This window comes from Sphingomonas sp. AC411 (genome assembly GCF_979253035.1).
In genome coordinates this window covers 54,373-110,403 of the sequence record NZ_CEEDAQ010000002.1, presented here as the reverse complement: position 1 = coordinate 110,403, position 56,031 = coordinate 54,373, and the positions used below count along the sequence as shown (strand labels likewise).

At 63.0% G+C, this 56,031-nt stretch carries 55 protein-coding genes and 9 pseudogenes (2 of these 64 cut by a window edge); 33 read left to right on the top strand and 31 right to left on the bottom strand.

Annotated features, from left to right (window positions below):
• The 5 genes from AC0IX7_RS21030 to AC0IX7_RS21010 all read left to right on the top strand — a co-directional run.
• Positions 1–607: the 3' portion of an acyl-CoA desaturase gene (locus tag AC0IX7_RS21030; RefSeq protein ID WP_471814198.1), read on the top strand. 227 nt of this gene lie to the left of the window's left edge; only the last 607 of its 834 coding nucleotides appear in the window; its start codon lies beyond the left edge, outside the window; the stop codon is at positions 605–607.
• A 262-nt stretch (positions 608–869) separates the two neighbouring features.
• Positions 870–1,157, top strand: coding sequence for a BrnT family toxin (locus tag AC0IX7_RS21025; RefSeq protein WP_471814196.1), 288 nt, complete (start codon positions 870–872; stop codon positions 1,155–1,157).
• Positions 1,138–1,422 (top strand): BrnA antitoxin family protein, encoded by a 285-nt coding sequence (locus AC0IX7_RS21020; RefSeq protein WP_471814194.1) that lies wholly within the window; start codon positions 1,138–1,140, stop codon positions 1,420–1,422. Before AC0IX7_RS21025 ends, AC0IX7_RS21020 begins: the two co-directional genes overlap by 20 nt.
• 328 nt (positions 1,423–1,750) lie before the next feature.
• Positions 1,751–2,005, top strand: a complete 255-nt coding sequence (locus tag AC0IX7_RS21015; protein WP_471814248.1) for a cyclic nucleotide-binding domain-containing protein — start codon at positions 1,751–1,753, stop codon at positions 2,003–2,005.
• A gap of 152 nt (positions 2,006–2,157) precedes the next feature.
• Complete coding sequence (locus AC0IX7_RS21010) at positions 2,158–2,490, top strand: Crp/Fnr family transcriptional regulator (protein ID WP_471814193.1); 333 nt, start codon at positions 2,158–2,160, stop codon at positions 2,488–2,490.
• A gap of 1,989 nt (positions 2,491–4,479) precedes the next feature.
• Here AC0IX7_RS21010 and AC0IX7_RS21005 read toward each other — a convergent pair.
• From AC0IX7_RS21005 to AC0IX7_RS20975, 7 genes are all read right to left on the bottom strand, one after another.
• Positions 4,480–6,513: an autotransporter outer membrane beta-barrel domain-containing protein gene (locus AC0IX7_RS21005; RefSeq protein ID WP_471814191.1), complete on the bottom strand. Its 2,034-nt coding sequence runs from the start codon at positions 6,511–6,513 to the stop codon at positions 4,480–4,482.
• A gap of 26 nt (positions 6,514–6,539) precedes the next feature.
• A complete protein-coding gene (locus tag AC0IX7_RS21000; protein ID WP_471814189.1) occupies positions 6,540–7,865 on the bottom strand; it encodes a hypothetical protein in 1,326 nt (441 codons plus the stop codon).
• Positions 7,866–7,933: 68 nt separating this feature from the next.
• Positions 7,934–9,055 carry a hypothetical protein gene (locus AC0IX7_RS20995; RefSeq protein ID WP_471814187.1) on the bottom strand — a complete coding sequence of 374 codons (1,122 nt, stop codon included), beginning with the start codon at positions 9,053–9,055 and terminating at the stop codon, positions 7,934–7,936.
• A gap of 515 nt (positions 9,056–9,570) precedes the next feature.
• Positions 9,571–9,699: a hypothetical protein gene (locus tag AC0IX7_RS20990; protein ID WP_471814185.1), complete on the bottom strand. Its 129-nt coding sequence runs from the start codon at positions 9,697–9,699 to the stop codon at positions 9,571–9,573.
• 22 nt (positions 9,700–9,721) lie between these two features.
• Complete coding sequence (locus AC0IX7_RS20985; RefSeq protein ID WP_471814183.1) at positions 9,722–10,951, bottom strand: calcium-binding protein; 1,230 nt, start codon at positions 10,949–10,951, stop codon at positions 9,722–9,724.
• Complete coding sequence (locus AC0IX7_RS20980; RefSeq protein WP_471814181.1) at positions 10,945–13,188, bottom strand: beta strand repeat-containing protein; 2,244 nt, start codon at positions 13,186–13,188, stop codon at positions 10,945–10,947. Before AC0IX7_RS20980 ends, AC0IX7_RS20985 begins: the two co-directional genes overlap by 7 nt.
• Positions 13,185–16,493, bottom strand: a complete 3,309-nt coding sequence (locus AC0IX7_RS20975; RefSeq protein WP_471814179.1) for a M10 family metallopeptidase C-terminal domain-containing protein — start codon at positions 16,491–16,493, stop codon at positions 13,185–13,187. Before AC0IX7_RS20975 ends, AC0IX7_RS20980 begins: the two co-directional genes overlap by 4 nt.
• A gap of 698 nt (positions 16,494–17,191) precedes the next feature.
• Between AC0IX7_RS20975 and AC0IX7_RS20970 the strand changes: the two genes are divergently transcribed.
• Positions 17,192–17,395 carry a hypothetical protein gene (locus AC0IX7_RS20970; protein ID WP_471814177.1) on the top strand — a complete coding sequence of 68 codons (204 nt, stop codon included), beginning with the start codon at positions 17,192–17,194 and terminating at the stop codon, positions 17,393–17,395.
• Here AC0IX7_RS20970 and AC0IX7_RS20965 read toward each other — a convergent pair.
• The 4 genes and pseudogenes from AC0IX7_RS20965 to AC0IX7_RS20950 form a co-directional block, all read right to left on the bottom strand.
• Positions 17,382–17,621 carry a lasso peptide biosynthesis protein gene (locus AC0IX7_RS20965; RefSeq protein WP_471814176.1) on the bottom strand — a complete coding sequence of 80 codons (240 nt, stop codon included), beginning with the start codon at positions 17,619–17,621 and terminating at the stop codon, positions 17,382–17,384. The genes AC0IX7_RS20970 and AC0IX7_RS20965 overlap by 14 nt on opposite strands.
• A gap of 228 nt (positions 17,622–17,849) precedes the next feature.
• Positions 17,850–18,308 (bottom strand): asparagine synthase-related protein, encoded by a 459-nt coding sequence (locus tag AC0IX7_RS20960; protein WP_471814247.1) that lies wholly within the window; start codon positions 18,306–18,308, stop codon positions 17,850–17,852.
• A gap of 349 nt (positions 18,309–18,657) precedes the next feature.
• A pseudogene (locus AC0IX7_RS20955) lies at positions 18,658–19,704 on the bottom strand (asparagine synthase-related protein); the annotation flags it as partial.
• Between the two features lie 59 nt (positions 19,705–19,763).
• Positions 19,764–20,033, bottom strand: a complete 270-nt coding sequence (locus AC0IX7_RS20950) for a PqqD family protein (RefSeq protein WP_471814246.1) — start codon at positions 20,031–20,033, stop codon at positions 19,764–19,766.
• 198 nt (positions 20,034–20,231) lie between these two features.
• On the opposite strand from AC0IX7_RS20950, the gene AC0IX7_RS20945 reads away from it, so the two are divergent.
• Together AC0IX7_RS20945 and AC0IX7_RS20940 are read left to right on the top strand one after the other, a co-directional pair.
• Positions 20,232–20,858 (top strand): hypothetical protein, encoded by a 627-nt coding sequence (locus tag AC0IX7_RS20945; RefSeq protein WP_471814174.1) that lies wholly within the window; start codon positions 20,232–20,234, stop codon positions 20,856–20,858.
• Positions 20,846–21,064, top strand: a complete 219-nt coding sequence (locus AC0IX7_RS20940; RefSeq protein ID WP_471814172.1) for a hypothetical protein — start codon at positions 20,846–20,848, stop codon at positions 21,062–21,064. Before AC0IX7_RS20945 ends, AC0IX7_RS20940 begins: the two co-directional genes overlap by 13 nt.
• Positions 21,065–21,113: 49 nt before the next feature.
• Here the strand turns inward: AC0IX7_RS20940 and AC0IX7_RS20935 are convergent, their stop codons facing one another.
• Positions 21,114–21,626 (bottom strand): hypothetical protein, encoded by a 513-nt coding sequence (locus AC0IX7_RS20935; RefSeq protein WP_471814170.1) that lies wholly within the window; start codon positions 21,624–21,626, stop codon positions 21,114–21,116.
• Between the two features lie 495 nt (positions 21,627–22,121).
• Here AC0IX7_RS20935 and AC0IX7_RS20930 point away from each other — a divergent pair, with 495 nt between their 5' ends.
• From AC0IX7_RS20930 to AC0IX7_RS20895, 8 genes and pseudogenes are all read left to right on the top strand, one after another.
• Positions 22,122–23,195: a replication initiator protein A gene (locus tag AC0IX7_RS20930; RefSeq protein WP_471814168.1), complete on the top strand. Its 1,074-nt coding sequence runs from the start codon at positions 22,122–22,124 to the stop codon at positions 23,193–23,195.
• A gap of 515 nt (positions 23,196–23,710) precedes the next feature.
• Entirely contained in the window at positions 23,711–24,409 is a 699-nt protein-coding gene (locus AC0IX7_RS20925) for a helix-turn-helix domain-containing protein (RefSeq protein WP_471814166.1), read from the top strand.
• Between the two features lie 283 nt (positions 24,410–24,692).
• Positions 24,693–25,360, top strand: a pseudogene (parA, locus tag AC0IX7_RS20920) (ParA family partition ATPase).
• A 165-nt stretch (positions 25,361–25,525) separates the two neighbouring features.
• Positions 25,526–25,693 (top strand): annotated as a pseudogene (locus tag AC0IX7_RS20915) (ribbon-helix-helix domain-containing protein); the annotation flags it as partial.
• Between the two features lie 1,407 nt (positions 25,694–27,100).
• Positions 27,101–28,299, top strand: a pseudogene (locus tag AC0IX7_RS20910) (AAA family ATPase).
• Between the two features lie 65 nt (positions 28,300–28,364).
• The gene (locus tag AC0IX7_RS20905) at positions 28,365–28,973 is read left to right on the top strand and encodes a ParB/RepB/Spo0J family partition protein (protein ID WP_471814164.1); all 609 of its coding nucleotides are present in this window, start codon (positions 28,365–28,367) and stop codon (positions 28,971–28,973) included.
• A complete protein-coding gene (locus AC0IX7_RS20900; RefSeq protein ID WP_471814162.1) occupies positions 28,933–29,406 on the top strand; it encodes a hypothetical protein in 474 nt (157 codons plus the stop codon). The genes AC0IX7_RS20905 and AC0IX7_RS20900 overlap by 41 nt, the downstream gene beginning before the upstream one ends.
• Before the next feature lie 105 nt (positions 29,407–29,511).
• Positions 29,512–30,715: pseudogene (locus AC0IX7_RS20895) on the top strand (replication initiator protein A).
• 587 nt (positions 30,716–31,302) lie between these two features.
• On the opposite strand, the pseudogene AC0IX7_RS20890 reads toward AC0IX7_RS20895, so the two are convergent.
• The 9 genes and pseudogenes from AC0IX7_RS20890 to traD all read right to left on the bottom strand — a co-directional run bounded on the left by AC0IX7_RS20890 (position 31,303) and on the right by traD (position 35,683).
• Positions 31,303–31,941: pseudogene (locus AC0IX7_RS20890) on the bottom strand (type IV secretory system conjugative DNA transfer family protein).
• 161 nt (positions 31,942–32,102) lie between these two features.
• Positions 32,103–32,462: a type IV secretory system conjugative DNA transfer family protein gene (locus tag AC0IX7_RS20885; RefSeq protein ID WP_471814244.1), complete on the bottom strand. Its 360-nt coding sequence runs from the start codon at positions 32,460–32,462 to the stop codon at positions 32,103–32,105.
• Between the two features lie 121 nt (positions 32,463–32,583).
• The gene (locus AC0IX7_RS20880) at positions 32,584–32,832 is read right to left on the bottom strand and encodes a hypothetical protein (RefSeq protein ID WP_471814160.1); all 249 of its coding nucleotides are present in this window, start codon (positions 32,830–32,832) and stop codon (positions 32,584–32,586) included.
• Positions 32,833–32,959: 127 nt separating this feature from the next.
• Positions 32,960–33,259 carry a hypothetical protein gene (locus AC0IX7_RS20875; protein WP_471814242.1) on the bottom strand — a complete coding sequence of 100 codons (300 nt, stop codon included), beginning with the start codon at positions 33,257–33,259 and terminating at the stop codon, positions 32,960–32,962.
• Entirely contained in the window at positions 33,256–33,567 is a 312-nt protein-coding gene (locus tag AC0IX7_RS20870) for a hypothetical protein (protein WP_471814158.1), read from the bottom strand. The genes AC0IX7_RS20875 and AC0IX7_RS20870 overlap by 4 nt, the downstream gene beginning before the upstream one ends.
• A 384-nt stretch (positions 33,568–33,951) precedes the next feature.
• Positions 33,952–34,335, bottom strand: a complete 384-nt coding sequence (locus AC0IX7_RS20865; RefSeq protein WP_471814157.1) for a hypothetical protein — start codon at positions 34,333–34,335, stop codon at positions 33,952–33,954.
• Between the two features lie 363 nt (positions 34,336–34,698).
• Entirely contained in the window at positions 34,699–35,052 is a 354-nt protein-coding gene (locus AC0IX7_RS20860; RefSeq protein ID WP_471814155.1) for a hypothetical protein, read from the bottom strand.
• Positions 35,039–35,315, bottom strand: a pseudogene (locus AC0IX7_RS20855) (conjugal transfer protein TraD). The gene AC0IX7_RS20860 and the pseudogene AC0IX7_RS20855 overlap by 14 nt, the downstream one beginning before the upstream one ends.
• Before the next feature lie 107 nt (positions 35,316–35,422).
• Positions 35,423–35,683 carry a conjugal transfer protein TraD gene (gene traD, locus AC0IX7_RS20850; RefSeq protein WP_471814241.1) on the bottom strand — a complete coding sequence of 87 codons (261 nt, stop codon included), beginning with the start codon at positions 35,681–35,683 and terminating at the stop codon, positions 35,423–35,425.
• Positions 35,684–35,833: 150 nt separating this feature from the next.
• On the opposite strand from traD, the gene AC0IX7_RS20845 reads away from it, so the two are divergent.
• The 12 genes from AC0IX7_RS20845 to AC0IX7_RS20790 all read left to right on the top strand — a co-directional run bounded on the left by AC0IX7_RS20845 (position 35,834) and on the right by AC0IX7_RS20790 (position 43,477).
• A complete protein-coding gene (locus AC0IX7_RS20845; protein ID WP_471814154.1) occupies positions 35,834–37,165 on the top strand; it encodes a MobA/MobL family protein in 1,332 nt (443 codons plus the stop codon).
• Positions 37,048–37,503 carry an AAA family ATPase gene (locus AC0IX7_RS20840; protein ID WP_471814152.1) on the top strand — a complete coding sequence of 152 codons (456 nt, stop codon included), beginning with the start codon at positions 37,048–37,050 and terminating at the stop codon, positions 37,501–37,503. The genes AC0IX7_RS20845 and AC0IX7_RS20840 overlap by 118 nt, the downstream gene beginning before the upstream one ends.
• 5 nt (positions 37,504–37,508) lie before the next feature.
• Positions 37,509–38,093, top strand: coding sequence for a hypothetical protein (locus AC0IX7_RS20835; protein WP_471814150.1), 585 nt, complete (start codon positions 37,509–37,511; stop codon positions 38,091–38,093).
• Positions 38,000–38,716, top strand: coding sequence for a hypothetical protein (locus tag AC0IX7_RS20830; RefSeq protein ID WP_471814148.1), 717 nt, complete (start codon positions 38,000–38,002; stop codon positions 38,714–38,716). Before AC0IX7_RS20835 ends, AC0IX7_RS20830 begins: the two co-directional genes overlap by 94 nt.
• 10 nt (positions 38,717–38,726) lie before the next feature.
• Complete coding sequence (locus AC0IX7_RS20825; protein ID WP_471814146.1) at positions 38,727–39,029, top strand: hypothetical protein; 303 nt, start codon at positions 38,727–38,729, stop codon at positions 39,027–39,029.
• 44 nt (positions 39,030–39,073) lie between these two features.
• A complete protein-coding gene (locus tag AC0IX7_RS20820) occupies positions 39,074–39,262 on the top strand; it encodes a hypothetical protein (RefSeq protein WP_471814144.1) in 189 nt (62 codons plus the stop codon).
• Positions 39,262–39,414 carry a hypothetical protein gene (locus AC0IX7_RS20815; RefSeq protein WP_471814142.1) on the top strand — a complete coding sequence of 51 codons (153 nt, stop codon included), beginning with the start codon at positions 39,262–39,264 and terminating at the stop codon, positions 39,412–39,414. Before AC0IX7_RS20820 ends, AC0IX7_RS20815 begins: the two co-directional genes overlap by 1 nt.
• 210 nt (positions 39,415–39,624) lie before the next feature.
• Positions 39,625–39,924, top strand: a complete 300-nt coding sequence (locus AC0IX7_RS20810) for a hypothetical protein (protein WP_471814140.1) — start codon at positions 39,625–39,627, stop codon at positions 39,922–39,924.
• Positions 39,925–40,833: 909 nt separating this feature from the next.
• On the top strand, positions 40,834–42,111 hold the full coding sequence (locus tag AC0IX7_RS20805) for a sugar transferase (RefSeq protein ID WP_471814138.1): 1,278 nt from the start codon (positions 40,834–40,836) through the stop codon (positions 42,109–42,111).
• 70 nt (positions 42,112–42,181) lie between these two features.
• The gene (locus AC0IX7_RS20800; RefSeq protein ID WP_471814137.1) at positions 42,182–42,748 is read left to right on the top strand and encodes a glycosyltransferase family 2 protein; all 567 of its coding nucleotides are present in this window, start codon (positions 42,182–42,184) and stop codon (positions 42,746–42,748) included.
• Positions 42,742–43,134 carry a hypothetical protein gene (locus AC0IX7_RS20795; protein WP_471814135.1) on the top strand — a complete coding sequence of 131 codons (393 nt, stop codon included), beginning with the start codon at positions 42,742–42,744 and terminating at the stop codon, positions 43,132–43,134. Before AC0IX7_RS20800 ends, AC0IX7_RS20795 begins: the two co-directional genes overlap by 7 nt.
• 199 nt (positions 43,135–43,333) lie before the next feature.
• The gene (locus AC0IX7_RS20790) at positions 43,334–43,477 is read left to right on the top strand and encodes a hypothetical protein (protein ID WP_471814133.1); all 144 of its coding nucleotides are present in this window, start codon (positions 43,334–43,336) and stop codon (positions 43,475–43,477) included.
• Positions 43,478–43,615: 138 nt separating this feature from the next.
• On the opposite strand, the gene AC0IX7_RS20785 is transcribed toward AC0IX7_RS20790, so the two are convergent.
• A complete protein-coding gene (locus AC0IX7_RS20785; RefSeq protein WP_471814131.1) occupies positions 43,616–44,059 on the bottom strand; it encodes a hypothetical protein in 444 nt (147 codons plus the stop codon).
• A 331-nt stretch (positions 44,060–44,390) separates the two neighbouring features.
• On the opposite strand from AC0IX7_RS20785, the pseudogene AC0IX7_RS20780 reads away from it, so the two are divergent.
• Positions 44,391–45,487: pseudogene (locus AC0IX7_RS20780) on the top strand (acyltransferase family protein).
• Between the two features lie 119 nt (positions 45,488–45,606).
• Here the strand turns inward: AC0IX7_RS20780 and AC0IX7_RS20775 are convergent.
• On the bottom strand, positions 45,607–45,843 hold the full coding sequence (locus AC0IX7_RS20775) for a hypothetical protein (protein ID WP_471814130.1): 237 nt from the start codon (positions 45,841–45,843) through the stop codon (positions 45,607–45,609).
• Positions 45,840–46,196: a hypothetical protein gene (locus tag AC0IX7_RS20770; RefSeq protein WP_471814128.1), complete on the bottom strand. Its 357-nt coding sequence runs from the start codon at positions 46,194–46,196 to the stop codon at positions 45,840–45,842. The genes AC0IX7_RS20775 and AC0IX7_RS20770 overlap by 4 nt, the downstream gene beginning before the upstream one ends.
• Before the next feature lie 10 nt (positions 46,197–46,206).
• On the opposite strand from AC0IX7_RS20770, the gene AC0IX7_RS20765 reads away from it, so the two are divergent.
• Complete coding sequence (locus AC0IX7_RS20765; protein ID WP_471814127.1) at positions 46,207–46,767, top strand: hypothetical protein; 561 nt, start codon at positions 46,207–46,209, stop codon at positions 46,765–46,767.
• A 61-nt stretch (positions 46,768–46,828) separates the two neighbouring features.
• Here AC0IX7_RS20765 and AC0IX7_RS20760 read toward each other — a convergent pair whose 3' ends face one another.
• The 4 genes and pseudogenes from AC0IX7_RS20760 to AC0IX7_RS20745 form a co-directional block, all read right to left on the bottom strand.
• The gene (locus tag AC0IX7_RS20760; RefSeq protein WP_471814126.1) at positions 46,829–48,307 is read right to left on the bottom strand and encodes a polysaccharide biosynthesis tyrosine autokinase; all 1,479 of its coding nucleotides are present in this window, start codon (positions 48,305–48,307) and stop codon (positions 46,829–46,831) included.
• Between the two features lie 108 nt (positions 48,308–48,415).
• Positions 48,416–48,808: pseudogene (locus AC0IX7_RS20755) on the bottom strand (Wzz/FepE/Etk N-terminal domain-containing protein); the annotation flags it as partial.
• A 174-nt stretch (positions 48,809–48,982) separates the two neighbouring features.
• Positions 48,983–49,678, bottom strand: a complete 696-nt coding sequence (locus AC0IX7_RS20750; protein WP_332756443.1) for a polysaccharide biosynthesis/export family protein — start codon at positions 49,676–49,678, stop codon at positions 48,983–48,985.
• 59 nt (positions 49,679–49,737) lie between these two features.
• Positions 49,738–51,234, bottom strand: coding sequence for an O-antigen ligase family protein (locus AC0IX7_RS20745; protein ID WP_471814125.1), 1,497 nt, complete (start codon positions 51,232–51,234; stop codon positions 49,738–49,740).
• Between the two features lie 815 nt (positions 51,235–52,049).
• On the opposite strand from AC0IX7_RS20745, the gene AC0IX7_RS20740 reads away from it, so the two are divergent.
• The 3 genes from AC0IX7_RS20740 to AC0IX7_RS20730 are packed head-to-tail and all read left to right on the top strand — an operon-like array spanning position 52,050 to position 53,906.
• On the top strand, positions 52,050–52,304 hold the full coding sequence (locus tag AC0IX7_RS20740; RefSeq protein ID WP_471814123.1) for a glycosyltransferase: 255 nt from the start codon (positions 52,050–52,052) through the stop codon (positions 52,302–52,304).
• The gene (locus tag AC0IX7_RS20735) at positions 52,301–52,504 is read left to right on the top strand and encodes a hypothetical protein (RefSeq protein WP_471814121.1); all 204 of its coding nucleotides are present in this window, start codon (positions 52,301–52,303) and stop codon (positions 52,502–52,504) included. The genes AC0IX7_RS20740 and AC0IX7_RS20735 overlap by 4 nt, the downstream gene beginning before the upstream one ends.
• A gap of 52 nt (positions 52,505–52,556) precedes the next feature.
• Positions 52,557–53,906, top strand: a complete 1,350-nt coding sequence (locus AC0IX7_RS20730) for a hypothetical protein (protein ID WP_471814119.1) — start codon at positions 52,557–52,559, stop codon at positions 53,904–53,906.
• Here AC0IX7_RS20730 and AC0IX7_RS20725 read toward each other — a convergent pair.
• The 3 genes from AC0IX7_RS20725 to AC0IX7_RS20715 all read right to left on the bottom strand — a co-directional run.
• Positions 53,866–54,558, bottom strand: a complete 693-nt coding sequence (locus AC0IX7_RS20725) for an acyltransferase (protein ID WP_471814117.1) — start codon at positions 54,556–54,558, stop codon at positions 53,866–53,868. The genes AC0IX7_RS20730 and AC0IX7_RS20725 overlap by 41 nt on opposite strands.
• Positions 54,555–55,712, bottom strand: a complete 1,158-nt coding sequence (locus tag AC0IX7_RS20720) for a glycosyltransferase (RefSeq protein ID WP_471814115.1) — start codon at positions 55,710–55,712, stop codon at positions 54,555–54,557. The genes AC0IX7_RS20725 and AC0IX7_RS20720 overlap by 4 nt, the downstream gene beginning before the upstream one ends.
• A 115-nt stretch (positions 55,713–55,827) precedes the next feature.
• On the bottom strand, positions 55,828–56,031 hold the 3' portion of the coding sequence (locus AC0IX7_RS20715) for a glycosyltransferase family 2 protein (RefSeq protein ID WP_471814114.1). 759 nt of this gene lie beyond the right edge of the window; 204 of the gene's 963 nt are visible here — the last part of the coding sequence; its start codon lies beyond the right edge, outside the window — the gene reads right to left on this strand; it ends in the stop codon at positions 55,828–55,830.

Below are 56,031 nucleotides of genomic sequence, written 5' to 3'. Positions count from 1 at the left end.
GCTCGGCATGGTGCGGTTGCACGACACGCGGGATTGGGCGCAACGGCAGGCGGAATGCCACGATCTACATGCCCATCGAGCATCGTTGCTGCGCGACGCTTGGTGGCAAATGCACTGTCGTCTCGACCTCACGCATCCGCCTCATTTCGAACTCGAGCCGCGCCTGCGTGACGATAGTGTGCTGCGATTCCTCGAACGCACCTGGATGGCGCAACAGCTGCCATGGGCACTGCTGTTTCTTTGGGCGGGCGGGCTACCGTGGCTGATCTGGGGCGTGCCGGTGCGTATCGCGGTTGGCGTGACGGGACATTGGCTGGTTGGCCACATCACGCATCGTGAGGGACCTCAGGGATGGAGTATCGAAGGTGCTGCCGTTCAAGGGCATGATCTGCCCGCTGCGGCACTCATCACATTTGGCGAAGCCTGGCATGGAAATCACCATGCTTGGCCCAGATCTGCACGACTTGGCCTTGAGCCAGGACAACATGATCCGGGTTGGTGGATGCTGCTGGCCCTGCGGCGGGCGGGATTGGTATCCGGGTTAAAAGAACCTCGGATGCTAGTGCCAAGGGAAGGATTGCGCCGAGTTATTGCCAATTATCGATAGCCCGTGGGGCATCTATAGCCGATACAAAACTTTTGAGTTTTGCATTGGACCGGCATTCTCGGAATCGAAGAGCGGGCGAGACAGCAGGGCCGGATGAATGGTCCCGTCTCCTCTAACGAGGGCGTTTTTCGGAATCTGTTCCCAATTCGATTTTCTCCGAAATGTCGTGATGCAGACGGGAAAATGGGAAAGGCCTTTGGCATCTCACTTGCCGTAAGCCGCCTCATAGTGTACATACGCTTATGTAAATACAGGAGCGGTCGTGGTTTTCGACTGGGACGATGGGAAAGCTGCATCAGATCTCGCCAAACACGGGGTCTCTTTCGAGCTGGCGCGCGAGGTTTGGAACGATCCGCTTTACCTGGTCCTGCCCGATCGCGTGGAGGGTGGTGAGCAGCGCTGGCACGCCATCGGCATGATCGGTGCCGTCGTCGTCCTGGTGGTCGTTCACAGCCATCCCCAACCGGACGACGAAGACCGGGTCCGGATCATCAGCGCCCGAAAGGCAACGGCACACGAAAGGAGACGCTATGAGCAAGAAAGCGCTTAGCCCCGAGTTGCAGGATCAGCTCGATCGGCTCGCAGCTCTGCCAGACGATCAGATTAACACCACGGATATCCCCGAAGCATCGGCCGAGGCGTGGCAGCATGCCCGCCGGCCAGGTCTGTATCGCCCTATCAAGAAGCCCGTCACGCTCCGGCTTGATGCCGATATCGTAAGCTGGTTCAAGGAACACGCCCACGATCGCGGCTACCAGACCGAAATCAATCGCGTGCTGCGCCGCTACGTTGCCGAAAGCGAAGCACGGGCCTGACGTTATCGCCCATAGACGGACGCTCAGACATAAAATCTATGCCGCCGATGGCAGCCGTTCGTTCAGCCTGCCATGTCTGCAAATTCATTCCAACGACCATGCGGGTGGTCGTCGATGGGTGAAGATAGGGGAATGCGTTTTCAGCCTTGATCGCGGGACACCGGCGAACAAGGCGGTTCAGGATACGCAATGCAATGTCGAAGTGCGTCCAGAGAAGCCAACCCTCTATGAAGACAATCTAATTAGATGTTGCCAGAGCCGCTAGCGTGGTGGACATACTTTACGATATGGCTTCGCCCCATTTAAAGCACTCGGTGTCGGACACTCTATCGGTCATGGTCGACCGCCTTACCCATCATGGCCGGCTTACTCCGGAGGATCAAAGAAGCATCCTTTCGCTGCCTGTTACGACGCGGCAGGTTCCCCCAAAAGTACCGTTGTTCGGCAAGGTGACGCTGGTGATCGCCTTTCAATCTTGCTGGACGGCTATGTCGTGCGCCAGAAAGAGGTCGAGGATGGGGAGCGTCAAATCATCTCGCTCGAACTTCCAGGCGATATTTTGAACCTCCCAAGCGTATTTTAGGCCGCGCGGATCACGACGTCTATTCGCTAACACCGGCAAAGGTCGCAGAGATTCCTGCTGCGGTATTTCTGAAGTTGGTAAATATTCGTCCTGCGATTACACGGGCTGTTCTCAAAGCCGCTTTAGTAGAAGGGGTCGTTTATAGAGAGGCAATGGTTAGCCTCGGCCGTCGAGACGCCAAACAAAAGTTGGCGCATTTTCTATGTGAACATATAACCCGAATGAGTGTTCGAGGTCTTGGACGAGACGGAAGTTTTGACCTTCCCATGACGCAGCAGCAAATAGCGGATGCTATAGGCCTGACTGCAGTTCACCTTAATAGAACGTTAGCCTTGCTAAAAAAGCAAGGTCTGATATCTCACAGCGGCGCGGTTTTGAAGGTCGTCAATCTGGAAGGGCTTAAAGCTATCGCGAGGTTTTCAGGCGAATACCTTAGCGCCAGAGTCGAAGCAGAGATCCTCGAACCGGTTATCCGTTCAAGATGACGCGCGACCGAACACGTCAGAAGCAATTACTAGACTGTCTTGCACATAAAGACGCGTAAACCGTATTCGCTCTGTTCCGCATCATATATGTGGAAAGGCAGTAACGGGCTGGGGAGGCCTTTGGGCCTCCCCCTAGCTTATCACCAGATATTCTAAGGACCCAATTCCCACGCTGTCAGCAATAGCCGAACGACAAATTTAGCGTGTCGACGGCGCAGAGCGGACCTTCCGCTTTCCTTTCCAACCGCCATTCCCATAACGCGACATCCGGTCCGGCCTACCGCATGATCGGACAGATCAAGAGACGCTGGGGTAAGCATGGGAAAATGAAGGAGGGGATGGCGGAAATCTTGATCCAGTATAGGTTATGGCCATGCCACGAGTCGCCCTCTCGCCCGTTCAGTGCCTGAGTGAAGACTTAGAGGATGCCTTGGCGCAGGCAGATGCCTTGGACCTATCACTGGTAGCTATCCATATCGCGGAGGCGCTCGAGAAGCTCGGGCCGCGTGAGGACGGCAAAGCCCGGCAGCTCGGTTAGCACGAACGAACGTAGGGCGAAGGTCCAACAGTGAATGGCTTGGTCTTAAACGAACGGCTCTCTGACTGACTGGTGCTCGAAAGCGGACGGTCCGCAATCCTTCCCGCTCCGGACGTTCGCTGACTGCTGATGAGTCCTCCGCCGAAATTTTTGAGCGTGGACCGTCGGAACCATTAATTTGCGTCTTATTATTTTTACTATTACGACGCCCTGCCGTGAAACGTGATTTATCGATGAATTAGTGCGCGTGATTTTCACGAGATATTGTAGGAATGTAAATCAACTAAAGCGTGTGGTTATTATTCGCCGTAATTATTTATCTCGCGATTGCCTATGCCTAGATCCTCAATCTTTGCCATGTTGAAGTCTTGCTGGATCTTAGCACGCCACCGTTTCCAGTTTTCTTCCTGACGCCGCCTTCGCCTGACCGTGAAAAAACGATACGAAGCGCCGAAAACTGCCAGCGCGCCTACCATCACGGTAGTAAACGTAACTGACATAAAAAATGAATTCCCCCTGTATATACGGCTTAAGCTGTCGCGTACGTCTCTTACAATTTACTCGGCTATCTAACTGGATTCTGTACCCGAATCCTATCCGGGTTTTATCCGGATGCTAGAGCTAAAGAAAAAACCATAAGGAAGATACTGACCGCGGCGACGATGGCGTTCGAAAGCGCTGAATAGCGCTGGCTACGTCCACTGAGGCGGTTAAGCAGATTGAGAACGAAAAAGCCTTCGCATGGCTCAATGCAACGTAAATGCGGTCTTGCGGGATCGGGTATATGATGGACACCTGTTTAGGTGTTCTACCTACCTCGCACAAAAAATCCCTGTGTTGCGAAGTGCGTTTCAGACCGGTGCTGCCTGTAGCATAACCTATGGAAATTCTTGCGCATTTGTTTCGGCGAGAGTCGTTCCGAATGGACAGAGCGACATAACGGTTTATCGGGCTTGGTGTTGCACTCATCACTAACGGTAACGAACATCGTGAAAGAAGAACGTATTCGATTGGGCAAACGGGCCGCCGATCTGCGTGCGGCGGGTCTCACATTACGTCAGATATCGGCGCGTATGGGCCGGAGCGAGGGCGAGATCTCAAAGCTTGTACGTGTCGGCAGGGCTGCCGTCTTGACGAGCGGACAGCTCGAAGGCTCCGACGTTGGCGAAACCGCCAGCAATGCTGCCCTTGCTTGATGATGTTCAGGTGGCTCGGGACGAACGTTTTTTAATTGTGATGCCTGACTGCGGCCCAAGTCCATCAATTGCCGGAACAAATAAGCTGATTCAAAAATCCCATCAAAAACCGGAGCCAAGCCTAGGCGAAGCCTCGGCTTTACCGGGACGGCGCTCCTCGCCGTCCACGATCTGTCCCGCCCCCGGCGCTCGACTCGCAGCGGAGGGCATGGCTGGTCCTTCTCGCTATCCGTGGTGCTATGGGCGCCGAGCCCCTTACAGTCCCAGCGACACCATGACGCGCAATCGGTTGTCTTCGCTGGCACCGCCGATGCTGCCCGAATAGCCGGATGTGATCGTCAGCCGCTCGACCGGCTGCCAGGCTAGATCGAGCGATACGAGCGCCGCGTCGCGCGACAGCGGTGCACCCGAGACTTGGAAAGTCTGGCTGTTCCCTGCAAATCGCACCAGCGAGCTAGGCGTGATACCGCCCAGCGCATGCTGCCAGCCAAGCCGCGAGCGTGCACTAAGTCCCTCGGCGATCGGCGTCTGTCCGCGCATGCCGAGCGTGGTCAGCGTGAAGACCTCCTTGGCGTCCTGGCCGGTCAGTGCCACCGCGCTGCTCGTCTCGGCGAAGCCATCGGTGTGGACCCGGTAGAGTTCGATCCCGGCAAAGGGTTCGACAGTACCGCCGAACAACGGTGTGGGCAGCCCCGCTTCAACGAACCCGTGCAAGACGTTGCCGTCATAGTTTGACCGCGCGACTGCCGCGAAGCCTGGGAAAGCAATGCCACGCGTGACATCGGCACTCGTCCAGGCGTAGCCGGCAGCGGTGCGCAGCGTGACCGGACCAAGCGTGCCGCCCGCATAGCCAAGGACCTGCTTGGTTTCGACTTCCGCATCACTGCCGCGCGTGGCGATCGACAGGTCAGTCCGGCTGTAACCACCGGCAACGCCAAGCCGGGCGCCGTCGAGCGCCAAGTCGACGCCACCAAACGCACCCCAGCCCGAGCGGGTGGCGCGGGCGGCGTTGCGATCACCGTCGTCGGAGCCGCGCTGACCGACCATCTGTCCCCAGATCCCGCTGGCGTCGCCGGGCTCGAGCAGGCGGGTACGCGTTGCGTCCTCGCCGGTCTGAGCGCCGCGCAGCATCGTGGTGCGGACGGTCGCGTGGACTTCGCCCGCCAGGTCGTCGAACGCATCGCGCACCACCGCGTCGTCGGACGCCAGCGTGAGCGCAGCATAGGCGGTGTTACCGACACCAAGCGCGGCAAAGGCGGGCGCGACCGCAGCCTGGTTGCGGGTCGTCGCCAGCCCCGAGAGCGACGTGGCCGTGCGGGCGACGGCAACCGCGATCGCAGTGTTGCTCTGGACCAGACGGAATTCGGTGTTGCCCGTCGGGGTCTGGACCAAGGTATAGCCACCGGTGATGCCGCCATTCGCGGTCAGCAATGTGTAGCGGCTGCCGATCGCATAAGCGCCGCTGTCGCGCGTGACGTTCAGGATCGCACCGTTGGCGAGCGTCGCAGCGCCTCCGACGACGATCCGGTCAGACAGCCCGGCTGCGGTCGTTTCCGCGAGATAGGTCGAACCACTCGCTTGGGCGAAAGTGCCGGTTACCGCGAGCGTGCCGGGGCTGTTGCCCGGTGCGACCGTTCCGCCTGTCGCGACGGCAAGGCGAGCGACCGTGCCGACACCGCCGAGTGTCGCGCCATTGCCGACCGTGACGGCCGAGGGAGCGAGCCGGCAAGGATAAGGCGTCCTGCGTTGAGCACGGTAGCACCGGTGAAACCGGGCTGACTGCCGAGCGTAAGCCGCGGCGCTGCCGATCTTGATGAGCTGGCCCGTACCGGTCAGCGCGAGTGCGGCGGTGCCGTCGATGCGCTGGTCGAACACCAGCGTGCCCGCATTGGCGATACCGCCGGTCAACGTGGTTGCGGTGCCGATCAAGCTCGCGGCGCTCGCGATGGTGGTGCCGTTCGCATAGGTCGAAGGTGCGGTGAGCGTCCAGGCGCCAGTGTTGACCGCCAGCGTCTCGAAGCCCGTCGTCGCACCGAAGTTGCCGCCTGTGCCGCCCAGATGGACACGGTCGATCCCCGCGCCGCCATCGACCGTGCCCGTGATGACCGACCCGGTCAGGATGTTGAGCGTGTCGTTGCCGTCACCCATGTCGATCGCACCCGCGGTGCCACCGGTGATCGTCCCCGAATTGGTGATCGTATCGGCAAACGCACCGACGAGCGTGATCGCACGACCTGCGCCGCCACGGATCGTGCCGGCGTTGCTGATGGTCGTCCTGCCGTCGGCCACACCGCCCAAATTGGTGTCGTGATTGATCAGGATGCCGGTGCCTGCACCGAAGATCGTAGCGCCCGACGTGTTGACGATCGTGCCACCCCCATCGCGATGCCCTCAGCGCTGTTCGCGCGACCGCCGGAATCGACGCCGTTCGCGCTGAGGCCCTGGATCGTGCCGCTGTTGGTCACCGAACCGATGAAGTCGATATCGACGCCGTCGCCATCGCCATTGACCGCGACGCCGTCCCACCGGCCGGAAATCGTGCCGAAGTTCACAACCGTACCCATACCGTCGGATCCGACGCCCGATCCGTTGCGCCCGAGGATCGTACCCGCATTGTTGACCGTCACCGCGATATCGCTGGTGATGCCGTGGCGCAGGCCGGAAATCGTGCCGGTCGCCTGGTTGTTGACGATCCCTGAGCGCGCCTGCCAGTCGATGCCGTCATAGCTGTTATTGGCAGGGCCGTCAGAGAAGAGCAGCCCGGCATTGGTTACGACCGCGCCTTGGCCAGGGCGGATCGCGTCCTGGCCGAACGACTGGATGATCCCGGTGCTGGTGTTGATGATCTCGATCGACGAACCGCCGGCGACCGCGTCGAAATCGATCGCCTGGCCGCCATTGGTCGAACGGATCGTCCCCGAGTTGCGGATCGACACGTTTGCGCCACGTGGATTGCCGGCGATGCGGATCGCGTCGTTCGCGCTTTCAATAAGCGCGCCGGCCTCGTTGCTGATGTTCAGATTGAGCGAGCCGTTCGTCGACAGGTCGATCGCGCGACCATTCGCGGTGCGATTGCTCAGCGTGCCGAAGTTGGTGACGCTGTTGCCGATGAAGCCAGAGCCTGCTGCGCCCGCCACCGTAGCGGCGAGGGTGCTCGTCAGCGTTGCGCCGGTGCCGACATAATAGCCGAACGCCGCCTGCTGGCCGGTCAACGTCAGTGTGCCTCCGGTGACGTTCAGTCCGCCGGTAAACGCCTGTGCACCGATCAACAGATTGCCCGCGCCGGTCTTCGACACAGCACCGTTGCCGGTGATCGCGCCGGTATAGGTCGTATTGGTCGCCTCGTTGATCGTCAGGAGGCCCCGGGTAGTGATGCTGCTCTGAGAGAGCGTCGCGGCGTTGCCGAATAGCGTCGTTCCGCTACCGACCTCGATGCCGTTGGCATAGGCTTGCGGACCCGTCAGCGTCCAATTGCCGGTCACCGTCTGCAGCGCTTCGAAATTGATCGAGCCGGCGAAGCTGCCGCCTACGTTGAGACCGGGAAAGCCGAGGCGGATGGTATCGGTGCCGGTGCCGCCATCGACGGTACCGGTGATGACCGAGCCGCTCTGGATATTCAGGATATCGTTGCCGTCACCCATGTCGATCGCGCCCGCGGCACCGCCGATGATCGTGCCCGAATTGGTGATGGTGTCGGAGAAACCGCCGATCAGTGTGATTGCGCGGCCCGTGCCCCCTGGATCGTCCCGGCGTTGGTGAGCGTCGTCGCACTGACCGCGCTGCGACCCGCATTGGTGTCGTTGCTGGCCAGGATACCGGCGCCTGCACCGAAGATCGTCGCGCCGGCGTTGTTGAGGATTGTGCCACCGCCGATCGCGACGCCCTCGGCGCTATTGGCGCGACCGCCGGAATCGACGCCGTTCGCGCTGAGCCCCTGGATCGTACCGTTGTTGATCACCGAAGCGAGCAGGTCGATATCGACGCCGTCGCCATCGCCGTTGATCGAGACGCCGTCCCACCGGCCGGTGATCGTCCCGACGTTCACGACGGTGCCCATGCCATCGGAGCCGACCCCCGAGCCGTTGCGGCCGAGGATCGTACCGGCGTTGTTGACCGTCACCGCATTGTCCGCGGTGACGCCGTGGCGCAAGCCCGAGATCGTGCCGCCCGCCTGGTTGTTGACGATGCCCGACCCCGCCTGAAAGTCGATGCCGTCATAGCTGTTGTTGGCGACACCGTCGGACAAGATCAGTCCGGCATTGGTCACGACCGCGCGGTCGCCGGGGCGGACTGCGTCCTGGCCGAACGACCGGAGTTCGGCGCCGGCATAGTTGTTGATGATGACGGTCGGGCCGAACGTAACCGCATCGAAATCGAGCGCCTGGCCGCCATTGGTGCTGCGGATGATGCCATAATTGTCGACGCGGATCGTGCCCGATGTCGGTGCGACGTTGATCCGGAAAGCGTCGTCCTGCGATTCGATCAGGCCACCCACGGCATTGATTAGCGTAACCGTGCGGGGGTTGCTCGCGCCCGAAGCGTTGATCGCGCGACCGCCCGCGGCCGTCGTACGGATCGTTCCTGCATTGGTGATCCGCAGGCCGGTCGAACTCGTCGTCCAACTGATCGCGGGGGTCGCGCCGGGTGCCAGCGTTCCGCCGGCCTCGACCGTCAGCGTATCCGTCCCGCCGACGGTCTTTGCGGTGGTGTCGGTGGTGCCCTGGCGGACGACGATCGCCTGCTGAGCAAGCGACGCAGTGGGCACGAGGCCTGCGACGAGCGTGGCGTAAGCGAGTACGTTCAGGCTCGCGCCAGTCGATTTCGTAAGCATGTCTCTATTCCCCCGGTCGGCCTTGCTGGGCCGAACCCGGTGCTAGGCGAGGCATATGACGGATATATTACAGTCTGTAATATTTTGATATCGACGCCATGAGTACGACTGATGAACCACGCTCGAACGCTAAGGCCTCAGGAGTTCGCGCCCGTTCTCTTCAGCCGAAGCCAGTGAGGCAGATAATAATTCAGTAGGCCAATCTGGTTGTTTGCTCCGTGTATGTTGGAGCCGTGGTGGTTGGCACAGTGTCCGGTCCGTTCGACGACAGCGCAGTCTCTGGTCGAGAATAAAGCGCTTTAGCAGTACGGGGGCGGCAGCAAATGAATGGCTGCCCGCAACTAATAAGTAAATGCAGTTCCCAGTGGCGAGGCGTGGGCCACGCTTTGTTGAAAGCATTGGTTCTGAGCACCCGTGCAACTGCGTCAGACGACCAAACGGAAACACATGTTTCGACATAATAATGGCCGACGCGACGGATGTCGGGCCGGCCATTATTGTAACTGTAGAACTTATCAGGACGTGGTGAACGTACCGTCACCGGCGGTACGGGTACCAACCTCGGCTTGGCCAGCCGCGATCTTCTGGACCGCGGGGCGTACCCAGGGCTTGCGAGCGATGGCAGTCTTGGTGGTCTTGGTCATGGTTGATCTCCCTTGGTGATGCTTACAGGATGACGGAAGGCGGTGTCAGGTCGCCTACGGGGGCAAGATGCAGAACGAGGTCGCTGCCGGCCTGATAGCCGGCGACGCCATCGGTGTTGACGACCATAAAGGTCTCGCCTGCATGATTACCCGACGTTGCGGTGAACGTCACGGCCGCATTACCGCCGATATTACCGAAAGCCGCGGCAAGATCGTCGTTGAAGGTGGCATCGTCCAGCCGGCCGTTCTGGCCCGCCGTGGCAGTGCCGTAGGACTGGCCGTTGACCTGGATCACGTCGGTGCCCTGCGTGAAGCCGAACAGCGTATCGTAGTTCAGGATCGCGGCCCCGCCATTGCCGACAGTCACGTTCGATTCCGCTGCAGAATTGAACACGAAGGTGTCCGTACCTGCTCCGCCCGAAATCTTGTCGCGACCCAGACCGCCGAACAGCGTGTCGTCACCGGCACCACCGAAGATCGTGTCGTTGCCCGACCCTGCGAGAATGCGCAGATTACCGTTCGTCTCCTGGCTGCCATCGATGACGAGATCGGCCATGACCGAACCCGCCTGCCCCTGGAAGTTGGTCACCGCGGTGATCGTCTTGGTCGCACCGGCTGCTACCCAGCTGTCCTCGACAAACAGCGTCCCATAGGTGTTCGTGCCGTTCGGCCCGCGCAGCAGGGCCACCACTTCGACATCGGCATTGTCGGCACGCAGCGACAGGTTGCCGGCAAAGCCGTCAAGCCCGAGCTGGTCGACCCCGGTGCCACCCACGACCACGTCGTTCGAACCGAACCCGCCCGGTCCGAAGAAGAACGCGTCGTTGCCCGCACCGCCCGTTAGCGTGTCGGTGCCGAGGCCTCCGAACATCAGGAACGAGCCGTCCGTCTCTGCCGAACCGTTGAAGGTCAGGCTGTCGCCACTGCCCAGATTGCCACCGAACACGGTGAACACCTGGCCAGCCGCCACTGTCGCATCGGCGCTGGTGATGTCGTAGCGGCCATCCGCCAGCACTGCCAGAACCTCGACATTGCTGAGCGTGCCCGCGTCCAGCACCAGCCGGTTCGCGCCGGTATAATCGCCCTTGAGACCGATCTGGTCGGTACCGGCCCCGCCGTCGATCCGGTCTGCAGCGATCAGTGCGCCACCTGCCAGGATCGCGTCGTTCCCCGCCCCCGTTGCCAGCGCCACCGCGCCCGTCTTCTGCGACAGGTCGAACAGGTCGTTGCCACCCCCGCCGAGTGTCAGCACCACGCCGTCGACAAAGCGGAAGCGCTCGACATTGGTGAAGGTGTTGCTTTCGATCGCGCCGTTATGGACGATGGTTGCCGATCCTGCGCCTGTCTGGGTGACGGTGTAATCGGCGTATTTTCCAGCAACATGCCCGTGTCGATGCCGTCGCCGCCATCGATCGTGTTGGCGCCCAGATTGCCGATGAGCATGTCGTCGCCGGCACCACCGGAGATCGTGTCGTTGCCGGCACCGCCGTCGACTGCGTCGTTGCTGGCACCTGCGTCGATGACGTTGGCCCCTGCATCACCGGTGATGACGTCGCTGAACGCCGACCCGGTGACGTTCTCGATGCCGACGAGCGTGTCGGTGCCTTCGCCCGTGCCCTGCGCGCCGCTGACAGTAAGGTTTACGCGTACCCCGGAAGTCGCTTCGCTGTAGCTGGCCGTATCGATCCCGGCACCACCGATCAGGGTGTCGTTGCCCGCACCGCCGCGCAGGATATCGTTGCCGTTGCCACCATCGAGCGTGTCGTTCCCGGCCAGGCCGATCAGGGTGTCGTTCCCGTCACCGCCGTTGAGGACGTCGTTGCCGGTCGCGCCGGTGATGGTTTCATCGGCGGAGAAGCCCGAAAGGGTCAGGTCCCCGATAAAACCATCGAAGTTGAAGGCAGAGAACCCGCCCGTATAGCCATTGCCGATCGCGAAGATGGTCACGAAGCCGTTGACGGTGCCCGACGCCCCGTCGCGATCCACCTGCAGAAGCAGGTCCCCGCCGAGCTGAACAAGTCGCAGATGGCCGCTGGCGAAGGCATTGCTGTTGGCCGTGTAGTTGGTCAGCCCGCGGTTGAGGAAATCCGTCATCTCGAACTTATCGCCAGCGCTGCCGCCCTGGAAATCGGCTACGCGGTTGGTCCGCGCCGTGGTTGCCACGTCCGCCGATGCTCCTGCCGTGGCGCCGACGCCGAACTGGATGATATCAGCGCCGGCCCCCAACGTAAGCTGGTAGTTGTTGACGCTGGATGCCCCGCGCATGCTGATGCTGACGATGTCGGCACCGGCACCGGCGTTGACCGTGGCGCTGGCAACGCCGGTCAGGACGATGCGGTCGTTGCCCGCACCGCCATCGACGGTCACGACATCGACGTTCCGATCGTTCGAGGTCGCGCCCAGCGCGAGATAGGTCGTGCCCGAAAGGCCTGCCGTGTTCGTCGCCAGCGCGGTCGATAGCGTACCGCCGCGCAGTTCGATGAAGTCGTCACCGTCACCACCGTCCATGTTGATGTTGGTCGCGGCGGTCGCGGTGACGGCGGTGGTCGTGTTTGCACGCGTCACCAGGATGCTGTCGTTGCCGCCATAGCCGAACAGCGAGTCCGTCTGGCTGAGCGCCGCCGTGGTGGTGGCGACCGCATTGTCGGTGATCAGGTTGAAGTCGTCATTGCCGCGCAACGTATCGCCGAAGCCCGAGCCGGTCAGATATTCGATGCCGTTCAGCGTGTCGATGCCCTCGCCGCCGGTGTCCTGCGCCACGCCCTGGATCCGCAGGTCGACGTTCACGGCCGCCGTCGCGTTCACGTAGGTCGCGGTATCCAGCCCTTCGCCGCCGATCAGCGTATCGTTGCCGAGACCGCCCGACAGCGTGTCGTTGCCGTACCAGCCGTCGAGCACGTCGTCGCCGGCATTGCCCACCAGCGTGTCGAGCGTACCGCCGCCCCGCACGACGTCGTTGCCGAGACCGCCGCGGAAGACGACGCGTTCGACGCTTGTGAAGGAGCCTGCAGCGACTCCGTCGATCGTGATCGCGCTATCGCCCGCGAGGTTGCCGAGGTCGAAGCTGACCCCGCCTGCGCGATCCGTGTAATAGGCGTAGGCCAGATCGGTGCCGTCGCCGCCGTCGAACGTGTCGTTCCCACCGTCGTTGGTGTAAACTGCGGTCAGCCCGGCCGCGGTCCCGTTGGCGATGCCGCCCACCATGACGTCGTCGCCGTCGCCCCCGCGCAGGATGTCGTTACCCATGCCGCCGACGAGGGTGTCGTTGCCGGCACCACCTTCGAGGACGTCGTCGCCGTCTGCGGTCGTTGCGCTTGTGTTGAACGTGTTGACGTAGTCGCCGAACATGACGTCGTTGCCGGTACCACCGATCAGCGTGTCGGCGAGACCGCCGCCGATGACGAAGTCGGCAAGCGTGCCGCCGACCAACCGGTTTGCCGTGGTATTGCCGCCGACAAGGGTGTTGGCGAAGTTCGTCGCACCGATCACGTTCTCGACATTGGTGATCGTGTCGCTGCCCCGGATACGCCGACCGTCTGGGCGGTGGTCGTGTTGAGGTTGACGGTAACCGACGAGGTGGAACCGGAATAGTCGACCGTGTCCGCCCCTGCCGCACCGTCGTAAATGTCGTTGCCGCCGCCGTCGAACAGGATGTTGTTGCCGGCATCGCCGGTAACGCTGTCGGCACCCGAACCAGTCCGGACATTCTCGAAGCCGAGAACGGTGTCGTTGCCCAGGCCCTGCGCCGTCAGGGCAGTGAGGTTGACGGTGACCCCGGTCGTGTCCGTGAAGAGCAGCGTGTCGACACCTGCGCCACCGTCAAGGACGTCGTCACCAAGGCCGCCTTCGAGGACGTTGGCATTGTCGTCACCGATCAGGATGTCGTTGCCGGCCCCGCCCGTCAGGTTCTCGATGCCGCGCAACGTGGCGATCGCCGCACCGGCGATATTGGCGGTCCCGTCGTTCGCACCGTTCAGTCGTGCCGTGATGCCAGCGGTATAGCCTGCGAACGAGGCCGTATCCGACCCGGTGCCGCCATCCAGCAGGTCCACGGTGCCGCCCGCGTTTCCGCCCGTAGCGAGCGTGTCGTCGCCTGCGCCACCCGAAACGGTGTTTGCCGTGGCGTCGCCACTCAGGGTGTCGTTGAAGGCAGAGCCCAGCAGGTTCTCGAACCCGGTGAGCGTGTCTGTGCCCGCGGTAGCCGTGTTCTGCGCGGCACCCTGTAGAGCAAGACTTACCGTCACGCCGGCTGCGGAACCGGCATAAGACGCGGTGTCATCGCCCGCGCCCGCACTCAGCGTGTCGTTGCCCAAGCCGCCTTCAATAACGTTAGCGTTCGCGTCGCCGGTCAGGGTGTCGTTATACTGCGAACCGATCAGATTCTCGATGCCGGTCAGGGTATCGGTGCCCGCCGCGACCGTATTCTGCGCGGTGCCCTGGATGGTCAGGTCGATTGTCACGCCCGTCGTGGAGCCACCGCTGAACGCAGTCGCAAACGACGCGGTGTCGTTGCCGGTGCCACCGTTCAGGATGTCGTTGCCGATCGTTCCCTGCAGGAAGTCATTGCCCTCACCACCGTCCATCACAACGCTGCTGGTGTTGGTGGCGGTAACTGTGCTGGTTACGACGGCCGCGTTCTGGAGCGACACGTTCAGCTGATAGCTCTGCCCGGCCACCAATGGCTGTGCCACGCTTCCGGTCGCACCCGTGTAGCGGCCGACGCGGATGTAATAGGTGCCCGCGGTGGCGAAGGTATAGGTGATGTAGGCATCGTCGTTGATCGTCGTGCCGACGTCGCCCGGGCCGGTGTCGTTGCTGCTCAGCACGGTGCCAGCGCTGTTAACCAGCTCGAGGATGCTGTCGTCGAGCGTACCGGTCCCGTCGATGTCGAAGATCGCCTGCGACCCCGCGACCGTCACGTCGATCCGGTAATATTCCAGCGCGCCGCCGGCCGCCACGGCGTTAATCGTCGCATGCGGGATACTGGTCGCGCTCGTGATATTCGCAGCGGCGTCGACGTCATAGGCGCCGGCAATGCTCACCGCCGTCGCGATGCTGCCGTTGTTGGTCGTCTGCGGCTTGGCGATATCCGGCTGTGAGGGGGCCGAGACAGTCGTGATGGTGGTGAAGCCGCCGCCGATCAGGCGATCGTCGCCCGCGCCGCCCGACAGGGTGTCGGCACCGCCGGCACCGCCGCTCAGCGTATTGTTCTGGCTGTTGCCGACCAGGACGTCGTTGGCGATGGTGCCCTGGATGTTCTCGATGCTGCGCAGCGTGTCGGTCTCGCCGTCGTGGCTAACGATCACGTCCGCGCCGGTGTCGTTCAGCGTGACGTTCACGCCCGTGACGCCGGTGAAGATCACCGTGTCGCTGCCGGCACCGCCGTCGAGCACGTTGTTGGCGACGTTGCCGACGAAGATGTCGTTCCCTGCGCCACCCGTGGCGTTCTCGATCAGCGACCGCGTGTCGTTGTTGTAGAGAAGCGACATGGCGATGTTGCCTGGCGCCAGCGACGTCAGGCCCTGATAGGCCAGGTTGTTCGCAAGCTGCGACTGGTCGAACGTCGAGAACTCGCCCGGCCGCAGGTCGATCGTGATGCCGTTGGAATAGTTGCTGGCGTCGATCGTGTCGTTGCCGCCGCCATCCCAGACGGTGAGGAAGATCTTGTTGCCCGACGGTGCGCCCTGGCCGACGCCGTTGATGAACATCTCGCCGGTCGTCTGGCTGAAGGTGTAGACGCTATCGCCGGCATTGGTGGTGTAGTTGGCGCCGTACATGTACTGAAGCGCGGCCAGATCATACTGCATGTAGGTCTGCGGCTGGTTGATCTTCTCGCCGGCGAAGTTGCTGTTGGTGAACGGCGCCGGCGTATAGGTCATCAGCGACCAGGCTTGGCCGTCGCGATCCGGGGTCAGCGACTGGGTACCATAGCGCGGTGCATCGCCGAAGTAGAAGGACAGGTCGCTGTTGGTGTAATCCTGATGCCCGTGCTTCAGCCCCATGGTGTGGCCGATCTCGTGCATCATGGTGGCGTAGCCCCAGGTGCCCTTGAAGGCGAGATCGTAATAGGGCTGGCTGGTACGGCCGAACCAGATGTCGCCCGAGAGTCCGCGGGTGTCGGACGGGAAGTTGCCATAGGCGGACCCCACGTCCTGATCGCCGCTCTGCGAGATGCGGATGTTGGCGTGGACGGTGTCGGTGTCGGTGATTTCGGTGAATGTCAGGCCGGTTGCGGCCGAGAGCTGGGCGAAGGACGCGCGCGCCGCTGCCTGCTGCTGCGTGCCTAGGTCTACGTGGTAGAGGCTGACGCCGTTGGTGTCGTAGCCGCTGCCGTTATAGTTCGAGCCGGACGTCGGGAAACTGTAGGTGAGGTTCAGCGTGCCCCATTTGGCGCCGATCAGGGTCGCGTCGATGTTGCGGTTGCCGGTGAACGAGCGGCTTCCGTCCGGATTGGTGACCAGCGGCAGCAGCTCGCCGATGTTGTTGCCTTCGGGGTTGGCGTCGATCGGGTTGACGCCCTTGACGCCCCCATCCGCCTCGCGAAAACCTTGGCACGCGGCGCAACCGCAGCCTGCGACGACCGTCATATGATCGATTTCCGCGAGCGGATCCCAGGAGCCCGGCCCCATGTCGCCCGGTGCACGATCGATGCCCGCCACGCCCGTTGGGGAGCCAGCCAGGAAATTCTCGGCCGGTACGGAGTCGATCTCTGCCAGCGGTTCCCGAATGCCGATTACCACGTCGTTAACCACGCCATCGGTGGGTGCAATACCGCTCAGGTTGGAAATGTTCATCGAGACTCCCCTTTTGTGACACGATCGCATCGTTCATGCTGTGCAATGCGCACTTAGGCAGGCAGATTCGTTCGTAATCAGCTCTAATTATTTCAATCCTGTCATTGTATGTTCATGTTGGTCAAGCGCAAGATCGTCGAGTTCGTACGAAAGGCGCAGAAAGTTTTTTGATAGCGCTGCGGCAGGAGGCAAGTTGAGGAACCCGTTGCAGATAAAGGCTAAATCGCTGTTGAATTTTGGCCACCCTCGCCCTCTTGGAGCGTGCACGGCGTCCCCTTTTCTCGCTCCGAACAGCCGTGACTCGAGGTCGCGGTTCGCGTATCGAAAGCCCCTCCGGCCGATAGGAAAACGCGATGCTCCGCATGTTGCTACCTCTCTGCGCGGCACTCGCCACCTGCACGCCTTCACCTCAGGATGCCGCCATGCGCAGTCCCAGTCCGGTCCCCGGAACCACCGCCCAAGGTTCAAGCGAGGCTTCGAGTAAGGTCTTGAGTAAGGCAGGGCCCGACAGCCGTGACGTGGCCGCCTCGAACGCGGTCGGCCAGGCCGCGGGTCATGGCGGACACGCCGCCCAGGGACCGATCCCGGATCGGTGTCCGCGGGGAGAACCCTGCCCCTGCCCCCGGTCCCGCCGCTCCCCCGCCCCTTCCCCGACCCTGCCGGTGGACTCGCCCATCGAGGCGCTGGGACGCCGCATCTTGTCCACGGCATTCGTCAGGGTGGGGCCCGACGGGCATCTGACGGTGGAGCTCCGCAGCGGACGCGTGCTGGTTCTTCACGACGTTGTCATGCGCGCCCGGAAATATTGCGGCGTGCAAGTGATCGACGGCCTGCCCGGTGCGCAATATTGCGGAGGATACGCGGATGTCGCGGTAGCCCGGCCCGGCGTCACGCCCGCGTAAAAGACACCGTAGACGGCGACCTCAACATCGCGGTTTCAACTATGGCGACGTCGGAGGCGACGTCAGGTGGGGGGAACACCGCCAAGAGGCCGTAGCGTTCCGTCTCCTCGCAACCGATCACGTCGACGTCGCCCGAGCGGACCCAGACATGCGCGATCAATAGCCCCTTCTCGTCACGGGCGGCGCCGTGATGCAGCGCTGCGGTCAATCCGCGCCGTCGCAACATCAGCTGAGCAGCCAGACCCTGCTGGAAGCACTACAGCCCGCCACGGCACGCGACGCCCCCAACCGGCAACCGCCCGGGCGATCGCGCGTGCCTGGGTCTGCGTGGCTGGGGGGCCCGACGTCCGACCCGCGGCCAGCGCGGCCACGCGCCGAAACGACAGGACCGCGATCAGGAGCGATGCGAGCCCCAGCATGGCCAAGGCCTCGGTTAACAGGAGCAGACGGCGGATCAATTGCTGCGCGCCGCCCGGCGCAGGAAATGCCCGGCCGCGGTTCCGCGCAGCAGCATTGACCGATAACGATCGGTGATCGCCAGCTGGTTCCAGCGCGGGTCGTCCGCTGGAAAGTCCGGCCAGTCGCGGATCAGCGTGCGCAACCGCTCTACGTCGAGCACCGCCCCCGCCGGCCGGCAGCGCTCTATGCCGTCCAACTCCGCGGCAAGCTCGCCGAGCGCGGCGGTTGCGCCGATGTGCCAATCCGCCGCCTGATAGCCGCGCCGCTGCTCGCCGATGAGTTCGGGCGGCAGCCGGTCCGCAAAGGCACGCCGCGCCAGCGACCGGGGCTTTCCCTCCAGAATATATTGCTCGTCCGGCACGCTCAGCGCCCATTCGATCAGCCGCCGGTCTGCGGTGGGATCGCGCAGGTCGATGCCCCACCCCGCAAGCGTGCCCTTGTTGTAGGATCCCATGTCCAACACGATCGAGGCCCCATAGCCGCATCGCGCGACCGTCGCGCCAGGGGCGGTAGGACAGGTCGGTGCCGCTCGCTGCGGCGCGCCTGTCCAGGTCGGCGATCGCGCCCTGGCGCAGCGCGCTATAACCATCGAGCGCCAGCGAGTGGCCGAAGCGATCGACCAGCCAGGTCCAGACGGCAGGCGGCACGAACGGCCCTAGCGTCGCCGCGCCGATCCGTCTCCGCCGCCAGCCTTGCGCGCGCAGTTGGCGCGCCAGCGTGGCCAGCGCGCCAAGCTGTCCGGTGCCGAATAGCTGGGCCAGATGCGGGACGCCGTCGTGGCTCAGCGTAAAATTGCCAAGCTGCCCGGTGAGTAGGACGCTCACGCCGCGCGCCCGCGCGGCGTCGTTAATCGCCTCGCCCCACACCGCATTCCACGGGTTCATGACCGGTCGCTGGTAAAGATCGAAATGCCGGTCCAGCAGCGGCAGCGGCGAGCGCCCGTCACCCTGAACGGGGACATGCGTGATGTTGGCGTGAAGTGCCGCGACACGTGCCGCGATCGGCCCCTCGTCGCCGATCGTTCCGCGGAGCACGGGCGCGCTGGCGCCCGGTACCGCGGTAAACGCGTGGAGAGGCTCGGGCGTCAGCAACCGCGCTGCCGTGGTGGCAACGCTGGCGCTGTCCAGGCCGGCGGACAAATGCGACCCCACCGCCCCCTGTATCCGGCGCAGCCTGACGGCGACGGCACGATCCAGTTCGGCGCGTAACCCTTCCGCATAGTCATCGGGCTTGAGGCGCAGGATCGTGCGCGTCGGGGTCCACAGCCGGGTTTCGACAAAGCCATCCGCATCGATCGCGACCGCGTGACCGGGGCGTACCCGCGCGATGCCGGCAAAGAAGCTTTCCTCGCCTTCGGGCAGTATCGCCAAGAAGTCGGCCGTGGCGGTTTCGCTCGGCGCATAGGGGATGTCGGGGTGAGCGTGCAGGCCGCGCGGCATCGAGGACGCGGCGACGAAGCCGTCGCCGCGGTGGTAGAAGAGCGGTCGTTCGCCCATCGGATCCCGCGCCAGGGTCAGCACGGACCGGCGCGCATCCCACAGCATGACGGCAAAGGCCCCGACGACGCGGGCAAGGCCTGCAATGCCCCATTGCTCGATAACCGCCATCAACAGCTGCGGCTCGGCCGTGCGGGCGAGATCGACGGACAGGCCGAGCGCGCTCGCGATTTCGTCGCGGTTGTCGATCCGCGCATCCGCGACGAGCAGCAGCGTGCCGTCGCCGCCCAAGATCGGTCCCCGGTCGAAGTCGTCTTCGGGCACGAGAGGGTAGAGCCGTCGCCCGAGCGTCGCGGCGTCCAGCGTACGGCGGATCGCCGGCTCCGGCCCGAACGCTGCCTGGGCGTCGAGCATTCGCCCGACCGCCGTTTCCGTCGCCTCGCCACGCCGGCTCCACAGGCCGGCGAGCGCCGTCATGCGGGCGTCAAGCTGACAAGCTGCTCGGCCTCTAACGATCGAAGCAGGTCCTGGAGGTCGACGCGACACTCCGCCTCGTCGACTGCGTGCTCTGCGAGAAGGTCGGCGACCAGTCCGTCGACCGTGCGAGGCTGTTCCAGCAGCTGCCATATGCGCGTCGCGGTCGCGTTGAAGCCGTAGCAGGTCCCCCGTTCGACATGCAGGCCGACCAGTTCGCCGGCCGCATCGGCCTCGATCATCCCGGGTTGCCGGGATACCAGCGTCATTCCGTCCACCTGTCTCTCCGTTTGCGCGTTCTCGCCCTTGGCGGGGCATGGAGCGGGCGATAAGCCGGGCGCATGTCACCCCGTTCTTCGCCACCCTCTTCGTCGTGTTATCGGGCGTTCGGCCTCCGGTTGCAATCTGCGCTACCGCTTCCTGAACTTCACCCGGACGATGTCGCGTGCGGGGCCGTAGACGGATCCTTGGACGTCGATGTCAGGCTGGCCCCCGCCTCGCCTCCCGACGCCCCCGAAATCCTGCCTGCCGTCCGCGTCGACGCCAATCACTTCTGGATGGACGTTCCCCGCGTCGGTCGCTTCCTGGTCCGCAACGGGCGCGAGATGATCGTAGAGCCGTGTCCAGGTGCACCGGACGGCGACGTGCGCGCCTATCTGCTCGGGTCGGCAATGGGCGCACTTCTCCAGCAGCGCGGGCTGCTACCGCTTCATGCGTCGGCGGTGGCAGTGGACGGGCGTGCCGTCGCCTTCATCGCACCGGCAGGCAGCGGCAAGTCGACGATCGCGATGCACCTCCAGCATCGCGGGCACCGCGTGATTTGTGACGACATCTGCGCGGTGGAGGTCGCCGACGGGGTCGCGCGGCTGAGGCCTGGCCTGCGCAATCTCAAGCTGTGGCGCGCGTCGCTCGGCGCGATCGCGCGAACCCCGACGGGTTGGAACCGGTCCTCGCCGACATGGACAAGTACCGTGTTCCCGTCGATGCGCCCGCCGAGGATCGTGTCTTCGATCTCGCTGCGGTGGTGTTGCTCGGCTGGGGCGAGGAACCGGCGATCGCGCCCTTGCCTGGTGCTGAAGCGGTGGGCGCACTGATCGCCAATACCTTCCGTGGGCAGTTCGTGACACCGATGGGGCGTCAAGCGGCACACTGGCGGCAGTGTCTCGATCTTTTCAACGCTGTAGGGGTTCACCGCCTCGTTCGCCCCCGCGTGCTCGATCGGCTCGCCGAGGCGTCCGATCTTGTGGAACGGCTATCCCGCGATATGCCGCGACGAGGGCATGTCTATTCGTCGACCTGAAAACGTGTTGAGGTGTAGACATGTCTACCAATCGATACCGGTTTTGAGTTCAACGCGTCAGCGCACTCGACTGACGCGCCCGACCGCGGGCCAGTTGAGGACCCGAGGCGAGACGGTCGCGGGTAAGGCGTGGATCTTCGTAGAGGTCGCGTAGCGCGCGTAGGCGGAACGCGTTCCACCAGCGTTGCCAGCGATGTTCGGCCGCGTCGTGGAGCATATGGCAGCGCTGGCACAAGGCCGCGAGGTTTGTCGGCATGTTGTGCCCCGGATCGTGATCGAGATGTGCGCAGGCGAGGACGACATAGGTGGTGCGGACGCCAACCAGCTCGAAGCGATCGCGGACCGTGATCCGTCGACCTCGCTCGGAACGCCAGCAGCCCGCTTCGGCGTCCCACCAGCGGCCATCGCCGAGATGTGCAACGAAACGCCGATGCGGCCGCGCGCAATGTTCGCAGCGCGCCCTGGCCCTACCAAAGCGGATCGCGTCCGACAGCTGCGGCCAGTCGATCGGATAGAGCCAGCGGTTTTCGGGGCGGATCGGCATCGTGATTCTATGAGTCACCGCCGATTCGAAGGAAAGCGAAATCTTTCGCCTTTCGTTGCCGTCCTGTTCCGGACGTGTTCGAGGAGCGGATCAGCCTGCGGTAACAGCACCACCGCATGACGACAGCTATTCATGTATACATGTCTATAAGTATGACTGTCGTCGTGTTGGAACGACGACGTGTCGGAATGTATGCGCGTCGTCGTCGGTATCGAATGGAGGGAGACGGATCCGGATGGACGCGACCGAGCGACGCCTGTAGCCAAATGCAACCCACGCTATGTCGCGCCGCGGCAGTTTGTCGAAACCTCGACGCACCGACATGTCGACGCTGAGAATTGGTTCTAACGCGATCCGGGACAGGTGAGAGCCACGGTGTGCCTTTGATCGATTTGCTTACAGGGCTGGGTGAATTTCTACTCGAAAGCACGAACTGGAGAGCAGTAGTGCCCCCTGCCCCGTATGACAGGAGATGGGATGCCAAAAGTTCGTGCTTTCGAGTAGGAATAGCCAATGACCCGATCACCCACCGTAAAGCGCACCAAGGATGGCAAGACGACGCCGTCCCGGATTCCCCAAGGCGAGCTCTTCCTGCTCGACAGCCCGCTGTACGGCGAGATCCGCGGCGAGCGATCGCTGATGGCCTTCCCGTTCTTCGCGCTTAGCAAGAATGCCTGGATGAAGCCGCTCAGCTACCAGACCGATACGGTGACGATCGAGGTTCGCCCGAGCGCCAGCGGCGTGGCGACGATCTACGACAAGGAGATCGTGCTCTACATCGCCAGCCTCATGGCCGCCAAGCTCGAGGCGGGCGAGGATGTCGCGCAGGATTTCGTATTTACTGCGCACGATCTGTTCAGCGTGACCGGCAGCAATCACAGCGCCCGTTCCTATGGCCGGCTGTCAGAGGCGCTGGAGCGGCTGCAGGGTACGCAGATTAAGACCAATATCGAGGCGGGCGGCGAAGGCGAGGAAGGGTTTTTCTCGTGGTTGTCCGAAGCAAAGCTGCATTACAACAAGACGCGGGCCGGCGAACGGCGGTTGAAGGCGGTCAAGGTACGGCTCTGCGACTGGCTGTTCCGGGCGATCCTGCTCGATCGCCATGTGCTCGACTATGCCGCGGCGTATTTTCAACTGGGGCCGATCGAACGGCGGATCTACGAAGTCGCACGCTCGACCGGCGATGGCGACGGGTTCGAGATCGACCTCGCGACCTTCCGGCTGCAGATCGGCTACCAAAATCCACTCGCCAACTTCCGTGCCGCACTGCGGCAAATCGCGGGTGCCGACACGATCCCGGACTACCGGCTCGAGCTGATCGAGACCGTCAGCGACCCCGACGCGGTGGTCGATACTGCCAAGCGCGGCCGCAAGAGCAACCCGGTCAAGGTTGTCATTACCCGGCGCCCGGCGTTGCTCGCAGAGTCTGCGCCGGTGATCGGTCCACCAACGGAATCGGTGCGCGAAGGGGGCCGTGAATCAGTGCGCGACCTCGATTTCCGAATCGCGTCGCGAGATCGACAGCGTCCGATTCGGATCAGGCATCGTGAATTGATACTCGAAAGCACGAACTTGCATCGGAATTGATATCCAAAAGCACGAACATGCCCAGTAATTCATACTCGAAAGCACGAATGCGCGCATGAATTGATACTCGAAAGCACGAACTTTCGACGCCGAAATGTAAAGTAATTCGGAATTGATACTCGAAAGCACGAACCGTAGGTGCTTTCGCTCTTCGAGATTTGCTGCAAAAATCATCTGATGTCGGCGCTGATGCTGGCACGACCGAAGATGGAGCGGCTGTGACCTCATAAAGGAAAGCCCGGCACGAGGCCGGGCATCCCAAGCTTAAATGGAGCGACGTCGCCAAACGTCGATCCGGGGTCACTCTCAGACCCCTTCATATAGCCGGACACGAACTTCGGTTCAAGGATGCGCGTTTCGCGCCACGCCCCTTTTGCCTTGGTCCCAGCCCCGATAAGGGGATGGAAGATGACGGTTTTACCCTGAGCCAGGCGACCGCGAGGGCGCTGGGCAGGGCGGGCGCGAGCATGGGCGCGCGTGGCATGGCACCTCGTGCCAACACCGGGCGCGCTCGCATGCCGCATCGGACCGGGGCGCCGGTGCTGCGCGACAGCATCGAGGCGGGGACGTTCGAGGAGATGTTCTTCGCGGTGCCGGCCAAGGGCGAGACCGACACATTGCTGCGGATCGCCCGGCGAACGCTCGATGCGGGCCGCCAGCTGCGCCGCGAGGCCCGCGCCGGCGATCGCATCCTCACCGCGGCCGAGCGACGGATCGTCACGCTGACCGCAGCCGCCGTACGCGTCTATGAGGAGATCCTCACGCTGGCCCGGCTCAACCGAGGGCGGGTCTTCCCGAGCTACGATCATCTGTCCGATGCGACGAGTCTTGGCCGTGCGACCATCGCCCGCGCCCTCCACATCCTCGAGGACATTGGATTCCTGGTTCGTCAGCGCCGCTTCAAGCGGATAGACGCGGACGGCCCGGGGCCGCGCTATCGACAGACATCCAACGCGTACCGCCCGACCCTGCCGCAGCGCGTGCTCGGCTTCATGCCGCGGTGGATGCGCCCTGCCCCCCTGCCCGACGATGCAATGCAGCACGAAATCAACCGCGTCAGCGAGGTCGCGGCGATGGTCTCGGGATTATCGTGCCGGGACATGGCGGCTGTGACCGTCGGTGGGCAACTGGGCAAGATGCTCGCTAAGCTTGGGGCGAGCATCGACCGTCGTGAGCGCGAGTCTCATAACCATCCGCAACCGCTCCTAAGTTAATATAATTCCTTTAATCGAACCGACCTAGCCGGTCGGCGCATTCATCTGGCGATGCCGGAAGGTACGACCAAACCCAAACAACCCGAATGCAAAAGGACAGACCTGGAATGCCGGCTACGCCGTCATATGCTCCCTAGCTGGAGCAAGCGGTTGGCGGTGCGTTTCATGCGGCGAACCTGTCGACCGGGGAAGCGTCGACGGAAGGCAGAGAGATTTTTCTCGTGACCAAATTGCTTGCCAGCCCTGTTGCCTCGTCGCCATGTAGACATGTAGGGGCTCTGACATGACGACAATTGCAATCATCAGTCAGAAAGGCGGGGCCGGCAAAACGACGCTGGCGTTGCATCTTGCCGCAGCCGCGCACGATTCGGGCGGGTGGCGCTGGTCATCGATACCGATCCCCAGGCGACCGCCAGCCAATGGGCGGCATGGCGCGAGGAGGCACCGCCCGAAGTGATCGACAGCCCGCCGCCACGGCTCGCTGCCAAGGTCGCGCAGGCGAAGGCGCAGGGCGCCCAGTTCATCGTCATCGATACGCCCCCGCATGCCGACAGCGCCGCCCGTGCCGCGGTCGAGATCGCCGACCTGGTCCTGATCCCGTGTCGACCCAGCGCGTTCGATCTCTCGGCGATCCAGACGACCGCAAAGCTGGTGCAATTGCTGCGCAAGCCGGCCTTCGTCGTCTTCACCGCCGGCTCGCCCAATGCGCCGCGGGTTTATCAGGAGGCGGGCGAACTGGTCGAAAGCTTCGGTACACCGGCGTGTCCGATCCAGATCCCCGATCGCGCCGCATTCCGTCATGCCAGCGCCGAAGGACGCACGGTCATGGAATACGAGCCGACCGGCAAAGCCGCCGATGATGTTCGACAGATCTACGAGTGGACATGTCGACAGGTCGGCATCTCTACACACGTCGTCAAACCCGCGCGAAAAGGAAAAGTCGCAGCATGAGCCGCAAGCCTTCGTTCGCCAATCTGCGTGATCGCACATCCCCGCATCTATCGCGCCCAAAGACGCCATGTCGTCGACACAAGCCGGCCAGACTCCAGGCGGACAGCCTCAGAGTGGTCAGATCCAGAACAGCCAATCCCCAGGTGGAAGGGAGCTACCCCGGCTCCCGCCAGCCGCCAGGGCCGCAAGCAGATTGCCGGCTTCTTCTCGCCTGAAATGTCATTCGCAATGCACATGCTCGCACGCCGGCAGGGCCGAAGTTTGCAAGCGCTGATGGCCGAAGCCTTCAACGACGTTCTGCGCAAACACGGGGAGAGCCCGATCGGCGATTGAGGCCGTAAACCCCAGTCCTGAAGCCACAGCCGAATTGAGGCAAACTGAACCATCGTGACGTCGTCGACGGTGACCTTGTCGTAATAGGTGTCGAGGCAGCGGATGTGCATTTGCTTACGGAAAAATCGCTCCCTGCACCCCGATACTGCGAACGGCAGTCAGCGGACCCGAACGCCTAACGAAAATTATTTTCTCTGCTGGTGGCCGAAATAGGCGCTGGATGGTTCCGATGCTGCCAAGGACTCCTCCGACGCACCTTGGCCGGCCCGCTTCGCGTTTTACACGGGCGCTTGAGGCGGGCCGTTACCTCATCGATCTGGGCACTCGGTTTGGGAAGCCAGATCTAGTGGGTCGGATGACCTCCATCCCAGAAATCATGCCATTTGTTCGCTCGTCAGATGAACACGAATGATGCAGTGAGCTCGTTTCACCCACAATCGGATCATTGGCCTGCTGCGCCGGAATGACGCTGGCATGAAGACCGTGGAGCTGTCCCGGAAGCATGGGATCAGGGGACACGATATTCTACATTTCAAAGGCGAAGTATGCGGCATGACCATGTCGGAGGCGGCAGCTGCGGACGCTGGATGACGATAACCGCCGGTTGAAAAGGCTGATGGCGAGTCGATGCGCGACGTGTCGGCGCTGAAAGATCTGCTTGGGAAAAACTGACCTGGTCTGCCGAGCGTTACGCTGCGGCGGAGAAGCTGATCGCCGATCACGGCGTCTCCAAGCGCCGCGCCTGCAGGCTGATCGAGGTCAGCGATTGGCATGCAATATACGTCGCTACGCGGGCAGGATGACGCGGTTCGCATAGCGGATGCGCGAGATCGATTGAACCATGCGGATGGCGGTCATCATCAGAGTCTCGGATCGGGACCAAAGTTTCCGAGGAAAGTGTAAAAACGAAATCGCGGGCGTACGGCGATCTGGTATGAGTTGTCATGAAACATACCTGTGGGGTCATAGAATGCTGACTGGTTTCATCGTGATTGCAGCGACCGCTGCTGCTATCTCTGGCGTTCGAATTCATCTGAAACGAGCAGCGCACCGGGCAAGTATTCAGCGTCGCACCGCGACGGAGGAACGCCATGCGCGAATTTGGAAGGAAGTCGTTGGTATTGATGGATAGTCTTTAACGTTTGTACCAAGATCTGTTGAGAAGGATTGTACCTCTAAAGGAATTTTTCACGGGCCACTGCGCGACGATTGGGTACGGTTCATAAAACCTAGCGCGTGCTGTCATGCTCAAGGACGCAGCGGTTGCGGAATTAGTCCGTCGGCGAGCCCTTAGCCCTTATCCTCCGGCGCCCCGCTCTAACCCTGTTCGCCCTGCTGACTTCCATTTTGAACCTTTACCGCATATAGCACTGATCAAAAGCTTCAAAAGCATGATCGGACCGCTGCATGAACGCCATTGTCAATCATATCGGTGAGCTCGCGGACTCAGGCGAACGGATGATCGAGCGACTTAGGCGAAAGGCTTTTCTGCCGGAAAGCCGTAAGGGTCTCAACGTTCGCTTTGGTATCGCTGAAGTCGCCCAGTTGCTTGGCTGCTCGACCAATCGGATCCGTATGGCTGAGGACGACGGCCGACTTCCCCCTGCTCCCGCGGGCGAGAACGGACGCAGGCTGGGGTATTCTGCTGCGGAACTGCTTCAGATGCGCGACGTGCTGGGAGCATCCCCTGCCCGCGCCCCACTCGACATTCCAGCGATCATTGCTGTGCAGAATTTCAAGGGCGGGGTCGGCAAGTCGACGGTCACGTGTCATCTTTCGCATTATTTCGCGGTCCAAGGATACCGCGTACTGGTGGTGGACTGCGACAGTCAGGCAACAACAACCACATTGTTTGGGTTCAATCCGCATTTTAACATCACGCGCGCAGAGACACTGTATCCTTATCTCTCAATTGATCCGACTCAGAGCCGACCTGCTGTACGCGGTTAAATCAACGCCGTGGCCTAATGTTGACCTCATCCCTTCGAGATCTCGAACTCTTCGACGTCGAATATGAGCTAGCGGCAGCTGGTTCGGACGGGCAATCGGTACTCGCTGCGCGCTTTCGTAAGCTTAAACAGGGTCTTGCCGACCTCGCGCAGAATTATGACGTCGTGTTGCTCGATCCCCCGCCCGCGCTCGGGACGATTAGCCTTGCGGTGATGCAGGCCGCCAATGCGCTGCTGGTCCCGCTCGCAGCGACTACGCCTGATTTTTGCTCGACCGTGCAATTCCTTTCGATGATGGACCAGGTTCTCCAACAACTTGGACAGGCCGGAATTGAAGTCGAGTATAATTTCTTACGGCTTATTTGCTCGAAGTTCGACAGCAACGACCCTAGCCACGCAATGGTTCGCTCAATCATGGAACAGAGCTTCGGCCCTGCCCTGCTCCCAGTGCCAATTCTGGAATCAGCCGAAATCAGCCATGCAGCGATGCGAATGATGACCATTTACGAGCTCGAACGCCCGATCGGCACGCCTAAAACGCACAAGCGCTGCCGTGCCAACCTAGACGAGGCAATGGGGCAAATCGAACAGTTGGTTCGCCAAGGCTGGGGCCGGGTCGAGCCAGCGCGGGAAGAGGACGTGCTTCATGCAGCGTGAGGTCTTGCAAATAAGGCCGCCTAGTACGGGGTCTTTCCTCTTTTATTTCGAACGGGAGGTGCCGCGTGGCGCGTAAGCAATCCGATTATCTTGCAGCGTTGCTGGCCGACGAACCAGCCGAAGCGCTTACGAACACGCCTCCGGTCCCTGCCATACCCGAACGGCCGCGCGGAACGACGTTGCTCAACCGTGAGACCGCACTTGCACGAGTGACGAGCGGTGAAGTGCGGCAGGTTACGCAGTTGCTGCTCGATCCCGCTCGCGTCAGGATTTGGCCGGGCAATGCGCGCATCTATCGAGACCTCACCGAAGAAGGGTGTCGTGAGCTGATCGATTCGATCATAGCCGAGGGTGGGCAGAAGGTCCCGGCAGTCGTGCGTCGCTTAGAGGGCGACGCCACGCATGATTTTGAAGTGATCGCCGGCACACGGCGCCATTGGTCGATCAGCTGGTTGCGCACCCATTCTTATCCCGAAATGCAGTTCGTCGCGCAGGTCGCCAACCTCGACGACGAGGCAGCATTTCGGCTGGCCGATCTCGAGAATCGCGCGCGGAAGGACGTGTCCGATATCGAACGCGCACGCAATTATGCCGAGGCTCTCAAAAGTTCATTACGGCAACCACCTGACCCGAATGGCGGAGCGGCTCAAGGTATCAAAGGGCTGGTTGTCTAAAATGATCAAGGTCGCAAATATTCCCGATGCAGTGATCGCGGCGTTCGCCTCGCCTGCTGACGTGCAGCTCAAGCCTGCCTATGCGCTCGCCCAAGTACTCGACGACAAAGCTATGGCTAAGGCCATCGAAAGCACGGGCGCGCGATCTCGCACGCGAGCAGATGGCGCGGCGGGATCAAGGTGTAGCCCCTACCCTGCAGCGGACGTGCTGCGACGGCTGCTCGGAACGCCGAACGATCCAGGTACGACCGTGTCCCAATTCACTTGGACAACACCACATGGCCGTCCCGCCCTGAGTATCCAGTCGAGCAACCGTCAGGGCGTCACGATCCGGCTTCACGCAGGTTCGGGTGCCGTAACCGAGGAGCTGGTGGAAGCGCTGCGTGAAGCGCTTCAGCATCTGGAGGCTCAGGGTCGAGGACTGCAGCGGTGAGCGTGTTTCCCTGGGGAAACACGCTGTGCCGAATCCCCAGATGTCTTTTGTGACCGATGCAGGTCGAGCGGTGTTTCCCCGGGGAAACATCTGGAGCGTGACGGCATGACCCGTCCCGACCACCAGAGCGTTTCCGAGCAGTTTGGCATGTTCCTGCCATACCTCGCCGATCTGCGCGCTACGCGACCAACGAGAGATGATGGAGCGTCCGTTCTTCAGCCTTGCCAAGTCGAGGCGGGTCAAGCCCATCGATTATCAGAGCCCAGATGGCAGGCTTTTGGGTCCACGTTTCAGGCAATCCTGATTACGGCATGGCGACGATCTGGGATGCTGACATATTGATTTATTGCGCGAGCGTTCTGGCGGATATGGCCCGGCGCGGAATTAACGATGTGCCGCGCAAGCTTCATTTTGATGCCATACGATCTACTCCGCGCGATCGGGCGGCCGACTACGGGACGGGCATATGAACTCCTAGGGCAGGCGCTTGACCGATTGGTGTCGACGACCGTTAAAACCAATATCCGCGCCGAGAACCGTCGCGAGGCGACGTTCAGCTGGCTTGATGGATGGACCCAGCTTGTTGACGAGAAAACCGAGCGGTCGCGCGGCATGACGATCGAGGTTTCGAACTGGTTCTGGGAAGGCGTGATGATGCAGGGCGGTGTGCTCTCGATCGACCGTGCCTATTTCGACCTCACCGGTGGACGCGAACGCTGGCTGTACCGCGTCGCGCGCAAACATGCCGGCGGGGCAGGGGAGATAGGCTTCACGATTGCAATGCCGACGTTGTTCGAAAAGTCAGGCGCCGAGGGGCAGTATCGTCGCTTCAAGTTCGAAATATCCAAGATCGTCGAGCGCAACACACTTCCTGGCTACGTGCTCGCGCTGGAGACGGTTGCTGGAAAGCGTGAGCCGTCGCTGCGGATGCAACGTCGCGGTGATGTGGACCGGCCGGTAAAGACCGTATCAACTCAAGGAGAACGGGACCCGAAGCCGACTCTAAAGCCACCGACGCCAGAGCCTGCTGCAACAGCGCGCCAAGCCGAGGAAACGATCGATGTCACAGCGATGCTGCGACGGTCGCGCGTAAGCCTCGCTACCCGTGCGACGGCTGGTGAGATCACCAACGCTACACTATGCCACGCTGCGCGCCGAATGCCCGGGGTGGGATTATCAGACGCTTCATTCCGAATTCCGCACTTGGATTGAGGCGGACAGTACGCGCACACCAGTAAGTTATCAGGCGGCGTTCATTGGTTTTGTGCGGCGGTATCACCATGAGCATCGCCACGAACTAGGCCGGTAGCCAAGCTCCTGGCGCCCAGCGGCCTCATGGCGGTTCGGCAAGAGAGCGGTGGGTACCGCAACTTCAATGTCCTGCCTCACCCGTTCCCGAAGTGTCGGGCATTTTTGGGACACGCTGATTTCCTCCGGCGCTGCCGCCATAAGTGAACGTCAGCGTGGGCAAAGCCCACCGAACTGATTCAATCACGCTTTCAGAATTGAGTAATCCGGCACGCCTTCGACACACTGGGAACGAAACTCGCCCTTTCAGGAACGCACGGTCGATCTTTCGAGAACGGGTCTGTCGACACTCAGGAACGGGCTGACGACACATCCGGAACAGGCAATTTGCGCTAACTGACGATAATCAGGCATTTTACAGCCAGTAAGACGCCAGTTAACTCTCTAACCTAAGGTATAAACCGTCTAATACTGCCGATATTCATATTCTGAAGAATGAAGCCAGTGGCGTCGGCATCCAAGCATTCATTACGTCTGTCATTGTGGGGAACCATCCTGGGGGAATGGCTTCGTGTTGGCGTATCGTGTGGCGTCACGCTGCCTGCAACAGCACTCAGAACATACGATACAGACATACGATGCGGCCAATCAGGCGGGATCAAAACCGCCCCGAAAACTCGCGATCGGTATAGTAGCGCAGTTTTGTGGCAATGACCGGCCGCTGCCCGACGAGGAAGAGGATCTGGTGGTCGGGCTTAGCGTTCGGACCTCGTCGGGAGTCAGCAGCGGGCGGCCGATATTCTGCTGACTGAACGAGATCCCGCTTGCCTCTGCGTCCAGTGCGCGGCTCATCGTGTCGAACACGACCGTCTCCTGACCAAGCAGATCGGAGACGAGCTGGGCGCTCTGATGATCGTTGACGCCGAACACCTGCAGCACGCCTGCGTTCGACAGGAACGTACCGGCACGCTGGCCATATAGTGCGCGGAGCTGGTGGATATCCTGCACGATCGGCCAGAGCTGGATCCCCTAGCCTGCCATCAGGCCCATAGCGCGCTCGACAGGATCGAGGTGACCTAGCGCTGCGAATTCGTCGAGTAGGAACAGCACGGGCCAAACCGGGCGTCCGGGGGCCCGCGCTAGCTCGGTCAACGCTTGGGCCACCATCAGCCGCAACCAGCGGGCATAGGTGTCGAGCCGGTCAGGCGGCAGGACGAGGAAAATGCTCGCCGGTCGCTCCTTGAGGTCGGCGAAGCGGAAGTCCGAATGGCCAAGCGTTGCCGTCATGCGGGGTGAGGTCGAGGAAGTGGGTATGGCGCTGCGCCGATGACAGCACGCCTGCTGCTTCGCGCTCGGTTTGCCCAGATGGCGACTGGCCGCGCGCGCGACCAGGCCACCCATGGCCTGCATCCGTTCGAGCAGGGTAAGGAAGGCAGCCGGCGCCAGCGTCAGATGCTCGCGCAGCGGCAGCGGGTGCGAGTGGAGTCAGGCTCACTCGCTACGATGTGCATCAGCAGGCCGGCGATCAGCGCCTTGGCTTCCTCGTTCCAATGCGCTTCGGTCTGCTGGTTGTGCGCGTCGTATACCAGCGCGTCGGCAAGCGTCATGCAGTCGTCGGCGACATCAAGGCCGGCTGGGTCAATGCGATCGAGCGAGTTATACGCGGCCGGGGCTAGGCCGGTGATGCCGAACGGATCGAGGACATGGACCGGCCCGAAAAGGCCACGCTGGCGAGCGGCGATGCGGGCATTTTCACCCTTGGGATCGATGCAGACGCAAGCGAAGGGATAGTCGAGCAGGTTGGGGATGATGGTGCCAACACCCTTGCCGCTGCGTGTTGGCGCAATCGTCAGCAGATGGGCAGGGCCGGGTAGCGCAGCAGCTTGCCAGACTTGCGGTCACGACCGATCAGCAGGCCGGCATCGCCCGTCAGACCGCGCGCTTCAGCGTCGGTGGCCAAAGCGGGCCGAGCCGTGGGTGTCGTCGGCGTTGACGCCGCCATAGCGCACGGATCAGGGGCTGGAAGAGCGCGCGGAGTGGCACGAGCAGGATCGCAAGCCAGACCAGCATCTGGACGATCGCAACAAGGGTCGGATAGCGGCCAAGGGCGAAGTACCAGATCAGTCCATCCGTGCCGAGAATCAGGACGATCGCTACGGCCACCATGAGGACCAGCACGCCGACCAGGTGACGGGCAAAGCGGAAGGGGCGAATACGAGGTTCTGGACCGCCCAGACGGGGTTTTGCCTGGCAACACGGCCCAAATTGCGCGCCGCCCGGCCGAACTGGCGAAACCATTGCATCGTCAGGCCGCCTGGAACAAGGTGAGGCGGACGATGCCGGGCATGTCGGTGATCTCCGCCTCGATCGCTTTAACCTCTTCCAGGCGGTCGCTGGGCCAGTCGCGCGAGACGCTGACGTCGCCTGCATCGGTTTCGAGCTCGATGAGCCGAGTCTGCGGTAGCAGGTCGAGCAGGCGCATCAGCCTGTCATGCAGATCGGGCGTAATGTGGCGGCTTCCAGGGCCTACCAAAAGGAGCTGCCAGGAACGGGAAACAGGGTCAGTCATGTGTCCCTCAATCGATTTTCGATAACCGGCGATCATGGTCGCCACGCGGGCGTGGCGGTGGTCTCGCGTATCCCCGACCTCCACTGAAGCTGGAACCAGGGAACGGTTCCATCAGCCCGGCTTTCACCGATGATGGTAATGCCCAGCGCCGGCGTGTCCGGCGAGGGCAGCGTTGAAAGTCCACCCAGATGAAAGGACAGGGTCGCCAGCACCTTATGGCGTTGATCGGTGAACGCGATCACCTGCGAGCGCGCCGTGCCGTCATCGGCGTTCCACAGACCAACCCAGGCGTAATCCGGGCTGAAGGCCTTGCCGGCTGAAACGAAACGGTAGCCGGCGATCATAGGCGGATTTGTCGGCTGTTCGGGCGTGTAGCCGACGGTGTAGCCGCTTTGGCCGATATGCGGCGCAGCGATCGCGTCGATGCCCTGTTTGCCCCAGTGGCTTTCCCACTGGAACCAGCAACCCGATGAGCGGGAATGGACCGGGCCGGGGGAGAGATCAAAATCGGCGAAACGCGGATCGTCCGATCGCAGCAGCAGGCCCCATTCGTAGCGGACCAGACCGACGCGTGCATCCCCGGGGGGCGGCCAGCCATTGCCGGCTACATGCGGTTCCGCCGACGGCCTCTACAGGCAGCATAGTCGAGGTGATCGCGACCGGCTCCCCGACCGGGGCAGGGCAGGCGGGCGTGGCCACCGCAGTCGCAAGCAACGCCATGATTGCCGTCATCGGCCCATCTCCTGTGCGTGATGTTTCGTCGCCATCAGGAAACCGGCTGCACCGAGCAAGAATCCACAGAACAGGGTCTGGAGCTGGAGCGACAGGAACCCGAAGGGCAGGCCAAGCCCGTACAGCGCATGGCTGTTGATCGCGACATCGCTCAAGATGATGGCGGCACCAAGCGTCAGCCCGGTCGAACGACGCCAGAGCAGCAGCACCGCGGCGAGGGGATCGAGCGCAGCCAGCGCGGTCCAGTAGACGTTCATCCAGACGGGTGCGTTAGCAAACACTATCCACCCGCCAGTGACGAGGTGGAGGGCGTGCGTAAGCGTGCCGATTGCGAAGCCGGCGACCAGGACGCCGATGACCATCCGCTCGATCGCAATCATGGGGGTACTACCTCGCCCGGGTTTTGCGCTTCTTCCGGTCGCAGTGGCTGGTATTGAGCTCATGGTTTATCGGGTCTTTCCGCAGTTCGACAGCGGCCCAGGACTGTAGCATAAATCGCCAGCACCGTGATTGCCCCGGCCACTGACCAGGCGCCTACTAGTCCAACGCGGGGATACACGAGGGCACTGGCAACCGCACCTGCGATCAACCCGCTCCACAGCGTCAGGTACGACCAAGTCCAGCACGAGCTGCCCCTTAGCGCCCCGCCAGCCGATGTCCGCGCTTGACCAGCGCGCCTGTCATGTACGTCACGCCGATCCTGACTTCGCCCGCGCGCTGGCAAACCGTGTTTGCCGCACCCATTACAACGGTGATTGCCGATGCCGTCCCAGATCCGGAAGGCTGGCATTCCCGGACACCACAACCGCAAGGAAAAGGGAGACGAACCCCGAGGACGGTAGGTTTTCTGCTATGCCGGCAACGCGTGCGAGGACCGTCCCGGCCACCACAGCAACGACGAGTTCAGCCAGCAGCCGGACAGCGATCAGCGCGATCTGTGAGTCGACGATAGCTCTGATAGCTAAGCGGGCGGAGGTGCCGCTCATGAAGAATACGAACAGGTCGCCCAGCTTGAGGAATCCGATCGCATCGACATAGATTGCAACGGCCGATACGCCTGCCGCCGGAAGACAGAAATGTTTGTCATAGCGGATCACCCCAGGGGACTTTCGTTCGAGGATCGCCTTCGGCTTGGCTTTTCAGCGTCTGATCGCTGGCCTCCAGATCGAACGCGCGTTTTCCGCGCCTTCTCCACAACAGCAGCGCGTCGCCGGTTACGTCGTCACGAGCCTTGCTGACCAGATCCAGCAGAGCGCCGTAAATGGCCGCACGATCGTCGTCGCGCGAGATCGACCAGTCCAGCCTTCTGTACGAGGCCGCCAAGTTCGATCAGGTGACGAGTGCGTTCGCGACGTAGCACCACCCAGCCCCGCGTATCAGTCCGACGTCTTGCCGCTTCCAAGCGCAGGACTAGAGCCCTGTTGCGCCGCTCCGCCGTGGCTATTGCCGTCAGGCTTGTCGCTATCCCTATTCGCGTCGCCTTGAAGCCGGTCTTCGACCCCGTCGCTGAAAGAAAGCGGCGCCCTTCGAACGCCAAGCCTCCTTCTGATCAGCATCGGGTGTAGCAGCCGCAGCAAGCAAAACGCCTGCTAGGGTTTCTGTATCGAGTCCTTGAGCACCTGTAGCGACGACCAGTTCGCCAAGCTGCTGAATCTTCTTTGATTTAAGGTCGCGAGCGCGCTCGTTCAGCGCTTTCAGCTCGGCATCATAGTCTCGAACTTTACGCATCGTGTCTGTACCCGCATGGTTCATCACGAGGGCATAGCATGTCATTGTCGTATTGCAACATCAAGTCATGAACGACCAAACGAAGTGGTCGTGAGTGCGCGCTATACGTCGTTGCCGACGTGTGCGCAGAAGTGTAATAGGCGGGATGTCATGGCGATCTACCATTTCTCCGCCAAGGTCATCAGCCGCGCAAAGGGATCGAGCGCTGTTGCTGCGGCTGCGTATCGCTCTGCTTCCGAATTGTTCGATAAGCGTCTGGAACGGCATCATAACTTCTCGGGCAAGACAGGCGTTGTTCATTCGGAAATAATATTGCCCGAGCGCGCGCCTGAGCGGTTGCGCGATCGTACGACGCTCTGGAACGAGGTGGAGGCGGGCGAGAAACGTAAGGACGCGCAGCTTGCCCGGGAAATCGAGTTCTCGATCCCGCGCGAGATGAATCGTGAGCAGGGCATTTCGCTGGCGCGCGATTTTGTCACTGAGCAGTTCGTGAAGCGCGGGATGGTTGCAGACCTGAACGTGCATTGGGACAGGGCAGAGGACGGCAGTCCGAAGCCGCATGCGCATGTCATGTTGGCGATGCGCGAGGTGGGCGCTGACGGGTTCGGCCTCGAAGGCGCGGGACTGGAACCAGAGCGAGCTGCTGCAGCAGTGGCGCGAGGCGTGGAGTGCCCACGTCAACGAACGGCTGGCAGAGCTTGGAATCGATGCACGGATCGACCACCGCTCCTATGCCCAACAGGGCATCGCACTGGAGCCGCAACACAAGATCGGGCCGGCTGCGTCGCGGCGACCGGGGCAGGGCTAGAAGCCGAGCGGATCGAGGATCACGACCGCATCGCGCGCGAGAATGGCGAGCACATCATCGCCGATCCGAATATCGCGTTCGATGCGATCACGCGGACGCAGGCAACGTTCACCAACCGCGACCTCGCGATGTTCGCTTTCCGGCATTCGGATGGGAAGGATCAGTATGAGCGGGTGATGGCGGCTGTGAAGGCGTCGCCAGATCTCGTTGCGTTGGGCAAGGACGGGCGCGGGAACGCTCGGTTCACGAGCCGCGAAATGATTGCGACCGAGATGCGGTTGGAGCGGGCATCCGACCGGCTTGTAGAGAGCAGGGGTCATTTCGTTGCTGCCACTCGCGTCCAGCGCGCGCTGGACGCGGCGCAGGGCAGGGGGCTTACCCTGTCGGACGAGCAGCGGGACGCGCTCGGGCGGATTACCGAACGCGACGGACTTGCCTCCGTCGTGGGCTATGCCGGCAGTGGCAAGTCGGCGATGCTCGGGGTGGCGCGCGAGGCGTGGAGGATGCCGGCTACACGGTGCGCGGCGCGGCGTTGTCCGGCATTGCGGCGGAGAATTTGGAGAGCGGCTCCGGCATCACGTCTCGCACCATCGCGAGCCTCGAATATGCATGGGGCAGGGACCGTGAACAGCTCGGACCACGCGACGTGCTGGTGGTCGACGAGGCGGGCATGATCGGGACGCGGCAGATGGAGCGCTTGCTGTCTGCTGCAGATCAGGCCGGCGCCAAGGTGGTGCTGGTGGGGACCCCGAGCAGTTGCAGGCGATCGAGGCGGGGCGGCGTTCCGTTCGATCAGCGAGCGGCACGGTGCGGCCGAGATCACCGAGATCTCGTCGGCAGCGAGGGGCGTGGCAGCGCGACGCGACCCGGTGGCTTGCGACCGGTAGGACATCCGAGGCGATCGGCGCGTACCGCGAGCACGGCATGGTTCACGCGGCGGATACGCGCGAGGCGGCGCGGGCAAATCTGGTTGAGGGTTGGGACCGGCAGCGCCAGGCAGAGCCGGGCTTGACCCGTATGATCTTGACCCATACCAACGCCGAGGTGCTCGCGCTCAATGGTGAAGCCCGCGAGCGATTGCGCGCGACAGGGGACCTTGGCGACGACGTCGCCGTGCAGGCAGAGCGCGGCGAGCGGCAGTTCGCGACTGGCGACCGGATCATGTTCTTGCGCAACGAGCGCGGGCTGGGGGTGAAGAACGGCACGCTAGGCATGATCGAGGCCGTATCGAGCGAACGGATGGATGTGCGTCTCGATGACGGTCGCCAAGTCGGGTTCGACTTCAAGGATTATGCCCATGTCGATCATGGCTACGCCGCCACCATTCACAAATCGCAGGGCGTGACAGTCGACCGTGTCGACGTGCTCGCCACGCCCGGCATGGACCGGCACGCGGCCTATGTCGCCCTGTCGCGGCACCGGGACGGGTGCAGCTGCACATGGGCGCGACGACTTCGCGAGCGACGCACAACTTGCCGCGGTGCTGTCGCGCGACCGGTCTCAAGGACATGGCGGCGGACTATGCGGCCGAGCCTGAGGAGGCTGCTCGTGCTTTTGCCGAGAAGCGCGAGATCAGGCTGCCCGAGCGGGCGCGGGCGGTGATCGAGAAGGTGGAGGCCAAAGCACGCTCGATGTTCGCCGGCTTCAGGCCGAAGCCCCAAGAGGTGCCTGACCATGTGACCGAAAGCACGAGCCGACCGGGGGAGGTCAAGGCGATCCAGCGCTATGCGCGTGCCGCGGTCGATATTACGCGCATGCAGGACAAGGGGTTGCCGGTGTTGCCGCACCAGGAAACCGCGCTGGCGCGGGCCGGCGAGGCGCTCGACAGGACGCGCTACCACGGCAGCAGCGATCTTGCGTCCGCCTTCACGCGCAATCCGCATCTTGCCCGGGACGTGGTGGCCGGCGACATGCGGGGCGCATCACGGGCCCTGGCTGAGGAAGCCCGCGTTCGGGCCGACCCGGTGCTGCGCGCCGGTCGGTTCATGGAGCATTGGCGCGTCCTGGAGGCCGAGCGCGGCGACGCACGCATGGGGCCGGTCGTGCGGCGCATGGCCATCATGGTCGACGACCTCCGGCATGATCCGATGCTGAAGGAAGAGCTCGCACGTCGCGCTCCCGAGCTGGGCCTCCGTATCGAAAGGGCGCCGTCGATCGAGCAGGTGCTTGAGCGTCAGAGGCGGTTCGAGCGCGATCGGCAACAGGACCGTGATCTCAGTCGATAGGAGATGGTAGATGGTGGACGGCGAGGACGAAGCGGCACGGGCGTTCGAGGACCTGCGCGCCGAGGTGTCGTTGTTGCGCCGCGCGGTCGAGCGCCTGGCGGCCGAGCGCGCCGAACCGTCGGACACGCCGGACTATGCCGAGACGCTGGGTGTCATGGCACAGAACATCTCCGCGGCCGCGCAGCGCATCGAGGCGGTGGTGAGCAGTCCAGCGCTGGCGCTGACTCCGCACGAGTTCGGCCGGCAGATCATAGAGGTTGGAACTGCGGGCGGAGCGAGGATCGCCGTGCCATCGCCGCTGCCCGGCAGGTGATCGAGGAGGTCGCAACGAAGCTGGGTCGTCAGCTAGGACTTCGCATGTCATGGCGGAGGATCAGCGGCGCCAACGTCGGCGCGACAGTTCTGATCGCGCTGTTGGTGGGGGCGCTGCTGTGGGCGATCCTCGCCGGCCCGATCGTACGCAGCCTACCGACGCGCTGGCTGTTGCCGGAGCGGATGGCGGCGCGGACCTTGCGCATGCCGATGTGGAAGGCGGCCAGCACCTGATGCGGACGGCATCGCCCAGCGCGTTCGCCGAAATCGTTGCGGGCAACCGGCTGGTAGCTGGTGACCGCGAAACGCTGGTGGCCTGTCGCAAGCGGGCTGTTCGCGCAGGCAAGACTGTGCACTGTGCAATCGAGGTCAAGCCGGAGGGCTGAGGCTCCGTACTTGTCATAAACCAGGTGAGAACCGGGCATGAAGGACGAAACAGGCGCTTCGAAATTTGGTGCTATTTACGGGCGTTTGATAGATTCTCGGCTCTGGTTATTGCAGTTGTTTTGGCGGTCCTGCAATTTTCGGGATGGACCTACCGCCAATCCCTTCTCAAAAGGTTTAGTATAGATCCATCGAGTCTCAGTAGCTCAAACGTGGCAATTTCCGTCGAAGGATTTACGGCAATCGTGACGACGTTTGTCGCTTGGGCTATCGCAAGCGTGTCATTGTTTGTGCTGGCGCTCGGCGCCTGGTTTTTCATTCGTTGGGTTGAGCGGCGGAGAGGGAACGGCGGTACTCTGACAGATCAGACCAGCATCCTTGTGGCTCAGGCTTGCTGTTTCCTTTTGGCGCTGATGATTGTTCTCGCGAGCGGATCGATCGCCGGCCGGGAGGCTGCGGAAGACCGGATTGCCAATGTTCGCCGTGGGAGAAGTCTGGACCTACCATCTTGAGCGGGAAACGATCGCCGGCGTGCCGATTGCGCAAAGCAATGACACCATGTGGATCCTTACCAAGGCCGGGGTCCGGTTGGTTCGAACGACAGATATCCGGCTGATAAACGGACCACTTCTCAAAAAGCTCGCTGCTACATCTCATGGGTGAACGGCCCTTGGCTACCGGCAATCATTCACGATCGTTGACGCAGGGAAACCGGGGTGGTGGCTAGCCGAGCCTGTCGGCACGCTACGCTCCATACCGACCGCGCGGAGAGGCTGACGGGAGCGATCGACAGGCAGGGTGGTGAGCAACACACGGTTATACCGGGCGTCGGCACAGCAGTCTTGGCGGGTTGACGCTCGCCGAGTTTACGAACCGCCCCCGGCAAAGGGCATATAGCAATCCATGCCAACTTATCCGCGGCCTGGAAATGGGGAGCAGGTCACAGCGCTGACCATGGTGCAGGCCGTAAAGGCAGATACCCAGCATCTTCTCACCGGTACCCAGAATGCTCAGGCCACGGGCAGCCAGGGGCTACCACCGGTCCTGCCAGGCGTTGGGGCCTAAGCCTGTCCAGGTGCCGGGCAGAAGCCTCTGAACGACCTCCTACTCTCCTACCGCGGAAGCCCAATTGACCACGCAGGTCGAGATGCATTCCATCCACATATATGGTGGCCGACGCGCGCCCTACCGCCCGCTGCTTCGGGACTAACGGTTGTCGCCGATTCGTGGCATAGGCCGACGCTGGCGGGCAAGCCACTCAATTGGTCCACCGGAACAGACTTGATGAATATCCAGAGCAATCGTCGCTACGACAGCGTCGCGACCGCGACAGAGTCCCGATCCTCCCAGACTCCATGATCTCGGTCAGAAATATGGAGACGCGACGGATCCGCTGTTACGCAGCGTTGGCAGGTGCCGACGTGATTGCGATCGGCTTGGGATTTCTGTTCGCCAATCTGCTGTATCTCGGCACATGGTCCACGCTGCACGGCACGACGATGCTGAGCGTGCTCTTGCCGATCTATCTCTGGGTCGCGGCGATCAACGGATCGTATAACGGCGCAGTCCTGCGCGATCCGCGGGTCGGTGCATTCACCGCGATCCGCGCGATCGCGTTTGCGGCCGCGGCGATGCTGATCATCGCCTATTCCTTCAAGGTCGGCGCGGCGTTTTCTCGCTTTGTCTTCTGGACGGGCACGTTGAGCGCAGCCGGGCTGATCATCGGCGAGCGGCTGATCTTGGGTCGGATCATGCTGCGCCGGCTGGGAGGGACGCCGTTCAGCACCGTCGTGGTGGTCGACGGCATCGCCTGGACTGCGCCGTCGCATGGCATGATCCTCAATGCCGCCCAGATCGGGTTCGATCCCACAACTGAGGATCCGCTCGAATATCACCGGCTCGCCAAGCTCGTCGCGCATGCGGACCGCGTCGTGATCGCATGCCGTGACGATCGCGTGGTCGCCTGGGCGCACGTGCTGAAGAGCATGGCGGTAGACGGCGAGATCCTCACGCCCGAAGTCGATCGCATCGGCATGATCGGCGTCAGCCATTACCATAACCACCGTACGCTGGTGGTGTCGGCCGGACCGCTGCATCTGCGCGATCGCATCATGAAGCGGCTCTTCGACATCGTCGTCTCGGCGATCGCATTGGTAATGCTGTCGCCGTTGCTGGTGGGTATCGCGATCGCCATCCGTCTCGAATCCCCCGGTGCGGTCCTGTTCCGCCAGCAGCGGATCGGCCGGGACAACACGCTGTTCATGATGCTCAAGTTCCGCAGCATGTTCGACGACCAATGCGATGCGACGGCCAGCGTGTTGACGACCCGGAGCGACAGTCGCGTGACCCGGATCGGCCAGTTCATCCGGCGCAACAGCATCGACGAATTGCCGCAGCTGATCAACGTGCTGCGTGGCGACATGAGCATGGTCGGGCCGCGCCCGCATGCGTTGTCGGCCCGCGCGGCCGAACAGCTCTATTGGGAAATCGATGCCCGCTATCGGCATCGCCATGCGGTCAAGCCGGGCGTGACCGGTCTTGCGCAGATCCGCGGCTTTCGCGGGGCGACGGTTCTGACCGCAGACTTGACGAACAGGCTGTCGTCCGATCTCGAATATCTGCGCGACTGGTCGATGGGTAAGGATATGTGGATTTTGTTCAGGACCATCTTCGTCATCAGGCACGACAATGCCTTCTGATCCGGCCTTTCCGGTGCCCGAAACCGCAACTCAGCCCGGGACACAGCGGTGGACGATCGATCCGGCGCGCGTGTCGGTGGTCATTCCGACGCTCAATGCCGGCGCCTATCTGTCGGCGCTGTTGCCGGCGCTAGCAGGGCAGGGGCTCGCGCCCGAACAGTTTTTGATCGTCGATTCCGAATCCGACGACGATAGCTGCGCGGCGTTCCGCGCTTTCGGTGCGACGGTGGTGGGCATCGAGCGTCGCACGTTCAATCATGGCGGGACCCGGCAGCGCGCGGTCGAAATGCGGCCCGAGGCGGATATCGTCGTCATGTTGACGCAGGATGCCATTCCGCAGGCGCCGGATACGATCGCCCGACTGGTCGACGCGTTTGCCGACCCACAGGTCGGCATGGCCTATGGCCGGCAGCTGCCACGCACCGTCGCGCGCGGTATCGAGCGGCACGCTCGCCTGACCAACTATCCCCCGACATCGGAAACGCGGTCGCTCGAGGATCGCGCGCGAAGCGGCGTGAAGACGGTATTCTGTTCGGATTCCTTCGCCGCCTACCGCACTGCGGCGCTGGCGGCGGTGGGTGGCTTCCCCGAAGATGCCTTTTCGCGGAGGACCAACTGGTCGCCGGCCAGATGCTGATCGAGGGTTGGCGGATCGCCTATCGCGGTGATGCGGAGGTGATCCATAGCCACGGCTATACGATCGCCGAGGAATTCCGCCGGTATTTCGACGTCGGCGTGTTCCACGGTCGCAATCGCTGGCTGCTCGACACCTTTGGCAGGGCCGAGGAGGGGCTTCGCTTCATCCGCTCGGAGCTGACCTATCTGGCGCGGCACGACCCGCTGCAACTGCCCTCGGCGGTCACGCGGACCTTCGCCAAATATGCGGGCTACAAGATGGGCAGCCGCGAGGCCAAATTGTCGAACCGCTGGAAGCAGCGCCTGTCGATGCAACCCCTTCTACTGGCGGCAGCGCGACCGCGCCGAGCGACAGGCCTGAGCGACGTCAGGTCGTCCGGGCTGTAGTTAGATCGGCGATTTCCGTGTTGAAACGGCAGGACAGCGGGGCTCGGCTGTCCTGCAAAACGTGACCGGACCTGAGGGGTGCCGTCGAATCTACCCTGAAACACGTACATATATACCATGTATTCCGTGACTTACCGGCGATACAAAGATCTCGGTGCAGCTTTTGACGCATCGATTTCAAGGATTTTCGGCCAAACCCATGCCAGAAAACGATCGCCAATATTATGTCGCCAGGGCTGCCGAGGAGCAGTCCATTGCGGAAATGACCAGCGACGGATGTGCGAAAGCCGCGCATCTCGAACTCGCCCGTCGGTACGCCGATCTGGCGAACGGCAAGGTCTAAGCGTACTTCGCCTTGCCAAACCTTGCCCCGGATCGTGATGCCCAGGTCATCCCAAAGGGCGCTGGCAAGCGCAACTCTCGAGGTCGACCGGCGGGAGCACATCGCCGATCGTCACGCCCGATAGTCCGCAGCGCTCGATCACTTCGATCGCAGCAGGCGCAGGATCACCGGGCGTTCGAGCGCGGCCATCGTGACGAAACCGGTGTCGTCGGGATGGACGGGATCCGCCAGCGGTATCCCGCCCTTGTCCTGCGCGCGGGCATAATCGATCACGACGATCCCTGCGGCCGCGATCTCGCCGGACTTGATCATCGCATTGAGCGCAAGGCGTTCGCGTTCCTTGTCGGGCGGGAAATGGCGCGCCAGGATGGTCCCGACGGCGACCTTCCAGCCGCTCGCTTTCAGGCCCGTCACATAGGTTCGCAAGGTGCCGTACAGCGCAGGCGCCTTGTCGTCCTGTTCAAGGTCGTTCGAGCCTGCCCGGACGATCGCGACGTTGCGGACGCCCGGTCGCTTGATCGCGCCGATATCGTTTATTCCGGCGATCGACCCTAGCGTTATGCCGTTGATCCCCTTGTTCACGACATCGACCTTCGTCCCGAAGCGTTGCGCGAAAAGCGCGGGTCGGGATTTGGTGGCGGGGTCCGAAGAACCCCTGCCCGAAAGTGATACTGTCGCCCACGAACACCACTTGGTCGCGCTGCAATTTGATGTATGGCGATAGTGCTGATGCGGATCCGGTCGCAACGGCGAGGCCAAGGCCGGTGGCAAGCCAAGCGGCCTTCGCGATGGCAGATCCCCGACCTAGCCTGCGGTAAACACGGGATATTATGTCGATCGCCTCCGTTGCCTCCATTCCGGTCTTTGCATACCCGGAGGGCTTACACCCCTTCATAATTCGGATCCGCTAGCAGTGCAAGACAAGCGTACATTCCTGCGTATCCAGATATTGCGGTTCATCGCTGCTGCCGTCGTCGTCGCCTATCATGCGCAGATCACGACAATATCCTATTTTGGGGGCGGCGATCCCTATCCGTTACTTGAACTGGGGGTCTACGGCGTCGACCTGTTCTTCGTCATCTCGGGCTTCATCATCGTCTTCATCGGCTCGAGCCGGAGACGACGGCGTCGGTGTTCGTGAAGCGCCGAGTCGAGCGGATCGTTCCGATGTACTGGATCATGACCGCCGCGACGTTTGCCCTGACGCATATCCTGGGGCTGGCGCGAAACGAGGTTTCGGGGCCTGGCCACCTTCTCCAGTCGCTGCTGTTCGTGTCGTGGGTCAACGGACCCGAGACCTATCCGGTGTTGAACGTCGGCTGGACGCTCGAATACGAGGTGTTGTTCTATGCCGTCGCCGCGGCGTCGATGGCCCTGACCAAGCGCGCCTGGGCGACGGCCGCGTTCGTCATGCTCGCCCTCGTCCTGTCGGGGCGGGGAACGTCCTTCTTCCTGCAGAATCCGATCATGATCGAGTTCGTGTTCGGGATGACGATCGGCACGTTCCTCTACGATCGCCGGCTGTTCCCCTGGATGCTGCTCGGCTGTGTTCTGGTCCTGCTGACCCTGCCGATGAACGGTGCGGCGTGGCGGGTCTGGGCGTTCGGGGTGCCGTCGGCCGCGCTGGTCTCGCTCGCGATCTATGCCGATTTCCGCAAACCCTATTCGGGTTTCATACTGCCCGAGCTCGGCAATGCGTCCTATTCGATCTATCTCGTCCACGTGATCGCGATATCGTGCGTCTGCAAGGTCGCGTCGGTGGTGATGCCGAACCTGTCGACCGCGATCGGCGTGCCGGTGATATCGCTGTTCGCGATCGCCGTCGGCTATCTCTGCTATCGGCTGATCGAGCGAAACCTGCTTCGCGTGCTGGGTCGCAGGCGGCGCAAGGCAGCGCTGGTGACCAATCCCCTGTCCACGCCGAATAACGATACGCCGGATACACGACACGCCGAATACACGACGGTTGGCGCGCTCATGGTGACCCTGGGGCGGCGACCGAACCGGTAGCCGAGCCTTGGCTCAGCGAATGCGGACGTCGCCGATCGTGACCGATTGCGCATCCAGCCGGTCGCGCGTCACCAGCGCGAGCTGTTGTGCACCGCAGCCATCGCCCGGGACGTCGAACGTCACGCTGGACAATTCGTCGCTCGCCCGCGCGCCAGGCGGCGCGGCAGGATCTGCTTGGACGGCAGGCAGGTGATCGTCCATCCGGCAGCAGCGGTGCTTGGTGACCCATCGATCTTGGCGGTCAGGGTATGTTCGCCGGCAGGCAGGATCACCACCTGCGAGACCAGCGGCGTACCGCCCGCGATGTCGGTGGGGATGGTCAGCGACGACCCGCCCGGACCTTCGGCGAAGGTCATTGCGAGATCAGGGTTGAAGACCCATTCGAACCGGCTGGTCGGCGCGTCGTTGGGCCGCGCAGCCGCGAGTGCGAAATTGCCGTCATAGGGGACGTCGACAATCGGCTGGCGGGGACCTTGAAGGCGTTCGCCCAGACCTGTCGCGCCCGCTGGAACTGGCCGAGATCGATCAGGCGCTCGGCATAGCTCAGCCATTCGATCGACCCGATCGTCTGGCCGCGCGCCTGCATGTCGCGAAACAGCGCTTCCATGCCTGCGGTCGAGGTCGCGGGCAGGTTCTGGCGGATATCGGCGAAGAACGCACCGCGCCACATCGGCTTGTCGCCGAGACTGTCGACAAGCGCACCACGCAAGTGCGGCTCGGTGACCGCGGCCCGGAAAAGCGGCTGCGTCAGTTCGCCCGAACGGTTGCGGGCGCGCCAGCGCGTCGGCGCGCTGGATCACCGTGACATAGTCGTCGCGCATGACGGCATCGCGCAGGACCCACAATTGCGTCGGCGTGTCGCGCCAGCCGAGCGCGGCTGCCTGGCGCATGATCATGGCGCCCTGGTCGCGCTGCCCGAGCGCCTCGGTCGCGAGGCCGAGTACGCGCATGGCCCGGTCGTTGGTGGGATCGACCAGCAGGATGGACCGGGCGAGCGCGGCTGCCGGGCGCGTTGCCCGGCTGCCAACAGGCTCTGCGCCATGATCGACCCGGCTAGGGATGCGCGGCCGATCCGGTCGCCCCAGCAGGCGGGGATCGGAGGATCGGGCCGCCAACGACGCGACGCCGGCCGCGCTGATCTGCCAGCAAAGTCCCGTCCCCAGCAGTACGGCGACGAGCGTACGGGCTATGCGGCCCGTTTTGCCGCCCGTTTTTGCCGGACGTCGTGCGGATGGTTTCACCGGTATCCGGCATGCATTCAGCTCCGCGGATCGGTTTGACCATAGCTGTACGAATAGCCGTAATCGGTCGAATGCCCGATCACCTTGGCATCGAACTTCGTCAGCAGCGCACCGACCACATAGGCGCGCGCGCCTTGAGCCGGGTCAGGGCGATCCGTGCCTGGCGACCGCGGGCATGGTTGGCCTGGACCACGAACAGGGTCGCATCGACGTGCGAGGCGAGCGTGGGCGCATCGGCGAGGCCCAGCACCGGCGGGGCGTCGACCAGGATGATGTCGTAATCGTCCTTGATCTGATCGATCAGCTTGGCCAGCCCCAGTCCTGCGATCAGCTCGGCAGGATTGACGGGCAGGGGCCCGGCCGAGATGAAGTCGAGGTTCGGCGTGGTCGTATGCTGCAGCACTTCCTGCAGCGTCGCCTGGCGTGCCAGCAAATTGGCGAGGCCGAACTTGTTGGGCAGCTCCAGATTGCGATGCTGGGCCGGCTTGCGCATGTCGGCATCGATCAGGATCACGCGGCGACCGATCTGCGCGAACCCGCGGGCGAGCGCATAGGAGGTGGTCGACTTTCCTTCCGACGGCCCCGTGCTGGTCACCATCAGGCTGTGCGGCGCGCCGGTCGGCGTTGCGAGTTCGAGTGCCGCACGCAGCGCGCAATACGCCTCCGACGTCTCCGAGCGCACCTTCTGCAACTCGGTATTGGGGCTCTGGCCCGCGGCGAGCATCGGCACGAGTCCGATCATGCTCGTGCCGAGTTCGGTTTCGACGTCCTCCGACGAGCGGATCGCATCGTCGAAATGCTCGCGAAGCACGACATAGGCGACGCCCAGCAACAGGCCGGTGAACAGCGCCAGTGCGAGGTTGAGCAGCAGTCGCGGCGACACAGGCGTGATCGGCGGATCGGCACGGTCGATGATCGAGACGTTGTTCGACGACACGCCTGCGGTTGCGCTCACGCCCTTGTAGCGCTGGAGCAGCGCATCGTAGAGAGCGCGGTTGGTATCGACTTCGCGACGCAGGATGTTGGCCTGGACGCCACGACCCTGCTCGGTGAGCGTCGTGCCTTTCAGCTTGTCGAGATCGCGTTCGAGCGCCTTTTCCTGGCTCAAGGCGATCTGATATTGCTGACGGACGCCGTCGCGGATGCCGCTGGCGATGCGAGAAATCTGGTTGTTGAGCGTCTCGATCTGCGCCGCAGCCTGGGTCTGGCCGGGATAGCCCGACAGATAGCGCTTGGCGTTCTGGGCGTATTCCGCCTGTGCCTTGGCGCGCTCTTGGATCAGGACCTGGACCGCGGCGTTGCTCAGCACTTCGGGCTGGTTCAGCAGCGCCGTTCCTGATGCTTCACGCCACCGCTGCTCGGCCATGATGCGGTTGCTGACGGCCTGCGCATAGGCCTGGTTCAGCTGGATCAGGTTCGCCGTCGTCAGCGACTTCGGTCCCGAGGACTGGCCTTCGGACGACCCAGAACTCGCGTCGATCAGCCCGGCTGAACGCGCATAGGCGATCTGGGCACGCTCGGAGTTCCTCCAAGCGCTGGCGGGTCTGGGCCAGCTGGCCTTCGAGGAAGCGACGGGCATAGGCCGACGTGTTGAACTTGCGCTGGATGTTGCTGACGATGAAGCTGTCGGCAAAGCTGTTGGCAACCTGCGCCGACAGCTGGCGATCGGGGCTCGAGAACGAGATCGTCACGATCCGCGAGTCGACCGGAAGCTCGACGTCGAGATTCTTCTGGAGCGCGTCGACGACCTGCTCGCGACGCGTCTGGACGAGATTATAAGACCCCCGCGGTTCGGCCGCGGGGGTGATGTGCATTTCTCGAGGAAACTGTTGTTCCGATAGAGGCCGATCGATTCAGCGACCTGGCGCGCGAGAGTGCGGCTCTTGATCACGTCGATCTGGGTCTGGAGAAACCGGTCGCCATCGAGGATCGATTCACTCGGCTCGACATCGGTACCCGCCAGGATCTGTGCCGCCTGCTGGTCGATCTGGATGAGCGCGTCGGCCCGAAATATCGGCGTGCTCAGGAACGTGATCAGCAGGCCGAGCAGCATCGCCACGATGACCGTGATGAGCAGCTTGACGCGGTTGCGATAGGCTGCCGACCACCGGCGCGCAGATCGATCGGACCCTTGGTCTCGTCCGGCACGTCGTTGAGGAGCGGCGCATCCGCATCCGGGAAACGCGAAAGGCTGGGGGTGACACTATTCATGCGAGATCCGGACGAACGAGGGTATTTGATGGCGAAGCAAGGGTCAGTTCACGAGCGGAATGAAAAGCGCCGCGGCTGGGGCAAGGGTCAGCAGGTCGTATCCGACGGCCTTGATCGCCGAATTGCCGACGACGACGTAGTCGCCGCTCTGCAACACGGGGTCTGCAGCATCGCCATTGCGAATATCGCTAAGGTTGAAGAGCGCGCCCTGACGCTGACCATCGATGGTGCGGAAGACCGCGACCTTGTCGAATGTCGCGGTGCGGGTCACGCCTCGCGCCAGCGCAATCGACTGAAGCAACGTCGTATCGCCCTGCAAGCCGTAGACCCCGGGAATACCGACCGCACCATCGACCGTGACACTCTGCGCGCGCGATTCCGCGACGATCACCGACACCCGCGGATCGACCAGATACCGTGCAGCGAGCTGCGACTGGATCGAGTTTGCTAGCGCGGCTGTCGTCTGTCCCGCCGCGCGGATCCGGCCGATCAGCGGCAGCACCAGCGTGCCGCCCGTCTCGACGGGTGCTTCCTCGACCGACATGTCGGGCTCGCGGAACACCGTGATCGTCAGCTTGTCCTGGGGATTGATGCGGTACTCGGGCCGCGCATCCACGGGTATGGTCGCCGGAATGGTGTTGTAGGCAGCCGGACCAGCCGGCAGCTTCTTCCAGTTTTCGGACGAGACGCAAGCGCTGAGCGACATGCTCGACAGCAGGAGGAAACAACCAGCCTTCATTATGGCCTCTATCAAGATATTACCGGGCTACAGACTGTTTCTGCAACCGAGTTGGGCGCTTACCCGGGGTTTGCCCGATTGGCTAGAGCCTGACCTTTCGACGAGGACGGCGCGGGCGCTGTATCACGTCCGGTACCAAAAGGATTGGACGTGGCGGAAAACCGCAGCGGAGACGCGAGGATCGCTGCCAAAACTGCAAATATACAGGCCAGTAACAGCGTCCGCAAAGGATAGTCGACGATCGAGGCAGCCAGCAACAGCAGGATACCTGTCGCGGCCGTCAGCATCGGCGAAAAGTCCGGTGCGTCGATCCGGCCGCGCAGCCGCGACCATGCGGTGACGCCGAACCAGACGAGGAACGCGGCCACCAGCAACAGGCCGGGTACGCCCGCCTCGAGCGCGATTTCCATGAAGTCGGCATGCGCATGGTTGGTATAGGTCTGGTGCACGGCGTTGAGCGTCTCGCTCATCCGGAACACCGGGACGAACGTTCCGAAGCCCGATCCCCACGGCATGAACTGGCGGATTGCGGCGATCACGTCGGGCCAGAAGACGTACCGGCCTTCCTGGCTGGCACCGAACCGGTCGAGCGTTTCCTTCACGATCGACGACTGCGCGATCAGGATCGCGGCGACCACCAGGACCACGGCCGCGCCGACGGCGATCTTCCAGTGGCGCTTCACCAGCGCATAGCCCCCGAGAACGGGTACGCAGGCGAGAAGCGCGATCGGCAGCAACGCGATACCCGCACGCGACAGGCAGCCGAGCACCGCCAGCGCGAGGATCGCGATCACGATACCGGTCACCGCACGCTGCGTGCTTTGTTGCGCGAACCGCAGGGCGCTTCGGCCGAGCATGGCCGCCAACGGGATCGCCACCACCAGCAAGGCGGCATTGTGGTTCTTGTTGGCGAAGATCCCCTTGCCCTTGGTGGCATGCGGGGCGTCGTAGAGCGTCAGCCACATCGCGCCCTGCGCCTGGATCATCACCAGCACGGCGCTGACGACCGCTGCGGCGACGATGAGCAGGATCAGCTTAAGCTGTGCGTCGCGATCGAGATGCAGCGTCGCGACGAACATCGCGATCGGCGGGATGAGGAAATATCCTGCCTCGCGTGTCGCCGTCGGATCGAGGCTGAGCGGCAGCCATGTGCTACCTGCACCAATGACGTCGAGGACGCTGATGACCATCTCTCGTCCCGGCAACGCGCGCCACATGCCGGGCGGAAGCGGAATGACCTGCACGACGATCAGCAGCACGAGGGCTGCGATCAGCACCAGACCGGTCGTGACCGACCGGCTGCGGGGCGCGTACCATCCGCGCGCGAAGAACCATCCGAGCGCGAAGACGCCGGCGATCTCGACGAACATCCGCTGGATCGGTGAGATCGGGCTGCCGCCCCCGAGTAATAATGCCAGGCACAGCAAGCCGGCCGCCACGATGAAGTCGCCACGACGTGTAGTATAGCCGGTCTTCGCGATAACGTCGTCGCGGTGCGTGGGCTGGCCCGTCGCTGCGGTGACATCGTCGTGACGCGTAGTGTACGATGCGGTCACTTTTCCTCGCCCGTGATCGTCGGTAAGGTGCGCGTTTCGCATACGGGTTTCGGGATGGCAACGTCGACCACCGATCCGCTTCCCCATAGGCTCGCTTGATTCATGCCCATCGCCGCAGCTTTGCGTCCTCCCGTCCCGGCCAAGTCCAAGGTCAAATCCGGCTCCCGGCTCTGGTTCGTCGGCGCCCTTCCGCCCCCGCTGCATGGTCAGTCCAACTGTAATCGGGCCATGCTCGACTATTTTGTAGAGCATGGCGCACCGGTATGTTTGCGCGATACCGGGGGACGGGCGCAACGAAGCTCAAGCGGACCATCGGTGCGGCGCTTGCCTTGGCGATCGGCGGAAAACGCCGCGACCGCGCCTATCTTTCGGTCCCGGGACAGCGCGGCGTCTGGCTTTTCGTCCTGCTGGCCTCGATCCTGCGGCTGCGTGGCATCGAACACTGGATCCACCACCATAGTTTTCGCCCGATCAATCTGGCCCGGCGCGCGCGATGCGCGCGCTGGTCGCCGCAGGCGGGCGCCGCCAGCATCACATATTGCTGTCGAACGACATGCGACGCCGGTTCGCCAGCCTCTATCTGGACGATGAAACGGACGACCGCGCGACCAGCCTCTCCAACGCCTATCTGTTCGGCCCGCGGATCGACGAGGATCGTCCTCAGGCCCGCCCCAGCGCCCAATCACGCTGGGTCATAGTGAGCGTGCTGACGCAGGAAAAGGGTGTGCCCTATCTGCTCGATCTGTTCGCAGGGTTTGCGGCGCGTGGGCATGACTGGCGCCTGGTGATCGCCGGCCCCCTGTGCGGATCCCGCGTTGCGCGCGGCGTTGGCGGCCGCGACGGTTGCCGGGCCGGATGGGCAACCGGCCCGCGTGGAGTATCGTGGATCCGTCGAGGGCGCGGAGAAAGAGCGGTTCTTTGCCGATACAGACCTGTTCGTCCTGCCGACAACGCTGATCGACGAGGCCGAGCCGCTGGTGATGCTCGAGGCATTCGCACGCGGCGTCGACGTGGTGGCGAGCGATACGGGTGTATCCGCGACCGCATCCGTACGCCCGGCCATCTCATGACGCTCGACCGCGACCGCGATCTTGCGCTGATTGAAGACCGTGTCGCCGATCTTGCTGGCGACTGGACTGCCACCCGGCAGGCCTGCACTGCGCATGCGCGCGCCATCAACGCGGCTGCCGAAGTCGAGGCGGCCCGTTTCTTCCCGCGCCTGCTGGCCCTGTTCGGCGGAGTTGCCAGCAGCGGATCGCCTGTGACATAGCCGCTGTCGCCCAGCCGATCCGACGTTGGCGTCCTTCACCCGGAACCGTGCGATGAATATCTATCTGGTCCTTTTCGCGCTGTACGTTCTGGCGCCAAAGATCGACCTGTACGCGATCGGCGCCGCAGCCATCCGTCCTGAAGACCTCATCAGTGCGTTCGCGTTCTTCATCTATATCGTCACCGCGCGCTGGCGCCTGTCGATCCCCATCTATGCCCGCGCGTATCTCATATTCATCGGTTTCGGGCTCCTCACCGCAGTCATCAACATCGCGCAGGGCGGGCTTGTCGGGATCGTCTATGGTCTGCGGCTGGCGCAATACATGACATGGTTCTTCATCATCTACGAGGCCGCGCCGCGGCTGAGCACGCGCGCGTTGCGGACCGCGCTGCTGATCGTCTGTAGCGTCTTCATCATATGGGGCGGGGCGGAATATTTCGGCGTGATCGGGCGCATCGGCAAGTTTGCCGGCGCATCGCAACGATTGACGATCAATACCTCGGGACCGTTCGAAACGTCGGCGATGCTGGCGATGCTGGCCTATGCGGCACCGGCCCTGTGGCTCACGCCGTTCATGATCGTGCTCATCTTCCTGACCCAGGCGCGCGTCACGCTGCTCGGAATCCTTGTCAGCTTTGCGGCTGCGCGCCCTGGTCGCACGATGGCGATCGGCTTTGCCGGCGCGGTCGTCGCGACGGTCGCCGCACAGCCCTTGTACACGGCGATCAGCAAGTCGCGTCTTGGTGAATCGGAAACACCGCTGGCGATGGGGAGCCTGCTGAAATATACGTGGAAGCGCGTTCCGACGGTGCCGCGACCGAGCTATTATCGCGAGCGGTTTCTGAACGGCATTCTCATCTTCCGGTACATGCCCAACACGCGCGGCGATCTGAGTTTCAAATACCGTGCCGTCCGCTGGCCGATCATCATCAAGTCGACCGCCGCGACTTGGGTCACGCTGTTCGTCGGCTGGGGACCGGGTGCGTGGAGCAACGCGGTCGACGGGTATTACGTCCGCGTGTTCGGCGAAACCGGGCTGATCGGCGTCGTGCTGTTCCTTGGCTGGATCGTGGTTTCACTGCGTGCGCTCAAGCAGAGGAGCATCGGCAAGTTCTCGCTGGTGATGCTCGCAGTGGCTGCGGTATTCATCGACATCTTCAGTTCGTCGAAGGTGATGCCGATCCTCTGGGCGTTCCTCGCGCTGGAACATGCCGGTCATCCCTTCGCGTTCCGGCAGGCGAAGGCGCTGTTCCGGCGCGGCAAGCGCCGGCTGCTGGCGCCACACCCTGTGCGTGTCGGTATGGCGACAGGCGTGGGGCCGGAAGCCGGTCCGCAAGCGGGTCCGCGCGTGGGGCGCCGTCCTACCGACCGAGCTGATCTGCAGGGCCGATCGATCGGGTGACGCGCGCCGGTGCGCCGAGCGCGACCGAGAAGGCGGGGATCGAGCGCGTCACGACCGAGCCCGCCCCGATCACCGCGCCTTCGCCGATCGTGACGCCGTCGAGGATCGACACGTTGTTGCCCAGCCAGCACCGGCGACCGATCGTGACGCCCTTGCGCGATACCGCACCCGAGACGAAGCTGCCGTCCGGACCGGCCTCATGGGATTCCGCGGTGATGGTCAGGCCGGCGCCGATCTGGACGTCCTCGCCGATCACAACTGGACCGCCAAGACCGATGACAGCGTTTGGGCCGATATAGCTTCGCTTGCCGATCGTGAGGCTCGCTGCACGCCGGTTGAGGCCGCTCCGGCTCTGGATCCACACGCGTTCGCGCAACGTCACGCGGTCGCCGAGCGACAGCCCGTCCTTCGCGGCGCAGTCGACATAGCCATAGCCACCGATCGCGACGCCGCGACCAAGCCTCAAGCGACCGGATTGGACGAACTGGATGCCGGGGCCGAGCAACAGGCCGCTCGGTCGCCTCAGCCGGACCAGGCTCCACATCAGGCCGCGCAGGAAGGGGATGCCGCCTTTCGCGATGAGATAGCCGATGTCGCCGGCATCGATGGCGTAGGTCCGCCCGGTAAGCTTTGCGATCACGTTTGCGATCATGCCGCGTCACTCCGTGTTGCCGACAGGACCTGCCGATAGACGGCCATCGTCCGTTGATAATAGCGTTCGGGCGAGAAGTCCTCCGCAGCGCGGGCGCGGCCCGCCAACCCCATCCGGCGCGCCATGTCGGGGGCGTCGGCAAAGCGCAGGATGCGGTCGATCAGTGCATCGCGGTCGCCGGGGGCGACGTGGAAACCGTCGATTCCATCGCGGACGGTCTCGGCGACCCCACCGATCGCCGACGCGATCACCGGGGTGCCGTGCGCCAGTGCTTCGATCGAGGTGAGCCCGAACGGCTCGGGCCCGAGCGACGGGACGACCGCGCACAAGGCGCCGTTCCTCGCGGTCGCCAACGCGGCACCGTCCAGATTGCCACGCCATTCGATATTGGCGAGGCCGGCAGCATGGGCACGCACCGCATCGCCATCTGGACCTTCGCCTGCGAAGACGAAGCGGATGGCGGGCAGCGCTCGCGCCACGTCGACCAGCGGGAAGATGCCCTTGTACCGTTCCAGCCGCCCGACGAAGAGCACATAGTCGCGCGGCGCTTCCGCAGCCGCAGGCGGCAAGGTCACCGGATGATGGATCGTCTCGATGCGCTCGCCCGCCATGCCCATCTCGATAAGGCGATCGCGTTGATAATCGCTGATCGAGAGGTAGCGGGCGATATCGCGCTTGTGGCCGAGCATGTCCGACAACCGCATCTCCGCCATGTTCCAGAGCGACCGGGTCAGCGATCCCCCGGCGCAGCGATGCCGCACCACTTGGGTGTAGCGGCGATCGTGGCAGTCGGTGCAGACATGGCCGTCGCGGTAGAGCAGCGAGATCGGGCAGACCGCGCGATATTCGTGCATGGTCTGCACAATCGGAATACCACGCCGTGCGATCTCCGGCAGGATGGCGGGTGTCAGGCGCTTGAAATAGCTGTGGAGGTGGACGAGGTCGATCGCCTGTTCGTCGAGGACCCGACCGATCGCGCGCCGCGCGGCCGGCGAGTAGAGCGTACGCAGCAGATCGGCCGAGCCGGTATCGCTGGTGGGCGGCGCAGGCGGGAAATAGCGTGCGTATTCACTCGGCCGGTTCGCTGGGTCGGCGCCGGCAAAAGGGATGACCTGGTGGCCGTGCGCCTTCAATATGTCCTCTAGGCGGAACATCGCGACGTCCATCCCCCGCGGACGTAATAATTCTGGCTGACGTTCAGGATGCGCAGCGGCCGATCGATCGGATCGAGCGTGGGGAAGGGGGCTGTAGCGGTCGTCATGGCGGCGCTCATACTGCGCCGATCAGCAAGCGGTACCACCGCACGGCGCGCAAATGGCGGAACGAGATGGTCGCATCGATCGTGCGTGCGACGTCCTCGCGATCAAAAGCCTGGTTCCAGTACCGGTTGGTATGGCGCAAGGCGATGCCCATCGTCGACGCCTGGATATGGCGCCACCAGCGTGGCGCGATGCCGCTGTCGAGCAAGGCATC

Bases quoted from the DNA above. Each gene is read 5' to 3' on its own strand.
- AC0IX7_RS21020 (WP_471814194.1), top strand. From the start codon at position 1,138: ATGAGCAAGAAAGCGCTTAGCCCCGAGTTGCAGGATCAGCTCGATCGG.
- AC0IX7_RS21010 (WP_471814193.1), top strand. From the start codon at position 2,158: ATGGTTAGCCTCGGCCGTCGAGACGCCAAACAAAAGTTGGCGCATTTT.
- AC0IX7_RS21000 (WP_471814189.1), bottom strand. From the start codon at position 7,865: ATGGGTGACGGCAACGATATCCTGAATATCCAGAGCGGCTCGGTCATC.
- AC0IX7_RS20995 (WP_471814187.1), bottom strand. From the start codon at position 9,055: ATGCTTACGAAATCGACTGGCGCGAGCCTGAACGTACTCGCTTACGCC.
- AC0IX7_RS20990 (WP_471814185.1), bottom strand. From the start codon at position 9,699: ATGACCAAGACCACCAAGACTGCCATCGCTCGCAAGCCCTGGGTACGC.
- AC0IX7_RS20975 (WP_471814179.1), bottom strand. From the start codon at position 16,493: ATGAACATTTCCAACCTGAGCGGTATTGCACCCACCGATGGCGTGGTT.
- AC0IX7_RS20965 (WP_471814176.1), bottom strand. From the start codon at position 17,621: ATGTTGCGACGGCGCGGATTGACCGCAGCGCTGCATCACGGCGCCGCC.
- AC0IX7_RS20960 (WP_471814247.1), bottom strand. From the start codon at position 18,308: ATGGGATCCTACAACAAGGGCACGCTTGCGGGGTGGGGCATCGACCTG.
- AC0IX7_RS20950 (WP_471814246.1), bottom strand. From the start codon at position 20,033: ATGACGCTGGTATCCCGGCAACCCGGGATGATCGAGGCCGATGCGGCC.
- AC0IX7_RS20930 (WP_471814168.1), top strand. From the start codon at position 22,122: ATGACCCGATCACCCACCGTAAAGCGCACCAAGGATGGCAAGACGACG.
- AC0IX7_RS20925 (WP_471814166.1), top strand. From the start codon at position 23,711: ATGCCGCATCGGACCGGGGCGCCGGTGCTGCGCGACAGCATCGAGGCG.
- AC0IX7_RS20900 (WP_471814162.1), top strand. From the start codon at position 28,933: ATGGCGGAGCGGCTCAAGGTATCAAAGGGCTGGTTGTCTAAAATGATC.
- AC0IX7_RS20875 (WP_471814242.1), bottom strand. From the start codon at position 33,259: ATGATCGCCGGTTATCGAAAATCGATTGAGGGACACATGACTGACCCT.
- AC0IX7_RS20870 (WP_471814158.1), bottom strand. From the start codon at position 33,567: ATGATCGCCGGCTACCGTTTCGTTTCAGCCGGCAAGGCCTTCAGCCCG.
- AC0IX7_RS20865 (WP_471814157.1), bottom strand. From the start codon at position 34,335: ATGATTGCGATCGAGCGGATGGTCATCGGCGTCCTGGTCGCCGGCTTC.
- traD (WP_471814241.1), bottom strand. From the start codon at position 35,683: ATGCGTAAAGTTCGAGACTATGATGCCGAGCTGAAAGCGCTGAACGAG.
- AC0IX7_RS20845 (WP_471814154.1), top strand. From the start codon at position 35,834: ATGGCGATCTACCATTTCTCCGCCAAGGTCATCAGCCGCGCAAAGGGA.
- AC0IX7_RS20835 (WP_471814150.1), top strand. From the start codon at position 37,509: ATGATCTTGACCCATACCAACGCCGAGGTGCTCGCGCTCAATGGTGAA.
- AC0IX7_RS20830 (WP_471814148.1), top strand. From the start codon at position 38,000: ATGGCGGCGGACTATGCGGCCGAGCCTGAGGAGGCTGCTCGTGCTTTT.
- AC0IX7_RS20825 (WP_471814146.1), top strand. From the start codon at position 38,727: ATGGTGGACGGCGAGGACGAAGCGGCACGGGCGTTCGAGGACCTGCGC.
- AC0IX7_RS20820 (WP_471814144.1), top strand. From the start codon at position 39,074: ATGTCATGGCGGAGGATCAGCGGCGCCAACGTCGGCGCGACAGTTCTG.
- AC0IX7_RS20815 (WP_471814142.1), top strand. From the start codon at position 39,262: ATGCGGACGGCATCGCCCAGCGCGTTCGCCGAAATCGTTGCGGGCAAC.
- AC0IX7_RS20795 (WP_471814135.1), top strand. From the start codon at position 42,742: ATGCTGATCGAGGGTTGGCGGATCGCCTATCGCGGTGATGCGGAGGTG.
- AC0IX7_RS20790 (WP_471814133.1), top strand. From the start codon at position 43,334: ATGCCAGAAAACGATCGCCAATATTATGTCGCCAGGGCTGCCGAGGAG.
- AC0IX7_RS20775 (WP_471814130.1), bottom strand. From the start codon at position 45,843: ATGACCTTCGCCGAAGGTCCGGGCGGGTCGTCGCTGACCATCCCCACC.
- AC0IX7_RS20760 (WP_471814126.1), bottom strand. From the start codon at position 48,307: ATGCCCGTCGCTTCCTCGAAGGCCAGCTGGCCCAGACCCGCCAGCGCT.
- AC0IX7_RS20750 (WP_332756443.1), bottom strand. From the start codon at position 49,678: ATGAAGGCTGGTTGTTTCCTCCTGCTGTCGAGCATGTCGCTCAGCGCT.
- AC0IX7_RS20735 (WP_471814121.1), top strand. From the start codon at position 52,301: ATGACGCTCGACCGCGACCGCGATCTTGCGCTGATTGAAGACCGTGTC.
- AC0IX7_RS20730 (WP_471814119.1), top strand. From the start codon at position 52,557: ATGAATATCTATCTGGTCCTTTTCGCGCTGTACGTTCTGGCGCCAAAG.
- AC0IX7_RS20725 (WP_471814117.1), bottom strand. From the start codon at position 54,558: ATGATCGCAAACGTGATCGCAAAGCTTACCGGGCGGACCTACGCCATC.
- AC0IX7_RS20720 (WP_471814115.1), bottom strand. From the start codon at position 55,712: ATGTTCCGCCTAGAGGACATATTGAAGGCGCACGGCCACCAGGTCATC.